This window comes from Ferrimonas sp. (assembly GCF_048263965.1).
Lineage (GTDB): Bacteria > Pseudomonadota > Gammaproteobacteria > Enterobacterales > Shewanellaceae > Ferrimonas.
The window spans coordinates 1-55491 of sequence record NZ_JBLXDO010000004.1 but is presented as its reverse complement, the minus strand read 5'-3'; the positions used below and the strand labels follow the sequence as shown (position 1 = coordinate 55491).

Below are 55491 nucleotides of genomic sequence, written 5' to 3'. Positions count from 1 at the left end.
GGCCGGTGAAGATAAAGTTGGTGGCGTAGAACAGGGTGTAACCAATACCCTCTTCGTAGCCCAGGGCACCGTACAACATCACCTCGGCGGCTTCGACAGGATCGATGCCAATAAACATGAATACCAAGGCGGATACGGCGAACGCCAGGGTGACGTTCAACAGTGGCAGCAGGCCTACATTGGCCCACGCCGGCATTTTGGAGTCGCTCACGCTGCATCTCCTTCGGCCGAATTGGCCTGTTTCAATTCATCTGGAATAACGTTGGCCATCATCATGCCCAGAATCCGCTCATTGGCCTTGTCAGCCTGGACTTCGCCCACCACCTGGCCGTCAAACATCACGATGATGCGGTCGGACAGGGAGAGGATCTCGTCCAGCTCAACGGAGACAAGCAGCACGCCCTTGCCTTCGTCGCGCAGCTCGATAAGGCGCTTGTGAATGAATTCAATGGCACCGATGTCCACACCACGGGTAGGCTGGCCCACCAGCAGTACATCAGGGTTCTGGTCCACCTCGCGGGCGATGATCAGCTTCTGCTGGTTACCACCGGAGAACAGCGAACTGCGCAGATTGGGGTTGCGCGGCCGCACATCCCACTCATCCATCAGGCGCTTACACTCAGACTCGATGACCCCTGTCTTGGTAAGAACCTTGCCGTTGTACTTCTCTTGCTCGTGGTAGCCCAGGAGGGCGGACTCTTTGGCGGTGAAGGGCTTGACCAGACCCATGGCCAAACGATCTTCAGGCACGTGTGCCACACCCATCTCCCGCACTGCGGCAGGATCGCTGGGGACGTCTGCAGAGATAGTGGTGTCGCCGATAACCACCTTGCCGCTGGTGGGGGTGAGTAAGCCGCTTAACACCTCCATCAGTTCGGACTGGCCGTTGCCGGATACACCAGCGATACCCACGACCTCACCGGCCTTGAGTTCGATATTGACGCTCTTGAGCAGCTCTACGCCGCGGCTGTCCACCACGCGCAGATCTTCGGTTTTGAGCAGGGTCTGCTTGGGCTTGGCGGCCTCTTTGTCCACCTTCAGGCGCACCTTGCGACCCACCATCAGTTCCGCCAGCTCCTCTTTGTTGGTCTCTTTGGTGACCACGTGAGAGACCATGGCGCCCTGACGCATTACCGATACATTGTCGGTGGCGGCGAGAATTTCCCGCAGCTTGTGGGTGATCAGCAGGATGGTTACCCCCTGATCGCGCAGGGCATCGAGGATGCGGAACAGGTGATCGGTTTCCTGGGGGGTGAGCACGCCGGTGGGCTCATCCAGGATCAAGATTCGGGCACCGCGGTAGAGCGCCTTGAGGATCTCAACTCGCTGCTGCAGACCAACAGGCAGCTCTTCGACCAGGGCGTCCAGAGGCACGTCCAGCTGGTACTCCTTGGCGAGACGAGTCAGCTCTTTACGGGCTTTGGTCAGGCTCCCTGCCAGCATTGCGCCTTCCTCAGCGCCCAGGACTACGTTCTCAAGTACGGTGAAATTGTCTACAAGCATGAAGTGCTGGTGCACCATGCCGATGCCGGCCTCGATGGCGGCCCGGGAGGTTTTAATGCTGCACTTCTTTCCGTCCACCAGGATTTCACCTTTGTCGGCCTCGTAGAAGCCGTAGATGATGTTCATCAGGGTGGACTTACCGGCGCCGTTCTCGCCGATGATGCCATGGATGGTCCCTGCGGGGACCTGAAGGTCGATATTGTTGTTGGCGTGTACTGCGCCGAAACGTTTGTCGATGCCTTTTAGTTCCAGGGCGAACGGTTTTTCAGTTCGATCTGACATAGCAGAGTTCTCTTTGCTATCTGGCATGAGATGCTGGGAGGGGAAAGCCCGGAGAGGCGGACCTCTCCGGGTTTGGAGCGGTAAGCTTAGTACTTACAGGTGTTGTCGCTCATGTAATCGTGAACCACGATGTCGCCAGACTTGATCTTGGCGGCGATGTCGTTCAGCTGCTTCTCCATCTCTGGAGAAACCAGGGAGCGGTTGTAGTCATCCAGAGCCCAGCCTACGCCGTTCTCTTTCAGACCCAGGGCGTTGATGCCAGCGTCCCACTTGCCGTTCTGAGCGTCGGCAAACATCTCGTAGGTCGCCAGACCAACACGCTTAACCATGGAGGTCAGCATCACACCTGGGTGCAGGTAGTTCTGGTTGGAGTCTACGCCGATGGCAAACTTGCCTTCGTCCTTAGCGGCCTGGTAAACACCAACACCGGTACCGCCAGCAGCGGCGAATACTACGTCAGCGCCTTTGGTGAACTGGGACTTGGCCAGCTCGGAACCACGGGCTGGATCGTTCCAGGCAGCAACGGTGGAACCGGTCATGTTCTGGAATACTTCGGCGTCTTTGTTTACGTACTTGGCACCCTGCTCGTAGCCACAAGCGAACTTACGGATCAGAGGGATGTCCATGCCGCCAACGAAGCCCAGCTTCTTGGACTCGGACTTCATGGCTGCCAGAGCACCTACCAGGAAGGAACCTTCGTGCTCTTTAAACACGATGGACTTAACGTTTGGCAGATCTACAACGGAGTCGATGATGACGAATTGGCTGTCGGGGTACTTCTTGGCCACCTTTTCCAGGGCGGTGCCGTACATGAAGCCTACAACGACGATGGGGTTGAAGCCGCGCTTAGCCAGACGCTCCAGACCCTGCTCACGCTGAGCATCGTTGGCAGGTTCAAACTCACGGATCTTCATACCTTTGTCGTTGTTGAACTGGGTTACACCATTTTCAAAAACTGCCTGGTTGAAGGACTTGTCGTACTTACCGGTTACGTCGTAGGCCACGGCAGGTTTGAAGTCTGCTGCGCCAGCGACGAAAGATGTCAGAGCCAGAGTCACTGCGGCCGCAGTAGAGGCGATTGCTTTCATCATCGTATCCTCGCGATTGTAGTAATTTTCTTTAAGCAACTTTTATCCAGAAAAGTTGATGTCACAGCCATATACCGACACTGCCCCTCCATCAAGCGGCGAATATGACTTCCCTTGGCTTGTGTGACCTGAATCACGTTATTTTTGATCGCGGATTAAATAATCGACGATTTTACGTTTATTTTGCTCTGAAAGTGACTGACGGAAAAAACATCGTTCGTGGTAATATTACGAAAAAAGCATAAGTTAGGGCGGAAAGATACGGGGTTTTGCCAGTTGGGTTAACGACAATTTTGGGTGTTTAAAACGAAGTTTTACTCCAAAGAGTCACCACCGAGTTGATGTGATTGGGTATTCAACCCGGTGGTCTGTCCTTTGCTATTGAGAGGTGGCGGGATGACTAAACAGGCGTTTGTGCCAGTCTCCGCCGACGCCGGATTCAATCCAGCGCTTGGCATGTTTTTTCCAGACCGACGTCAGCTTGGGGTGCCCGGCCAGAAGGGTGAGATCCTCCCGGTTGAAGGGCTGCCCATAAAGGATGGTGTTGCACTGAGCCAGGGTCAGCCCTCTGGGATCCTGCTCGACCCGCTCCAGAGTGTCTCCCGGAGCAATTTCGCCCTCTTCGATGACCCGGAAGAACCAGCCACAGCGATGGGTCAGCTGAACCTGAAGGGCCATATGGCTGTAATCAAAGCGGGTGTTGAGTTTGTGGCAGGGGCAGCGGGGCTCGCTCACCTCCAGCAGGGTGCCCCCCAGCCGGAAGCGGTCTCCGACGCAGACAGTGTGCTCGGTCCAGCCTTGGCCACAGAGGTTTTCACCAAAGGCGCCGGCTTGGAAAGGGGTCGGTGAGGCGGTCAGACCCAGGCTCTGCCAATAGTGAGCCCAGAATTGATAGTGCTCCGCCGGGTAGTAATGCAGGGCACGGTCGGCGCCACCATGGAATCTTGGGTCAGCCACCTCGTCTCCGGGCAATCCCAGGGTAGAGCAGAACAGGGCTGCGTCGGAGGGTTGTTTATGGATGGCGCTGTGGCCATCACCGAAGGGGCGGCTGGTGCCGGTAAGCAGGATCATCTTTCCTCCTGAACACTAGTGATACAAAAAAGGCGCCAAAGGGCGCCTTTTCTTTTATGGGGAGAAGCTTACTGCTCCTCGATGCCCATCTCCCGCTTTTCCTGGGAGGGGATGCCCAGCAGTTCCACTTCGAACACCAGGGCTGCATTGCCAGGGATGGACTGGCCGGCGCCACGCTCACCATAGGCCAGCTCGGAGGGGATGTACAGCTCGTACTTGGAGCCCACGTTCATCAGCTGCAGACCTTCGGTCCAGCCTTTGATTACGCCATTCAGCGGGAAGCTGATGGACTCGCCGCGCTTGTAGGAGGAATCAAACTCGGTGCCGTCGATCAGGGTGCCGCGGTAGTGCACTTCCACGGTGTCGGTGGCAGCAGGCTTGGCGCCTTCACCTTCGGTGATCACCTTGTACTGCAGGCCGGACTCGGTCACCTTCACGCCCTCTTTCTTGGCGTTCTCGGCCAGGAAGGCTTCACCTTCAGCCTTTACGGCGGCAGTTTCTGCGGCTTCCTTCGCCTGGGCGGCTTCGGCGATCTTGGTGTCAAATGCCTGCAGCAGCTGACCCATCTCCTCCTCGGTCAGCTGGTTGTTGCCAGCCAGACCTGCCTTGATACCCTGGAGAACCAGATCGCGGTCCACGGAAATCTCCAGCTCGTTCAGCTGGTCCAGGCTGCTGGCCAGGTTACCGGCAAAAGAGGCGCCGATGGCGTAGGCGATCTTCTGGTCTTCGGTGTTGAGCTTGACGTCTTCCGCCTTGGTATCGGCGGCATTATCCTGACAACCGGCCAGAGCTACGGCTGCGGCAACCAGGCCGATCTTAAATAGAGTGCGCATTGGATTCTCCCTAAAAACATCCCAACTACTATTAGGGCTAACCGCCCATTATGCAAGGGTTATTCGTATAAACAGGGGGTATGACCCGGGATTGGACCCAGGGTTCCCGAAATTTGTCTTCGGGCTCTCTGAAAATTGGCCAGAAGGTGACGGCCGGCAAGTAAATACTGGTACACTCCAGCGGTTACCCTTATTACTTCTGGAATTGAGAACTGATGGCCCTGAAAGCGACGGTGTTCCGTGCCCACGTCGAGTTGGCGGATATGGATCGCCACCAATATTTGAGCGAAAGTCTGACTCTGGCCCGCCACCCCTCGGAAACCGACGGTCGGCTGATGGTACGGTTGCTGGCCTGGTGCATGTATGCCGAGGAGAAGCTGGAGTTTACCAAGGGGCTGTGTGCCGATGACGAGCCGGAGCTGTGGCTGAAGAACGATGCCGGTGAGATTGAGCTGTGGATTGAGCTCGGCCAGCCCGATGAGAAGCGCCTGAAAAAGGCCTGTTCCCGTGCCAGGCAGGTGGTGCTGTTCAACTATGGTGAGCGTTCCGCTCAGGTGTGGTGGCAGCAGAACCAGGGCAACCTGGGCCGCCATGACAACCTGACCATCTGGAGCCTGTCCGATGAGGCCTTCAATGGCCTGGCTGATCTGGCGGACAGAAACATCCGCCTGCAGGCCAACATCATGGATGGTCAGTGCATGCTCTCGACCGAAACCGGCTCCATCTCAGTAGAGCCGGAGTGTCGTCAGAAGGCGGGATAACCCCTAGGCCACCACAAAGCCTTGGATTCGGGAGAGCCACTGCTGCCACTGGTGGCTCTTCTGTTCCAGCTCATGCTCCGACTCCAGCAGCGCCGGGTGGGCGCCCCAGATGGGGCCCGGCCAGGCGTCATCGCTGGCAAACCTGGCCACATGGTGCAGATGCAGCTGAGGCACCATGTTCCCCAAAGACGCCACATTCACCTTATCCGGGCTCAGCACCTCCTCCATGATCTGCGCCACTTGGCAGGACTCCCGCATCATTTGCAGCTGATCGTCGTCACTCAGGTGGTGGATCTCCTTGATACCGCTGCGCTCAGGGATCAGGATAAGCCAGGGATAGCGGCCATCCTTGGAGAGCCTTACCTGACACAGACTCAGGTGACCAATCAGCATGGAGTCCTGCTCCAGCCGTTCGTGTAGCTCAAACATAGCTTCTCCTAGAATTTGAATTGGCCGACCAGGCCAGCCGTCTCACCATCATAGTAGGGGGCGATGGCCAGATCCGGGTGCGGGGACACAATAAAGTGGTTGAACGCCAACCCGATGGCGGCACCAGCGAGCACATCCTCCACTTCATGGTTGTCGGTCTGGACCCGGGCATAGCCGGTGTAACCAGCGAGAAGGTAGGCGGGCAGGGCATATTGCCAGCCATAGCGACGATGCAGGAATCCTGCGCTGGAGAAGGTGAGGGCGGCATGGCCGCTGGGGAAGGCATCGTTATCCTTGCCGTTGGGGCGCTCTTTGTCGACCGCAGCCTTCAGGGCATAGGTGGTCAGGGCGGTGGCGCCCAGGCTGTAGCCAAACTGCCACAGCCCCTCTTCATCCTCTTCCACGAAATAGGCGATGGATGCCGCGGCGGCAGGCAGGGCGAATTCTAATACGTCACTGCTGTTTTCCGTAAAGGAGGCATTAGCCCCAAAACTGGCGGTAACTGCCAGAGATATTAAGATTTTTCTCATAAAAAAAGCTGCCCTCCAAGAAGGAGGGCAGCTTATCAGACCTGAGGGTTGAGCGGAATGATCCGCTCAATGCCTGTTAGTCGTTGAATTCGCGACGCTGGCGCTTGCCCTGGTAACCGCCTTCGTTGCGGCGACCACGGAACTCACCGTCTTCGCGGCGGCCACGGAATTCGCCGTCATTGCGACGAGGGCGGAATTCACCGTCGTTACGACGAGGGCGGAACTCGCCATCTTCGCGACGACCACGGAACTCACCGTCGTTGCGGCGACCACGGGAGTCACCGTCGTTGCGGCGACCACGGAACTCACCGTCACGGCGACCACGGAACTCACCATCGCGACGAGGACGACGGTTGTCGTCACGATCCCGAGGCGGGATCTGCTCAGAGGTGATCTGACCGTCGATCTGGCGGTTGCGGATGCGGATCTTACGCATGTCGTTCTGAACGTAAGGAGGCATGTTCTGCGGCAGCTGCACCAGAGTGTGGGCATCGAACAGGCGGATCTGACCGATGAGACGGCTCTCCAGCTGCAGTTCGTTGGCCAGGGCGCCAACGATGTCCTTCACCTGGGCACCGTGCTCGCGGCCTACGGCCAGACGGTAGGTGTCGAAGTTGATGTTCTCGCGACGTGGGCGACGATCATCACCATCGCGGTCACGACGTTCGGAACGCTCGCGGCGCTCGAAACGAGGCTCTGGATCCGGCTTGGGCTTCAGAGGCTTCTTGCGCTGACGCTCAAACAGCAGGGCGGCGGCCAGGCTGAGAATGTCCTTCTCGGTCTTCTCAGACATCTCGGTCAGCATACCCTTCAGCTCTTCCAGGTCACGCTCGTCGATGCAGGTGGTCAGTTCCTCCTGCAGACGGCCAACCCGGTGACGGCCAAGCTCTTCGGCGGTCGGCAGGTCCATAGGGATGATGGTGCCCTTGGTCTGACGCTCGTAGGTGCGCAGCAGACGCATTTCGCGGGGGCGGGCGAATAGAATCGCTTCACCTTCACGACCGGCACGACCGGTACGGCCGATACGGTGTACGTAGGACTCGGAGTCCATGGGCAGGTCGTAGTTCACCACGTGGGTGATACGAGGCACGTCCAGACCACGGGCGACTACGTCGGTGGCGATCAGGATGGAGATGCGACCCTTGTGCAGCTGGGCAACGGTGTGTTCACGCTGCTGCTGGCTCATGTCACCGTTGAGAGCGGCGGCCTTGAAGCCCAGACCGTTCAGGTGGGCGGCAAGGTCGACGGTGTCACCACGGGTACGCACAAACACGATCATGGCGTCGTAGGGCAGAGTCTCTGCCAGACGCTCCAGGGCGGTCTGCTTGGAAACGCCGGTAACTTTCCAGGCTTTCTGGGTAATGTTGGCCTTTGCGTTTACATCTGCAGCGATCTTGACGTGCTTGGGATCTTTCAGGAAACGCTGGGCGATGCGACGGATCTGCTGAGGCATGGTGGCGGAGAACAGTGCCATCTGGGTCTCAGAGTCCAGGTGCTCCAGGATCCACTCGATATCTTCGAGGAAGCCCATGTTGAGCATCTCATCCGCTTCGTCCAGTACGCAGCAGCTGACCTTCTCCAGATCGATGCTGCCACGGCGAATGTGGTCCATCAGGCGGCCGGGAGTGGCCACGACTACCTGGCAGCCGCGCTCCAGATCACGCAGCTGAGGGCCGTAGGGCTGGCCACCGTACAGGGTGGTGACGCGCAGGCCGCGCAGGTTTACAGCGAACTCTTCCAGGGATTTGGCAACCTGAATTGCCAGTTCACGGGTCGGGGCGAGCACCAGCATCTGAATGTGACGCTGGCTGGGATCTATGCGGGCCAGCCCGGGCAGACCAAAGGCAGCGGTTTTACCGGTACCGGTCTGGGCTTCACCCAGGATGTCGTTGCCCTCAATCATGTAAGGGATGGCTTGGGCCTGAATCGGCGTGGGGGCGGTAAAGCCCAGGTCAGTAACGGCCGCAAGCAGAGGAGCCGGCAGATTCAAGCCAGCGAAATCAATAGTGGTATCAGACATGTATATCCAGTCAGGTTGTCGCAGCTTGGCTGCGAAGCGGAGCAACGAGGCATTAGCCCAAACAACAACCCATTTAGAGCCGCCCTGGCCGGCAGACGTTGTATGGCGCTAATAGCCTCCCAATAAGGGAGATAGATCCCGAGGGCGCGCATATTACTCTTTGTAGAGCTAAAAGCAAGTGTTTTGATGAAAAAAACGCCAAAGAAAATTGAACCTAGCCATAATTCTAGCCAAAGAGGCTGAAATCCCTTCGGAATTCAGCCTTTGTTACGGCGAACAGGTCACTTCTGGTCGGGAAGGGCCTCCAATTCACGCTGCAGTGCTCGGCCCAAGGCGGGCCTCTGAGACAGTCTTAAGCGGTAATTCTCGAGTTTTTCCGGCAAGGGTGTTTTGAAACTGTGAGCCCAGTTTAGGGTGTGTGCCAGCAGAATGTCGGCCACGGTGGGGTTCTCTCCCAGCAGGTAGCCCTGCTCCGGTACCCATGACTCGATTACGGAGGTGGCCCGGGCAAACTCCCAGGCTGCAGTCTCAACAATCTGGGGAACCCGCAGCTCCTTGGGCAGAGCAAATTTGTGTTTGCCTATGGTCCAAAGCGGTTGCTCAAGTTCGCACAGGGTAAAGAACAGCAGTTGATGGTGCCGTGCGGCTTCGTCGGTGCCGGGCTGTGGGAGCCAGTGATTGCCATACTTCTCAGCCAGGTGCAAGCAGATGGCTCCGGACTCCAGCAGGGTGAGCTCGCCGTCGGTAAGCGCAGGCACCTTGCCTGCGGGGTTAACTGCAAGAAAGTCGGGGCTGCGATGCTCCCCTTTGTTGAAGTCGACCAGAGAGTATTGCCACTCCACACCCAACTCTTCCAGAAGCCAGGAGATTCTCAGTGAGCGACTGCGGGGAAAGCCATAAAGGGTGATCATAAACACTCCATATCCTTGGGATGATTGCTTTTTAAGCTAGTGGCTATGGGGCAGGTTGGCAATGTGGAGGTTGAGTTGATGCAGGCCGCCAGAGGCGGCCTGATTGGTTTTAGAAGGTGATGGTGGCTCCCAGGGTATACATCCAGGTGCCATCGAGCACATCCAGATATTCTACTTCACCCCGAAGAGCGAAGCTGCCCAGTTCGAATTCCAGACCAACGCCGCCGGCAGCGTCGAAGCCGTCATCGCTACTACTGGTGTCACCAATATCTATGTCAGAGTCCCAGTATATGCCGCCAAGCTTACCGAAGATCCGGACTGGGCCGAGAGGGATGCCGGCAACGGCGAAGAGATCCAGGCCGTAGGGGTCGATCTTGGTGCCTGAGTCTGAGGGGGAGCCCAGATCCACATAGCCGCCTTCGATCGCCAGCAGGCCACTGAATTGGTAGCCGCCGAAGATCTTCCAGGCGAAGTCGTTCTCATCGAAATCGAAGTCGCCAAGGTCCGGATCGGCGCCATCCTGTTCGATGGTGGCGGAACCCAGAGAAGCGCCCATATAGAAGCCTTCATCTTTGGCTTGAGCTGAGGTTGTGGCAAAGGCCAACAGCAGGCCCAGTGTCAGTGCACTTAGTGATTTGTTCATCATCAATTCCTTTTGTTGCTCTAGTTGAGTGCTCCCGTGCAGTGCGGGTGCTGTTTGAGCCTAGTAAAGAAGCTGATAAATACAAGTTCGGTGCAAAATGCGGGATTTTTCCGACATTTGAGCCGAAAAGGGGGAGGATTTCGGAGCGGTGGTAGTCTGTTGAAGCCGTGTGTTTCGGAATTGACACAGCCGCTAAACGAAAAAAGCGCCAACCTTGCGGTTAGCGCTTCTCTCTAAAATGGTGCCTCGACCCGGAATAGTACGGGGGCGCCTAGCCCAGGGACACGCCGTTGGCACAACGGCTAATACGAAAAAGCCCCGAACTTGCGTTCAGGGCTCTTCAATATGGTGCCTCGACCCGGAATCGAACCAGGGACACGGGGATTTTCAATCCCCTGCTCTACCAACTGAGCTATCGAGGCGACGGGGCGTATTAAACGGATTTCGTGCTGGCAAGTCAACAGCAATTCCGCTCAAAAGTGCTGACTGGCGAATCTTTGTCTTTTGTGGCGGTGAATTGCGCTTGGATTGATGAATTTTGGTGCTTTGTTCAGTAAGCCACTGGGCCCCGGCCTTCGCCGGGGAGACGATTGTGCAAGGGCCGAGGAAAGCACTTTGTAGCCTCGACCCCGGAAACGAAAGGCAGGATGGCTGAAGTAACATCGCTTGCGATGGCCCGAAGGGCGGAGTGCATGGACGCACGGAGTGAACGCAGTAACGCCGCTTGCGGCGGTCATCGGTCGCGGCCGGCTAGGTGGGGACGCCTAGTTCAAGCGAAGCGACGTTCGATTACCGGGTTAGGCACCTAGCACGGGTTTCAACAGCCCCCAGAAACGAGAAAAGGCTCCGATGTTTCCATCAGAGCCTTCTCTTAAAATGGTGCCTCGACCGGCAACGGAGGGAGGCACGACCGGAGTAACATCGCTTGCGATGGCCCGAAGGGCGAAGTCATCGAACCAAGCGAAGCGACGTTCGATTACCGGGTTAGGCACCTAGCACGGGCTTTAACAGCCCCCAGAAACGAGAAAAGGCTCCGATGTTTCCATCAGAGCCTTCTCTTAAAATGGTGCCTCGACCCGGAATCGAACCAGGGACACGGGGATTTTCAATCCCCTGCTCTACCAACTGAGCTATCGAGGCGACGGGGGTGTATTAAACGGATTTAGGGCAGGGGAGTCAACCGTTTTTTTTGCCTGCATGCCCGTCTGCTGCAAAATTGTGCATGACGGCGGAGTCTGGACTCCCGGACGGGACATCTTTATGGTTGAAGCCTGGATTCCCAATTGAATGATGCAATGGATATTGAGGTACTTCTGAGTCAACACCTCATCGAGTTTGAGCGTTATGAACACCCTCCTCTTGAGAACTGCACCGACGCAGACAGGCTAGAGTTGCACCGACCGGGGCAGCGTCTGAAGAACCTGTTTTTAAGAGATAACTATGGAAGGCGTCACTTCCTGTTGATCACTCGCGCAGATAAGGCAGTGGACCTCAAGCAACTCTCCAGAGATCTGAAGATCAGCCGTCTGGGTTTTGCCTCTGCTGAGCGTATGCAGAAGTTTCTGGGCGTATCGCCGGGGCATGTGTCTTTGCTGGCCCTGGTTAATGACCCAGAGCATCAAGTGGAGTTGTGGTTCGATGCAGATATCTGCAACGGGCAGGCATTTCAGTGCCATCCACTGATTAATACGGTGACCCTGGTGTTGTCCGAGGCCAACGTAGAGCGCTTCCTGAACCTGGTAGGTCATAAACCAGAGACCCTGGAGATTCCAGAAGTTGGCGGCTAAAAGGCCAATTTGTCGCTCACCTGCTTTGATTGTGCTGGCAAATGGCTTTTGTGAGAGGGCGGGGCGACAAATTTTGCCAGTGCGGCGAATTTACCTCATCGTCCTTTTCGCATAGCTGTGAATCCTGAGTCTGTGATTACTGATGCTTGGCCTTGTTCAGGAGAAGCCAGGAAAAGTCACTGGACCCCGGCGTTCGCCGGGGAGACGATTGTGCAAGGATTGGGGACAGATCTTCGTAGCCTCGATCCCGGAAACGAAAGGCAGGATGCCTGAAGTAACATCGCTTGCGATGGCCCGAAGGGCGGAGTGCATGGATGCACGGAGTGAACGCAGTAACGCCGCTTGCGGCGGTTATCGGGCGGGGACGCCTAGTCAAAGCGAAGCGACGTGAGATTACCGGGTTAGGCACCCTGCTCGGACTTTAGCAGCCCGCAGAAACGAAAAAAGCGCCAACCTTGCGGTTAGCGCTTCTCTCTAAAATGGTGCCTCGACCCGGAAACGAAAGGCAGGATGCCTGAAGTAACATCGCTTGCGATGGCCCGAAGGGCGGAGTGCATGGATGCACGGAGTGAACGCAGTAACGCCGCTTGCGGCGATCATCGGACATAGCGAAGCGACGTGAGATTACCGGGTTAGGCACCCTGCTCGGACTTTAACAGCCCGCAGAAACGAAAAAAGCGCCAACCTTGCGGTTAGCGCTTCTCTCTAAGATGGTGCCTCGACCCGGAATCGTACGGGGGCGCCTAGCCCAGGGACACGCGGCTGGCACAGCCGCTAAACGAAAAAAGCGCCAACCTTGCGGTTAGCGCTTCTCTCTAAGATGGTGCCTCGACCCGGAATCGAACCAGGGACACGGGGATTTTCAATCCCCTGCTCTACCAACTGAGCTATCGAGGCGGTGGACGGCTATTAAACGGTGGTCCGACAAAAAGGTCAAACGATTTTAGCTCAATGTGTACCGTTTGCCGAAAAAAGAGCCATCTGCCTGTGGTGGAGTGGCGTAAGTCAAACCCCTCAATCCAACGGGGCTCACACCCTGGCTAACTACCCGAACAATCACTCGGTTTCTGCGAAAATCATCACAGGAACAGTAAGGGGTAAACGGCATAATAGTCTTTGATTGTAAAACCATTTTGGGGTGCCACAGGCGCCCGAGAGCGACTCTCAAACTCAACCCAGGCAAGCACAGTGAAAACAATACAGATAACCCCTTATCTTGTACTGGATAATCAGCATCTTTGCTTGATCGATACGAGATCCTCCGAAGAGATTAAGTTGTCCTTTGCCGAGGCCGCAGTACTCAGCTATCTGATGCAGCACCAGGATGAGATCTGCACCAAGGAGGTGCTGCTGCAGGAGGGCTGGCCCGATCGGGTGGTGGCTCCCTCGTCGTTGATCCAGTGTGTCAGCACCCTGCGCAAGAAGCTGGAACCCTTCCCGGAAGTTAACCTGAAGACAGTGGCTCGACGTGGTTACCAAGTGGTGGTGGCCAGTGCCCGCACTGTTGCTGAAGAGTCCCCTGTTGAATCCTTGAGTGAGGTCGCCGAGCCTCAGGTTGAGCCTCGCAGAGGAAAGCCGTTGCTCGCCGTAGGTGTCATCGCCGCCACTCTGGTGATTGCGGCGCTGGTCTACCTGCTGTTGCCCAGGTTCTACGCCAGCAACTCCGTCAGTGACTGGACCTGGATAGAGCAGGGGGAGCTTCGAATCGGCAGTGAGACCGGCCCCACTGAACTATTGGCTTCCAGTGACCAGGCTAGGCCTGAACTGGCCCGTTGGCAGCGCCATTTCGACACCAGCTCCACCCGGGCTATCATCAAGGATTACAAGGCGTTTGCCTTGACCGATGGCAAGACCGACTCCATCTCAATTTGCCCCGGCTTTGATGGCAACTGTTCCGGAAAGGACATCATCAATATCAACTTCCCCGTTACGGAGAAGGTGAAGATGGATCTGCCGGTGTTCTTCGAGCTGGCAAAGATCATGGAGCAGCGCATCAGGTACAACCGGATTGAGCTGCCAACGGTTCCCTACCATCAAGGGGAGCTGACCGAGCATATGTACAGTGCCGATGTCTACTTCCCCAGAAATGATCAGCTGTTGGTACGGGTCGACCACAACATCTCTCTGGTCTACAAAGATGATTCCAAGGGGTTGTTCTTCGCCTCCTTTTGCGTGACGGACCAGGATTGTCTGACCTCGCCCATCAAGTACAACTTTGAGGGGGAGTTCACTCGCTTTACCGCAGATATTGGCGGCCACAAGGTGGACGTGTTCAAGGTTGAGACTCAATCCCGTAACCTGCTGAAGCCGGAGAAGGTGACTCAGGCTGCGCTGCCTTTTTACCGGGAGCTGCGTCGCCAGAGTCTGTCCGAAGAGCCGCTCTATTTCTACCGCTTCTATCAGGATGAGTACTCCGCCGCCTGGGTGATTCCCTTCTATGGTTACTCCGTGGCGTGGATGAAAAAGTCCACCATGGCGATGTAGTTGCTGGATGGCACAAAGAGAAAAAGGGCGGCCAATGGCCGCCCTTTTCGCATTCTCAGTTCTTAACTCTGTGGCTTGACCGCGCTGTACTTGGCGATCAGTTTGTCCAGGTAGGGGGCGACATCCGGGTCTTCCCAGTCCAGATAGCCGCGGACGAAACCGACGATATTACCACTGCCGTCCAGTACATAGGTGGCGGGGACTACGTTCACCGGCATCACGCCGTGCATGCTGTGGTCCGCATCAAACAGGGTCTCGATGCCTTCCAGCTGATAGTTGGCCAGGATCTTGTACACCTCATCCGGGCTCTGCTCGTCAATGGAAACCGGTACCACGGCTAGGGGCTGTCCCTGGTACTCCTGCTCCATCTGCTCTAGGGCGGGTAACTCCTTCAGACAGGGACCACACCAGCTGGCCCAGATGTTTATCAGGGTCAGGTTGCCCCTGTGCTGATTCATGGATACCGGGGCGCCGTCGCGAGCATGGAACACCAGCTCAGGAGGCTTGCGGGCGTTGGTGAACTCCACAAACTTATTCATGATCATCGGCTTGGGGATAGGATCGCCAGTCCCGTACACCTTCTCCAGGTTTGAGGCGCTAGCCTGGGGCAGCAGCATCAGGGAGGTGAACAGGGTGGCGGTCAGGGTCAGGGCTTTCATCTCTATTCTCCTAGTCCTGGTGGTCGGCGCAGCATGCGGGGCCAGACCAACACCATCAGCAGCAGGCCGACCAGCAGCAGCGGCATCAGCCACAGCGGGGCCGTGGCGCCGGCGAGACCTGGCTGGTAGCGGATCTGTTCCCCATAGCGTTCCACCAGATATTGGACAATCTGCTCCTCCTGCTGGCCCTCTTTGAGCTGCTGGGCAATGTGCCCCTTGAGCTCAAAAGCGATGGCGGCTTCCGAGTCGGCCAGAGTCTGGTTGACCGAGGCGGGGCAGCGCAGGCTGCTTGCCAGTTGCTCCACCCGCTGGCTCAGGTTGCTGCCGTCTGAAGCGGCGGCATTGAACGGCAGCCAGAGAAGGGACAGGCAGAGCAGAACAATAACTCTCATCCGTTGTACTCCTGGTAGTGGGTGGTGCGGCTACGGCGCCAGGCCAGCAGGCCTCCGAAGGCGGTCAGTACGCCGCCAAGCCAGAGTAGCCTTACCCAGGGCTTGTGGCTGATTCGCACCAGAAACTGATTGTCATTGATGGCCGGCCCCATGGAGATATAGAGGTCAGACAGAGGGGAGTGGTATACCCCGGCGATGGAGACCTCACTGCGATCGTCCAGATAGGTGCGCCTCTGCGGCCTGATGTATGTGAGTGCTTGCTTACCCTTGCTGTCAAGCCGGATAACGGCTTCGCTTGCCTGATAGTTGCGTTGCTGCACGTTAACCGTCTGCTCATAAACCGCAGTGTAGCCAGCCAGGGCACGGCCGTTACCCGGGCCCATGCGCACCATCACTGCCTCTTCGTAATGGGTGAGTACCGTTGCACCGAGCACAAAGACGGCCACCCCTAGGTGGGCGAGCCAGGGGGCCAGGCAAAGGTTAAACCTGGATTGTTGCCAATGGTGATAACCGCAGAGGAGCAGGGTGAGCGTTAGCCAGGAGGCGGACACCAGTCCCATCCACATCCAGTCGGGACGAGCGCTGCTGGCATACAGGGTCAGAGCCGTGGCTGCAGCGCAGCACAGCAGCAGCAGAGTCACTCGAAGCCCTGTGGCGGTCCCTGGAGGCATAATCACCCAACCCAGGAGCAGGGCTGCCAGCAGTACCATAGGGATAAACACCGTATTGAAGTAAGGTGCGCCCACGGAGATGCTGCCCAGATCCAGGGCGGCATAGATAAAGGGGTAGCAGGTGCCCAGCAATACAGAGAGGGCGGCGACCACCAGCAGCAGGGAGCCGACCATCACCAGCCAGTGACGGCTCTGGCCATTGAGGGTCTGCCCCCGCGTCATGACGGGGGCTTGCCAGGCCAGCAGGGCCAGGGCGGGCAGGGCAGTGGCCAGCAGCAGTATCAGTACCCCACTTCCGCGCTGCGGATCAGAGGCAAAAGCGTGCACCGATTGAATGATGCCGGAGCGCACCAGGAAGGTACCGACCAGGCTGACAATAAAACCGCCCAGGCAGAGGAGCAGGGAGGTCAGCACCATGGCGTTCTGGGTGCGGGCCAGATACAGGGAGTGAAGCAGGGCGGTGCTCAGTAACCAGGGGATAAAAGAGGCGTTCTCCACCGGGTCCCAGAACCACCATCCTCCCCAACCCAGCTCATTGTAAGCCCACCAGGAGCCAAACAGATTCCCCAGGGTCAGCATAAACCAGGCCAGCAGATTCCAGCGCCTGAGCCAGGCCAGTTCAGCGCCTTTGATATGGCCTCGACCCAGGGCGGTTACTGCGCCGGCAAAGAGCACCGCCAGGGCCACATAGCCGCCAAATACCATGGGGGGGTGCAGAATCAGGCCGATGTCCTGCAGCATGGGGTTGAGGTCCCTTCCTTCGATGGGCACTGCGGGCAGCAGCCGTTCAAAGGGGTTGGAGGTGAGCAGGATAAACAGCAGGAAACCAAAGCTGAGCAGCGCAAGCACTGATGCAGTGCGGCTGGCGAAACGGTGCGGGTGATGAGGGCGAGCGGCCACCACCGAGGTGACCAGGGTCAGTCCCAGGGCCCAGAACAGCATGGAACCCTCATGCCCGCCCCAGAGTGCGGCAACCTTATAGTACCAGGCCAGATGACTGTTGGAGTGGTTGGCCACATAGGCAACGGAGAAGTCATCGGTCAGGAAGCTGTATACCAGAATGGCTGTGGCCCCCAGAGCCAGCGAGGCACTCAAGTGAGAGAGAGGGCGAACAAAGTGATTGAGATAGAGCTCTGCGGATCTTCCCCAAAGCAGCAGGAACAGACCGGACAACAAACAGGTCGCAGTTGCCAGTATAAGTAGAAAGTGGCCTATCTCAGGGATCACAGTCAGCCTCCGGTAAACCTAAGGGGGCTAGGTTTTTCTCATGGATTTAAATATTACTCTATCACCTATAAATTAGCCTTTCTCTTGGCAAGAATTAATTTTGTGAGCGGGGAGTATTTGTTATTGAATTGGTTTTTAATAGAGGTTTAATCAACTGGTGGCTGTCTGTGATCTCGGTGACAATTACTGTTTATTCCTGGGTAAAATATTCTATTTTTATCTTTTTTTATCCATTTTGTCTCCTGAAAATGGCTCGAAAACTCTAAATCATTCCGCGGGGGCTTTTTGTTAAGTGGTTGTCTTTGTGGGTATTTGTTGGTAATTGCCAGGGGTGTTCATCTTGAGGCTATAAAGCGAATCCGATTTGTGCTTGAAATCCACTTTTTACGGCCATTCTTCTGTTGTTATCTATATCGTTTCTTGCAATTACCAACCTAATTGGCTTCAGGCTTGGACACAAAAAGCAATGCCAGGCAAGAAACACAAAACCCTTTTGTAGGAGATAATGATGAAAGGCTGGAAAATAAAGGCGTCTTTGGCCGCCCTGGTCTGTGCATGGACTGGTTCAGCGGTTGCGGCAGACGCCGCCCAAAGTGACCAGGGCTATAAGCAGTCCCCCCAGGCCCAGATGATCTTCGCCAACCCTGACGGGACTGAAGAGGCGAAGGGGGTGAAGACCCTGCATGATTACATCATCCAGGAGAAGGAGCTGTGGGACTTCCTGTTTGAGAACCACCCTGTGTTTAAGACCTACGCCCCCGAGGGCCGGATGGTGGGCAAGCCCCACATCTCCGACCGTGGCGAGGAGTACCTGCACACGGGTAACTCAGAGGACTACAGCGACAAGATTGGTCGCCCCATGGCGGTTCAGTATCGCCTGGGTGCCAAGTCCATTCTGGATTACCCCAACAAGTTTATTGGTCCTGAGAAGTGTGGCGAATGCCACGGCGTTCAGTACGAGAAGTGGAAGCGCTCCCGTCACGCCAAGACCGTACGTTTCCCCGAGGAGATCGTCGAAGCTGGTGGCGACCTGAAGAAGGGGATGTTCGGCACCGATGTGCCCATTTTGCCTCAGGGTATCACCGAAGACGCCATCTACGCGGTTATTGGTACTCCACGGACCAAGTACGGCTTCATTGATGCCTGGCTGGTTCGTGGTTCCTACCACGTAAAAGATGGTCTGCTGCGCGATGGCACAGGTACCCTGCACGCCGGTGGTAACCAGTTCTCTGTGAACTGGCTGACCTTCCTGACCCCAGAGAAGGCCCGTGAAATCAAGGAGGTGATCCCTGAGTTCCCGGCAGTGATGGAGGAGTTTGGCTATTCCGGATCTGACGTATGGGGTGTGAACTCCTACGGTGCCAAGAAGGACAAGATGTTCCTGTTCCAGCCCGCGTCGTCTTACTGCGAGGTGTGCCACACCTTCAAGTTCGACTTCCAGGACAAGCAGGAGTACTTCGACGCCCTGGGTGATCCTCAGAAGCTGCGTGAGCACACCATCTCCAAGGGTATCGCCTGTGAAGAGTGTCACGGCGCCGGTGCCCACCTCGATGGAGGTGTCGGTGGCGGTATGCCATCCAACTGTGAACGCTGTCACCAGCGCTTCAACTATGTGGCCGAGATGGCCGAAGGCCCCAACGCCAAGCCTGAAGATGCCTTCACCGTGAAGATGAAGGGTGCCTGCCCATCCTGCGGTACCGAAGGTGGCCAGATGTTCAACTCTGCCCACTATGACAAGGGCATGCGTTGCACCACCTGCCACGATCCACACGAGGTTACCGACGGCAGCTACCTGTCCCACGTGACCAAGACCAAGATCAAGAAGGTGTGTGCCGACTGTCACGAGACTCAGGCCGAGTTCCATGCCAGCTCCAAGCCACACGGCGAAGCTGAGTGCTCCTCCTGTCACATGCCCAACATGGGCAGCTGCGAGAAGTTCACCGCCATCCAGTTCCCCGATGAGGCCGGCTTCGACAACGTTCGCGCCTCCCACATCTGGAACATCAAGGTCTCTCCCACCAAGAAGACCCTGAATCCGCCGGAAGGCAAGCCTCGTACCTCCGCCACCAAAGGCTGGACCGTGGCTCAGGATGAAGATGGCTACTCCTATCTGGATCTGATGTGGACCTGTGCCCGCACCTCTGCCCTGGACCGCACTGTGGTCAGCGGCAAAGGCTGTCACAGCCAGTTCCAGTCTGAGCTCGACGAAGGCCTGCACTTCGAAGACCAGATGGAGATCTACGGCGAAGTGATGGAGTGGCAGGAGCCTGTTAAGGAGACTCACGCCAAGGTGGTTAAGCAGCTTCAGCGTATCGATGAGCTGATGAATGTGACCCGCCTGTCCGTTTCCGAGAAGGCCAAGGTACTGATGATGGTCGATAAGGCCCGTGAGTCCGCCGCCAAGATCGAGAAGGACGGCTCCTGGGGTGTCCACGGACCCTCCATGGCGCAGCGCATGATGAATGACGCCTGGATCTACGTTCAGGAAGCTCAGGCCATCATGGACGACGCCGGTTACGACAAAGAGTAACCAACCCTAAGTGCCCCCGGGCAACCGGGGGCCATTCAAATGAGAGAGGCACACACCATGCGTTACCCCATTGCAGCTGCCACGGTCCTGTCCCTGCTGATGGCTGTCCCGGCCCTGGCCGGCGGCGCCGACGAGATTCGGCCGGCAGATGAATATCGTATGGAACTGAATTACATCAGCATGCAGGAAGCAGAACTGCTGGTAGGCAAAAAGGATGTCTACTTCTTCGACGTGAACACCCTGGAGCTCTGGGCTCAGGGGTTCATTCCTGGGGCGGTGCACTTCTTCACCGAGAACTGGAAGGAGCTGCTGCCCAAGGACAAGAACGCCCAGATGATTTTTTACTGCGCCAACCGCCTGTGCAACGCCAGCGAGATCGCGGCCTATTCGGTGATGCAGATGGGCTACACCAACGTCCGCCAGATGCCCGACGGCATCTTCGGATGGCGGATGTCAGGGCGCCCAATCGAGAAGCCCTGAGCCTTTAGGTACTAACTGGATTAGAAGAGAGACACTCATGAAAACCGCTATCAAACCCCTGATCATCGCCCTGGCTTTCGCTTCTGCTCCCGTACTGGCGGAGCAGGCGCAAACCGACACCGAGTCCTACGCCATCGGCGCTTCCCTGGGCAACTACCTCAATGGCCAGCTGGCCATGCAGGAGGAGTTTGGCCTCAGCGCCGACCTGGAGCAGGTACTCAAAGGGTTTGAGGATGCCGTGAAAGGCCACTCCTCCCTGGACAAGGAGGCGCTGATCGATGCCCTCAATGCCAGAGCCCAGCTGCTCAATACCCGTAAGGATGAGCGCAAAGCCGCTCGTCTGAAAGAGGTGGCTCAGGCCTCCCGCAATTATCTGTCCGATAACGCCGACAAGCCTGGGGTGACCGTGACCGAGTCCGGCCTTCAGTACGAAGTGTTGGTGAAGGGCGAGGGCCAGCTGCCCTCTAGAGAAGACGCCGTCACTGTGCACTACAAAGGCCAACTGGTGGATGGCACCGTGTTTCAGGATACCCGTGCCGACAGTGATGCCCAGCCCCGCCAAGTGGCTCTGATCAACTCCATCGCCGGTTGGGAGGAGGGGCTGCAACTGATGCCCGTCGGCTCTACCTACAAATTCACCATTCCAGCAGAGCTGGGTTACGGCACCCAGGGTATGGGGGCCATCCCCCCAGGTTCCGCCCTGGTGTTTGAGATTGAGCTTATCGACACCAACAAGCCCGGCGATGCCCACAAAGAGATGGGCATGGGCATGGGAATGGGCGCCATGGGCATGGGCTCCATGTCCCAGATGTTTGGCAACCAGTAACAGGTTCGACCCGGATTTCAGTTAGGAGCTGCATTCAGCATGACGACCCTCTCCCTTAGCATCTTCCTGGCACTGTTGGCCGCGGCATTCACCCTGGCCTGCGGTCACAGAGGCTATCTCCGGGCTGCCGGGGAGGCTGCATTGGGAGAGGGCCCCTCTTTGCCCAGGGCGGGGTGGTGGGCTCCAGCTTTTATGCTGGTTTTCCTCATCCTCATTTCCCTGCTTACCTACTCCCGCCTGGGGCACTTTTCCGGCTGGCAGCAGCAACACACAGAAACCCGGGTCGATTACCTGCTTCAGAGCAGGATCAACCAAAGCATGATCCAGGCCGAGCGCCGCCCCGAGGATGCCGCCACCTGGTTGGCACTGGCAGAGAGCCAGGCCGCCGGTGGCCACTATGGTGAGGCGGTGGAGGCCCTGGATCAGGCCCTGGCTCTGCAGGGAGAAACCGCTCCCTTGCTGGGCCTTAAGGCCAAATACCTTTACTACCAACAGGGCCGGGCCCTGGGAATCGACGCCGTGGCGGCGGTTTCCCGGGCTCTGAGCCTTGATGACACTGATTTCACCAGCCGCGAACTGTTGGCGTCCCATGCCTATCGGCAGGGGCAGTATCAGCAGGCGGTAGAACATTGGCAGGTGCTGCTGGACAGCGGCACAGCCGGTACCCGGGAGGCAGCCATCCAACGGGCTGTGGAACGGGCTAAAGCAAGGATAAAAGCGGCAGCTACGCCGCAATAACACAGAGATAGTTGGAGGATGATGTGAACGATGTGATGTTACCGCGCCGCAGCCTGTTAAAGGGCCTGGGCGTGGGTTCGGTAGCCATGCTGGCGGGAGGATGCGGTTCCACCGATCCTGCCACCGGAGGTGGTGAGGGACCCAACTATGTGCTGCTGTTTGACCAGACCAAGTGTGTGGGCTGCGGCCGCTGCAAAGATGCCTGTAACCAGGCGAACAACCTGCCAGAGGGCGTTGCCCGCCTGACCCTGGAGCGCCAGAGCGACCGGGTGCCGGGTGCGGTGTGTCCCCGCTGTGGTAAGACCGAGTGCAACTGCGATCGCAAGTATGTGCGGGTCTCCTGCCAACAGTGTGACAACGCGCCCTGCGTCATGGTGTGCCCCACTGGGGCGGCGTACCGGGATGAGAAAACCGGCATCGTCACCATGGACGGCGATAAATGTGCCGGCTGCAAGTACTGCATCGCTGCCTGCCCCTACAAGGTGCGCTTTATCAACAGCGAAACCAAGGTGGCGGAGAACTGCGACTTCTGCCTGCAGAGCCGTCTGGCCAAGGGTGAACTGCCCGCCTGTGTCAGCCAATGCAAGTTTGATGCCCTGGTGTTTGGCGATGCCAGTGATCCCAAGTCCTACGTCGCTCGCCTGCTGGCGGTGAAGAACACCGCCAGGGTGAAGCCGCACCTGGGCACCGAGCCCAGTGTTCACTACATCCCTATTGCCAAGCCTGAGGTGTAACAAGATGAACGGAATCGATTTTTCCACCGGTCTTGGCGACGCCATCGCCTGGCCCTGGCCCATTGCGGTCTACCTGTTCTTTGCGGGGATCTCCGGCGGTGCCCTGGCCATCGCCCTGCTGATGCGCATCTACAAGAAGCAGACTCAGGATACCCCTCTGCTGAAGGCGGCGGGTGTGGTCTCCTTTGTCACCATCTGCCTGGGCATGTTGTGCCTGGTGTTGGACCTTTCCAACCCGCTGTTCTTCTGGAAAATCCTGCTCTACTACAACCTGAACTCGGTGATGTCCCTGGGCGTTATCGTACTGCTGTTCTACATTCCGCTGACTGCGGTGATTGCCGCCATCGCCCTGCGCGGTGAACTGGCCCGCTTCCCCCAGCTCAAGCCGCTGATGCCCTGGCTGGAGAGACTGGCGGCGATGCGCACTCCTCTGGAGTGGCTGACTCTGGTGCTGGCGGTGTCCGTCTGTGCCTATACCGGCTTCCTGATCTCGGCGCTGATCCGTTTCCCCATCATCAATACCTCGCTGTTGCCGGCGCTGTTTATCGTCTCCGGCCTCTCTGCCGGAGCGGCCATGGCCAAGATGGTGGCGGTGAAGTGGTTTGGAGAGTCACTGCACTCCGAAGATATGACTCTGCTCCATGGCGCCGAGTGGCCGATCATGGCGGTGGAGGCGATGTTCCTGTTCATGCTGTTCAGCGGACTCATCTTCGGCACAGGTCCCAGCCAGGCGGCCACCCAGGCGTTTTCCCAGGGAGGCTGGTCCAGCCTGTTCTGGGGTGGGGTCATCGGCCTCGGGTTCATTCTTCCCCTGATGCTGAACTTTGCATTGGGTCAAAAGTTTGCCCATTCGGGCAGAGCCTTCTACCTCACGGGCGGCAGCGTGATTTGCGGCATGATGTGCCTGCGACTCTTCCTGCTGTACGCGGGGCAGATCTACACCATCTGATATGAGTACCGGGGAGGCTGGCCCTCCCCACAACCAAGAGAAAGACTATGCGTAACCTCCTGTTGCTCCTTCTGCCCCTGATTCTGACCGGCTGCGGCCAATCTGTTGCGGATACCACCCCGGTTGCCGGCCCCAAGACCCACAGCATTCAGATCACCGACGAGCGACGCTGCCATCAGTGCGGCATGTTCATTACCCGCTATCCGGGGCCCAAAGGGGTTGCCCGGGTAAAGGGGCAACCTGGAGATACCGCGTTCTGCTCTACCAGTGACCTGTTCCAGTTTATCCTGCAGCCGCAGAACCGGCGCCAGGTGGAGCAGGCCTGGGTCCACGACCTGGCCCAGACCGATTGGGACAAGCCTTCCGACAGTGCTTTTATTCCTGCTGACAAAGCCTGGTATGTGGTTGGCTCCTCCCGGCACGGGGCCATGGGGCCCACCCTGGCCAGCTTCAGTTCCCGCAATATGGCGGAGGCCTTTGCCAACTCCTACGGCGGTAAGGTGTTTGCCTACGACCAGCTGACTCTGGAGATGCTGGCTAAGGGTGGTCATCACAAGCACAAGCATCACTGACGGAGTTATGACGATGAGAGGGCTGCTGTTACTGCTGATCGGCCTGCCCCTGCTGTGTCAGGGGGCGAGCATCAGCGTGCAGGGGCCGGAGCAGTTAACCCATTGGCTGGAGGCGGCCAGGCCCGGTGATGAGTTGAAACTTGAGCCCGGGCGCTACCCTGGCAACTGGCGCGTCGGTCAGCCCCTTATCCTGCGGGGACAGTCCGGAGTGATCGTCGATGGGGGCGGTCAGGGCACCGCTATCCTGCTGGCGGCCAACGGCATAGAGCTGCATGGTTTGACGGTGGAGAACTGGGGCGCTGATCTGCCTGAGATGGACTCCGCCATCCGAGGTGAAAAGGGGGTCTCCAGGATCCTGATAGCCAACAATACCCTGCGTGGTGACGGCTTCGGTATTCGCTTCGATGAGGGGGAGGAGTTTCAGATCCTCGGCAACCTTATTCTGGGAGACACCAGCCGTCCCGTGGTTGCCCGGGGAGACAACATCTACTTCAAGGGCAGCCACCAGGCCGTCATCAGTGGCAATCGCCTCAGCGGCGGCCGTGACGGCGTCTATGTGGAGAGTGTGTCGGAGATGGTGATCGATGCCAACACCATGAGCAACCAGCAGTATCCGGTGCACTACATGTATGCCAGGGAGACGGTCACTAGCAACAACACCAGTCACAATGTCGTGGGCGGCTACGCAATTATGGGCTCCGAAGGGGGGGCAGTACTGGGCAACAGAGTAGAGGATGCGGTAGAGTTCGGCATCCTGCTTAATATCAGCAGTGGAGTGCGGGTTCAGGACAATTTGGTGCGCCGCATCCATAACCCTGACGCTGCCGCCGTGTTCGATGGCGAAGGCAAGGGGATCTACGTTTACGGTGCCCAGGACAATATTATCTCAGGCAACCGCTTCGCCCAGTGTCAGATTGGCATCGCCATGGCTCTGGGTGGGGAGGGCAACCGGGTCTTCGCTAACGACTTTGTCGCCAATCAGGTGCAGGTGCGTTACGTCGGGGACGTGGTGCTGGAGTGGAGTCACCAGGGTCGGGGCAACTTCTGGAGTAGCTACGGCGGCTGGGATGCCAATAAAGATGGCATCGGGGATCTTCCCTATCGGCCAAACGATGCCCTGGATCGGCTGTTCTGGGTTTACCCGGAAGCAAAATTTTTGATGGACTCCCCAGTGGTGGGGGTTCTGCGTTGGCTGGAGCGGCAGATGCTGCCGTCCCAGGCGGAAGGCATTACCGACAGCCGACCGCTAATCTCTCCCGTCATTGAAAGAAGTAACCTATGACACAAACGGCAGTCTCAGTGGTACAGGTGAGCAAGAGCTTTGGCGAGCTCCAGGCTCTGGATGAGGTCAGCCTGTCTCTTCGTCCCGGTGAACTGTTGGGGTTGCTGGGCCATAACGGTGCTGGCAAGACCACACTGATCAAACTGATCCTGGGTCTGAGTACCCCGGATCGTGGCCAGATCCGGGTCAATGGCAAGGATCCCGGACGGACCGAACACAGGGCGTCGCTCTCCATCGGTTACCTGCCCGAGCACGTCAGCCTGTATGACAACCTCAGTGGCGGAGAGCTGCTGGGCTACTTCGCCGGCCTGCGCCGGGTTGGCAAGGAACGGGTGGAGGAGGTGCTGGCCAGGCTACAACTGGACTATGCCCGGGATCGCAAGGTACGCACCTACTCCAAGGGGATGCGCCAGCGTCTGGGGCTGGCCCAGGCGATCCTGGCCGAGCCCAGGGTGCTGATCCTGGATGAGCCAACCGTCGGCCTGGATCCCCAGGCCAGTGCCCTGTTCTACGAACTGGTGGCCGCCCTGAGAAACAACGGCACCGCGGTGATCATCTGCACCCATGAGCTGACGCTTATCGACCAACACTTGGATTCGGCCCTGATCCTGGCCAAGGGGCGTCAGCTGGCCCGGGGCAGCATCGAGGATCTGCGCCGTGAGCACAAGCTGCCCACCAAGGTGGAGGTGGCCGGAGCAGAGCTGCTGGCCAGTCGTGATATGTTGCTGGCGGCTATGTATGACCCTCAAAGCAAAGCCTTTATGGTCGGTCAGGAGCAGAAGCAACAGCTGCTGGAGCACCTGACTGGCCACCACAAGATTTTCGACTTCAACGTCCTGCCCCCGTCGCTGCCTGAGGTGTATCAGAGCTGTCAGCTGCGGGCGCAACTGGAGGAGTTCCCATGCTGAATCCAGTGGCCCTGGTGGCCCACAAAGAGTTTATCGACGGTTTTCGCCACCGCTGGGTAGTCTTTGCCTCTCTCAGCTTTGCACTGCTATCTCTGGCGGTGGCTTTTCTTGGCTCGGCGGTCAGTGGCCAGCTGAGCACCCCGGAGCTGGCGCCAACCATCTCCGCCCTGGCAACCCTGGCAGCCCTGGTGATCCCCCTGCTGGCTGTGCTTCTGGGGCACGACAGCTTCGTGGGTGAGCTGGAGGGGGGCACCCTGCTGCTGCTGCTCTCCTACCCCATCAGCCGCTGGCAGCTGCTGCTGGGCAAGTTCCTGGGGCAGGGGGCGGTACTGGCGACCACCTGCTTCATCGGCTTCGGCGTTACCGCCGTGGCCCTGGGTTTTGTGGTGGGCACAGATAAGCTGCTGGAGCTGACCGCCGCCTTTGCCCTGTTTATCTTCAGCTCGGCGCTGCTGGCCTGCACCTTCCTGCTGGTGAGCTACCTGGTGAGCCTGGCGGTGAGCACCAAGGGCAGGGCGATGGCCATCTGCCTGCTGCTGTGGTTTGTGCTGGTGCTGCTCTATGACCTGGTACTGCTGGGGCTGATTGTGGCCGAAGGCAGTGAGTCCTGGGTAAGGGCGTTGATGATGGCCAATCCGGTGGACCTGTTCCGCCTCTCCAACCTGGTGTTCGTGGAGCATCAGTCGGTCAGTGGTGTGCTTTCCCTGGTCACCTCGCAGAACTCCAATCTGTGGCTGATGCTGCTGCTGATGTTTGCCTGGAGCGCCGCCGGCCTGTTTGCCGGTTGGCAGATCTTCAAGCGTAAAAGAGTCTGACAACTACAAAAAAGCCCGCCATTAGGCGGGCTTTTTCGTGGAACCGGCTTACTTCTCCTCGGGCGGACGGTAGCCTTCAATCTCCACGTCCTGGCCTTCAAACAGGAAGCCGGTCATCTTCTCCTCAAGCATCTGGCGGTGCTCGGGGTTCATCATATTGAGCTTGTGCTCATTGATCAGCATGGTCTGCTTCTTCTGCCACAGGCCGAAGGCTTCCTTGGAGATGTTGTCGAAGATCTTCTTCCCCAACTCGCCGGGGTACAGCTGAAAGTCCAGGCCTTCAGCCTCTTTGTTTAGGTATTGGCAAAATACGGTGCGTGCCATGATCGGGTCCTTACCAGATTGGATTGCTCAGTTATACCAAATGCGGCCCAATCCTGGCTAGCACAACTCTAATCCCTGCGGCCGGTTACCAGGCTTCTGAGCAGCCCCTCGGTGGGGGCGGCCAGGCCTACCTGGATTGGCTTCTCAAGGGCAAACCAGTTGTGCTCCAGCTCACCCACCTGGGCAGGCTGGCGGCTCAGCTTCAGTTTCACCGGCTGGATGTCCAGGTGATAGTGGCTGAAGGTGTGGCGAAATGGCTCGAAGTGGTGCCAGCTGGCATCGATCCCCTGAGTTGCCAGCCACTGCCTGGCTTGCTGCTCGGTGTCGAACTGGGGAAAGCACCACAGGCCACCCCAGATGCCGCTGGGGGGGCGCTTGTGCAGCAGGACCTGACCGTCGTGCACCAGCATCAGCTGAACACAGGCCCGTACCGGTTTCTCTCTCTTGGGTTTCTTGCCGGGATAGTCGGTCTGATTGCCCTGGGCGTGGGCCTGACAGTCGTCCCCGACAGGACACTCTCCACATTTGGGCCTGGTGCGGGTACAGATCATGGCGCCTATGTCCATCATCGCCTGGTTGTAGGCCTGGATCTCATCCCCAGGTGTCACCGCTTCGGTGGTTTGCCACAGCCGGTTCTCCACCGCTTTCTGCCCCGGCCAGCCGTCAATGGCCCGGTGACGTGCCAGCACCCGCTTGACGTTGCCATCGAGGATGGGATGATGCTGGCCCAGGGAGAGGGAGAGCACGGCGCCGGCGGTGGAGCGGCCGATGCCGGGCAGGGCCATGACCTGCTCCAAAGTTTGGGGGAATTCGCCATTGTGCTCGGTCATGATCGCTTTGGCGGCTTTTTGCAGGTTGCGGGCACGGGCGTAGTAGCCCAGTCCGGTCCAATGGTGGAGCACATCATCTGCGGGGGCCTCGGCCAGATCCTTGATCGTGGGGAAGCACTCCATGAATTTCAGGTAGTAGGGAATCACAGTTGCGACCTGAGTTTGTTGCAACATGATCTCTGAGATCCATACTCTGTAGGGACTTTTATCCTGCTGCCACGGCAGGGTTTTTCGTCCCGCGAGCCGGTACCATTGAATCACCCTGTCAGAAAATGGCTTCCTGCTCGCTTCCATCAACTATTCACCTAAATTACAATTGCCGCTTTTTGGCGTCACAGTGTAACGCCTTAGGGCTACAAGCGAGAAGGTTGAGATGACTGAAGAGCAAAAGCCGGATCTGCCTGAGGGCAAGCGTATCCGCAAGATCCGCTCCTATGTAAAGCGTGAAGGGCGCATGACCAAGGGCCAGGCCCGGGCCATGGAGGTCTACTGGCCCACCATGGGCCTTGAGCACGACATGGGCAGGCTTGATCTGACCCAGGTGTTCGGCCGTGAGGCACCTGTGGTGCTGGAGATCGGTTTCGGCATGGGCAAATCCCTGGTCGAGATGGCCGCCGCCGAGCCGGAGAAGGACTTCATCGGTATCGAGGTACACGGTCCTGGTGTGGGTGCCTGCCTGATGTATGCCGAAGAGCTGGGTGTAAAGAATCTGCGCGTGTTTGAACACGATGCGGTGGAGATCCTGGCCGATTGCATCCCTGATGCCTCTCTGGACAGGGTACAGCTGTACTTCCCCGACCCCTGGCACAAGAAGCGTCATCACAAGCGCCGTATTGTGCAGCCGGAATTCATTGAATCGGTGCGCAATAAGCTTAAGATGGGCGGCGTATTCCATATGGCGACCGACTGGGAGCACTATGCCGAGCATATGCTGGAGGAGATGAGTGAAGCCCCGGGCTTTACCAACACCGCCGAGAAGGACTTTGTGCCCCGTCCCGATTTCCGTCCCCTGACGAAGTTTGAAGCCCGTGGCCAACGCCTGGGTCATGGTGTCTGGGACCTTATCTTTGCTCGAAATAAATAGGAGAGCAGTATGACCACCATTCCAACCGCCAAGAACCGTAGCCGTCGCCTGCGCAAGAAGCTGCGCGTAGACGAGTTCCAGGAGCTGGGTTTCGACCTGAGCTGGCGCTTTAACGACGATGTGACCGAAGAGCAGATCGACGCCCTGGTGGATCAGCTGATTGAGGAGGTGATCGAGCCTCTGAAGCTGGGCTACAGCGGTGGCGGCCACAAGGCGTGGGACGGCATCGTCTGCACCCAGAAGCTGGGCAAGTGCACCGACGAGCACCGTCAGGCGGTAGAGAAATTCTTTGCCGACAAGCCGGTGACCGAGGTTAAGGCTTCCGAGCTGTACGACATCTGGTGGGGCTGATGCCCGACCTGGCTCTGCTGCAAAGCATCCACCAAGAAGCCCTGCCCCTGATTGGGCAGGGTCAGGTGGCGGACTACATCCCGGCCTTGGCCGGGGTGCCCGCCAACCGCCTCGGCATCGCCATCTGCACCGCAGATGGTGAGATGCTGGGGGCCGGTGACTATCTTGAGCCCTTCTCCATTCAGAGTATCTCCAAGGTGTTCTCCCTGATTCAGGCCATGAGCCTGTATGAGGAGGAGGAACTGTGGAAACGAGTGGGTAAGGAGCCCTCGGGTAATCCATTCAACTCCCTGGTTCAGTTGGAGTTTGAGCATGGTATTCCCAGAAACCCCTTCATCAACGCAGGTGCCCTGGTGGTGAGCGACATGCTCCAGGGAAGGCTGAGTGCCCCTAAGCACCGGATGCTGGAGCTGGTTCGCGAGCTCTCAGGCAATCAGCACATCGTCTGCGACAAGGTGGTGGCCCGCTCCGAGTATGAACACTCGGCCCGCAATGCGGCTATCTGCTACCTGATGAAATCCTTCGGCAACTTTCACAACGAAGTGGATGTTGTGATGAAGAGCTACTTTAACCATTGCGCCATCCGCATGAGCTGTGCCGATCTGGCCCGGGCCTTCTACTTCCTGGCCAACAAGGGAGTCTGCCTGGGCGGCAGACGGATGATCAGCGAGCGCCAGAGTCGTCAGGTGAATGCGCTGCTGGCGACCTGCGGCCTCTACGACGGGGCGGGAGAGTTCGCCTATCGTGTCGGTATGCCCGGTAAGAGTGGCGTTGGCGGCGGTATTGTGGCTGTAGTTCCTGGCGAACTCAGTGTTTGCGTATGGTCCCCTGAGCTTGACCCTTCGGGGAACTCCCTGGCGGGAACCCGCATGCTGGAGCTGTTGGCCAAGCGCCTGGGACGCTCCATCTTCTGATGGCGATTCTCACCACATTCTGGTGAGAATTCCTACCAAATTCTCTTTCCTCTGAACTCAATCTCTTTTAAATCAGTGGCTTAAATTTTTGGCCCAATATTGGCATTACCCAGGTATATCCAATTCAAAGGAGCTGAGTAATGTCATTGTCCAAAGTTGCCGCCGCCGTGATGCTGTCCTCCACCCTGGCTTCCGGTGCCGCCCTGGCCCAAAACCAGCAGTGCGATTTCTCCTTCAACCACGACCTGGTGATCAGTGACACCAAGCTGGAGGTGATGGAGGAGGGGCGCACCCTGTACCTGTTTGAAGATGGCCGACTGTGGGTTGAGGGAGACAGTGTTTCCCTGAATGGCAGCCAGCAGGACGCCATGAGTGATTTCCAGTTGGCGGTATACAACCAGATGCCCGCCACCATGGAGGTGGTGGAGCAGGCACTGGAGATGGCAAGTATCGCCCTGGATGCGGTTGCCACCGAGTTTGCCGAATTGGGTGTGGATATGAGTAATCTGCACGATGTGGCGAACACTCTGGCGCAAACCGTACGGGAGAAGATCGCCATGGACGATGGTTCCTATCGCCTGGTGAGCGGAGACTTCGATCAGTTCGGTGACCAGTTTGATCAGGAGTTCGAGCGTCAGCTGGAGGCGGCGGTCACCCAGTCCATGGGAGCGATCATGATGCAGATGGGCTCCGCCATGATGAACAGTGAGGGGGAGGGCTTCGAAGCCAAGATGGAAGCCTTCGGTGAGCGCATGGAGCGCATGGGTGAAGAGCTGGAACAGCGTTTCGCCGGCCAGGAACAGATTCTGGAAACCCAGGCCGAGGAGCTGTGCCGCAGCTGGCAGCAACTGGATGAGATGGAAAATCAGCTGCTGCAGCAGATCCCTGAGCTTAAGCCTTTTGACCAGTTGGATGTGAAAGCCGACAAGCTGGCCTATCGCTGGTACTGAGTTGACTCACAGGGGCAGGGAGACTGTCCCGCCCTTAAACATGGTTCGCTACAGCGGACAATCTACTCCCTGAAAAGTTGATCCAAACTCCACTCTTTGCGGCATACCTGCATTTGCCGCTTTTTTTTTGTTTTCTAAAAGGGTTCAATGTATGGGTTAACCGGAGAGTGATATGCGTGAGCTGTTAGAACCCATAGTTATCTATACCCATGTAGTGCGTGCCCAGGGCTTTTCTGCCGCCGCCCGCCGCCTGGGCATTTCAAAATCCAAGGTAAGTAGCCAGGTAAGTCAGCTGGAACAACAGCTTGGCGTCCAACTGGTGCAGCGCACCACGCGCTCTCTGAGCCTGACTGAGGCGGGGGAGACCCTCTACCGTCATGGTGAGTCCATTATTCGTGAGGTGGATTCTGCCGTTGCCAATGTTCAGAGTCTGCACGATGAGATTCGTGGCGTGCTTCGGGTGGGCATTACCCAGGCCTTTGGCTCCTTGCACCTGATGCCTCTGATCCCCGACTTTATGGCCCGCTACCCCAATCTGGAGCTGGAGATAAGCTTCCTGGATCACAAGGTAGACGTGGTCAACGAAGGGCTGGACCTGTTGCTTACCATGTCTGAACAGTTGCCCCTGGGCATGGTGGCCAGGCCCTTGATGGACTGTCGCTTCGTTCTGGTGGCTTCTCCCGACTATCTGGCCAAGCACGGTGTTCCCTCTACCCCTGATGATCTGGTACAGCACAACTGTCTGGTCTATAAGAGCGAGTGGTATGAGCATGCGGTGTGGGAGTTTAAGCGGGGGGCCGACGAGAAGAAGATCCCGGTCAAGGGGAACTACCGGGTGGATGATGCTCCGGCACTGAAAGAGGTGGCCAAGAAGGGGTTGGGCATTGTCTATCTCTCCACCTACCTGCTGGACAACGAACTGCAGGAGGGGGAACTTATTCCTATCCTGACCGAGTGGAGCCTGACTCACCCCCTGGCCCTGCAGGCGGTCTACCCCAGACGCCAGAACCTGGCCCCCAAGGTGCGTGCCTTCACCGACTTTGTGAAGGAGAGCCTGGGCGAAGTGCCGCGCTGGGATCGCAAATTGGCCCTGTTATTGTAGTCCCTGGCGAAAACATTGTTCTCAATACGGAACATGGCTGTGGTTTGCTGGGGGGTTGGTGCTTAAGTTGTTGATTTTTAAAGTGAGCCCTGCTCGATCCTGAACCTGATTTTGCAGAAATGTTGCGTTTTGGTGGAATTGTTAACTGCTGGCCCCTTGTCAATTGTTCTTATATGAATACAATGGCCACATCAGTTGAGGTTAAAGCTTTCTGGAATTGACCCCTCCATTAAGCCAGCCGTTTGACCTCACTGAGTGATGGCGAGTCACCTCGCGGTTCTCCATCACAGGATTATTGAAATCCATCATCTGGAATTTTGGCCCCGGCAATATCCGGGGCATTTTTCAGACGAAAGATTACCTCCTCCGTACCCTACAAATAAAGGCCAAAGAGCCTTGGAGAGCGGTAGACGGGCGATGGGCAGCGTCAAAAACAAAATAATTGAGCCCAGCATAATAACAAGAGATGGGAGAGCCGAAAGGCTCTCCCTTTTTCTTTGGCTGAACACCAACATCCGCTTCGGCCGAACACCAACATCCGCTTCTTTGGCTGAACGCCAACATCTGTTGAGATCGACGAACTATTGTTTGCTGAGATGAACAAGTGTCGAAGGGTTTTGGCGTTCTGTCAGGGAGGTCGGCTTCAGAGTCAGTCTGGCAGGAACATGGCAAGCAGCTCATTCAGGTAGCGATGCCCCTGTTCGGTCAGCCCCATGGTTTCATCATCCAGGTGGATAAGCCCCCGCTCTCTGGCCTGCTCCAGCAGTGGCCGAACCTGTGCCAGGGTCAGCGGAGTACGCTGCGTGAGCTCTGCCACCGGCATGCTCTCCATCAGCCTCAGCCGGTTCATGTAGTACTCCAGGGCGAAGTCCTCCTCCTCGACTCTGGAGCAGACATCCATAAACTCTCTGTTCCGGTCGAGGAAACCGGCAGGGTGTTTCACTTTCACCGTTCTCAGAACCTGGCCAGTGAGGGGCTGGGTGATCTTGCCGTGGGCGCCGCAGCCGATCCCCAGGTAATCGCCGAAGCGCCAGTAGTTGAGGTTATGCTCACAGCGGAAGCCGGGCTTGGCCCAGGCGGAGATCTCATACTGCTCATAGCCTGCCGCCAGCAGCAGTTCCCGTCCCTGCTCGAAGATCTGCCACTGTACCTCCTCCTCAGGCAGCTGAGGGGGGCGGGAGGCGAACTGGGTGTTGGGCTCTATGGTGAGCTGATACCAGGAGAGGTGAACCGTATCCTGGGCGATCGCCTGGCGCAGATCATACAGGGCGTCTTCCACACTCTGATCCGGAAGCCCATGCATCAGGTCCAGATTGATGCGCTCGAAGCCCGCTTCTTTGGCGCTGGCCACCGCCTTCAATGCCTGGGTGTCGTCATGAATGCGTCCCAGTACTTCGAGCTTTGACCGCTGGAAGCTTTGTATCCCTATGGAGAGCCGATTGACGCCGGCACGGCGGTATCCCTGGTAGCGACCCGCTTCCAGAGTGCCCGGGTTGGCTTCCATAGTGATCTCTATGCCAGGAACAAAGGGGATTCGCTGCTCTACACCTTGCAGCAAACGCTCTATTCCCCCTGCAGAGATGAGAGATGGGGTGCCGCCGCCAATAAAGATGCTGTGTAAGGCGCGCCCCTGGGCCAGGTGTTTGTCCCGGTCCAGATCGGCCAGCAGGGCATCGATGTAGTCATCCTCGGGGATGGCGCCCTTGCGTCCATGGGAGTTGAAGTCGCAATAGGGGCACTTCTGTTCACACCAGGGGATGTGAACATAGAGGGAGAGTGGCGGCAGCTGCATCATCAGATGATGCCTTTGTCTTTCAACTGGGCCAGCAGCAGATCCATGGCTTTGCCACGGTGGCTCAGCGCATTCTTTTCGCCAGCGTCCAGTTCGGCGGCAGTGCGGGTGTCTCCTTTCACCAGGAACACCGGGTCATAGCCGTGGCCCTTCTCGCCTCGGGCTTGGGTGAGGATCTCTCCCTCCCAGCTGGCCTGACAGATGATGGGCGTCGGGTCTTCGGCATGGCGCATAAACACCAGCACACACTGGAAGCGGGCATTGCGGTTCTCTTTGCCATCCATCTCTGCCAGCAGCTTGCGCCAGTTGTTCTCGGCGTTGGAGGGCAGGCCGGCGAAGCGGGCGGAGTAGATACCTGGCTTGCCGTTGAGGGCATCCACCTCGATGCCCGAATCGTCGGCAATGGCGGGCAGGCCGGTGGCCTTGGCGGCGTTGCGTGCCTTAATCAGCGCATTTTCGACGAAGGTGAGGCCATCTTCGATGGCTTCGGGAACCTCAAATTCACTTTGGGGGGAAACGCTAATGGGGAAGTCGGCCAGCAGGGTGGCGAACTCTTTGACCTTGCCGGCGTTGCCGGTGGCCAGGACAATCTGTTTCATGGCATCTACTCAAACCAGGGCTAGGGGCTGGAATTCTACCCGAGCCCCGGCCTGAGTGCGATATCAGTCTACGTAGAACTTCTGCTTGAACTGCAGATTGGTGTCCAGGTCCGTGCCGTTGGAGATATCCAGGGTGAAGGTAAAGGTTTCCTCATTCCTGTGATCCACTTCGGCGATGTAATAGATGGCGGTGCCTTCGCGAATCTCTTTAAACTTGAGGGACTTCTGGCTTCCAAGCAGGTTCTGGGCATTGCCACTGATGCTGGCAGCCACCGCCTCTCCCTCACCGCCTTTGGAGGTGTCCAGAACCACCACGTTTACCAGGCCCACATAGCGGCTGCGGTTGATGCCATAGGTCTTGGCGATGGAGGGTGGGATAAAGGTGCTGCCGAAGGAGACGTAGTGGATGGCGTAGTCCCCTACCTGAACCTTCTGCTCTGCCTTCACGGGAAGAACAAGGAACAGGCTGAGCGCCAGCAGGGCGCATAGACGTTTGAACATAAACGAACTCCTTCTCTGTGTTGCGCGTTGGTATGGCCCCGCCTCACAGGGCCATTCTCACTATTATAATAGTTGCTCAATGAGTTCGGGGATCTGCACCGGGTCGTCAATGCGTACCTGCTTATGTCGACCCAACTCCCCTTTCACTATGGACACCTGCCCCTTGGCCACCCGGAACTGCTTGGCCAGATATTTGGTCAGGTGAGTATTGGCCTTGCCATCCACCGGCGGGGCGGTGATGGCAATTTTCAGCTCTTCGCCGTGGGGACCCACTATCTGGTCGCGGCTGGCCTTGGGCTGGATGTAGAGATTCAGCAGCAGGGATTCCCCCTGCTGCTCTACCGGCCTCAAATGGCGCCCCAGAATGGGATCAGGTCATAGAGGAACAGGTTGATGAAGTTGAGGCCAATCAGTACCACCATCAGGGAGAAATCCAGTCCGCCCATGGCGGGGATAACCCGGCGAATGGGTGCCAGCATCGGCTCGGTGAGCTGCATGAACACGTACTCGATGGGGTTCTGCCCCTGGCTGATCCAGCTCATGATGGCGCGGATGATCAGGATCCAGAACAGCAACATACCCGCTTCCTTCACCAGGGTGATGCCGCCGAGATAAAAGGTAATGGGGTCAAAGGTGCCGCTTTGCACCATCATCAGTAGCGCCCACTTGGCCAGGGCGACCAGGTAAGCCAATACCACACCGGCCAGATCCAGGCTGCCGATGGCGGGAATGAATCGACGCAGGGGGGCCAGCAGCGGGTGGGTGGCTTTCACGATAAACTGGCTGAAAGGGTTGTAGAAGTCGGCGCGGGCCCATTGCAGCCAGACACGCAGGATGACCACCATCAGATAGAGGTTGAATACTGTGCTGATCAGATAGAGAAAGGCAGATGACATAGTTAATCGTTACCCTAATAGAAAAATTAAAACTGTTGAGCCATCTCTACGGCCCTTTTTACTGCGGCCTTCATGGCCCCGTCTACTGTGTCTCGCAATCCCTGCTGTTCGAAATGTTCTATCGCCTTGGCGGTGGTGCCTCCCTTTGAGGTGACCCGGTTACGCAGCTCCGCCAGGGAAAGATCGGGATTCTGTTTTACCATGGCCGCAGCGCCGATGGCGGTCTGCTGAATCATCTCCCGGGCCTGTTCCCGGCTGACCCCCAGGCTGTTGACTGCGCTCTCCTCCATCGCCTCCATCATCAGGAAGAAGTAGGCTGGGGCACTGCCAGCGCAGGCGATCACTTGATCGATGCCGGACTCCTGCTCTACCCAGGTGATCTCCCCTACCGCCTGCATCAGGTGACCGGCCAGCTGCCGATCCGTGTCGCTACAGCCCTTGGCCGCGTAGAGGCCGGTCATACCCAGCCCAAGCAGGGATGGGGTGTTGGGCATGGCGCGCACCACCCGCACATCCTGACCCAGGTACTGGGCAATTCTGTCGCAGGTGACCCCGGCAGCGATGGAGACCACCAGCTTATTGCTGAAATCGATGTGGCTCAGGGTTTCGCAGACCTGTTTCAGGATCTGGGGTTTCACCGCCAAGATTACAACCTCGCTGGCCGCCGCCTCCAGATTGTCGTTGCTGGTTCGGATGGAGAACTTACTCTTCAGTTCATCCAGCTTCGGGTTGCTTGGATTGCTGGCGATGATGGCACTGGCGGGATAGCCTCCCTTGACCAGGCCACTGATGATACTGTGGCTCATATTGCCGGCCCCGATAAAGCCCAGGGTTGGCTGTTGCATCTCTGTCACTGTTACTTCCTTGCCCCAAAAATGGCCGTTCCCAGCCTGACCATGGTGCTCTGTTCGGCGATGGCGGCATCCAGGTCACCGCTCATCCCCATGGATAGGGTATCTATATCGCTAAATTCAGATTTTAGCTCATTAAACAGCTTTTTAACTTTGGCAAATTGCGCCCTCTGCTGCTCGGGATCCTGAGTGGCCATGGGAATGGCCATCAGTCCGCGCAGGCGGATGTTCTCCAGCTGGCTGACCTCTCTGGCCAGGGCGGTCACCTCGTCGGCGCTGGCACCGGATTTGGATTCTTCGTCGCTGATGTTCACCTGCAGGCAGATGTTCAGCGGCGGCAGCTCATGTGGTCGCTGCTCCGCCAATCGTCGGGCGACCTTGATGCGGTCCACACTGTGGACCCATTGGAAGTGCTCGGCGATGGGGCGTGTCTTGTTGGACTGGATGGGGCCGATAAAGTGCCAGATGATCTCCAGATCGGCCAGCTGCTGTTGTTTCTCCAGGGATTCCTGAAGGTAGTTCTCCCCGAAATGACGCTGGCCTGCCTCATAGGCCTCTCTGAGCATGGAGGCGGGCTTGGTTTTGCTTACGGCAAGCAGGGTGATCTCGTCTGAATTTCGTCCTACGACGGCCGCAGACTGTGCAATCTGCTCTTGGGCCAGACTCAGCTGGTCTGCTATGGTTGTCATAATTTTTGGGTTATGTGATGTCAGATAAATGGATATTACTGAGCTTCTTGCTTTTAGTGTAAAACACAACGCCTCCGATCTGCACCTATCTTCCGGTGTGGCCCCTCTTATTCGAGTCGATGGTGAGGTTCGCCGCCTGAGTGTTCCCGAACTGGATCACGCCACCATACAGGCGCTTGTCTACGACATCATGAATGACAAGCAGCGTAAGGAGTATGAGGAGAAGCTGGAGATCGATTTCTCTTTCGAGGTGCCGGATCTGGCCCGCTTCAGGGTCAACGCCTTCCACCAGTCACGGGGAGCTGCGGCGGTATTTCGTACCATTCCCAGCGAAGTGCTGACCCTGGAGCAGCTGGAAGCTCCGGACATCTTCCGCCAGATCGCCTCCTTCCCCAGGGGACTGGTGCTGGTGACCGGCCCTACCGGCTCGGGTAAGAGCACCACCCTGGCTGCCATGGTGGATTACATCAATGCAGAGCGCCGGGACCATATCCTGACCATCGAGGATCCCATAGAGTTTGTTCACAAGCCGAAGAACTGCCTGATTAACCAGAGGGAAGTGCACCGGGATACTCACAGCTTCAACAATGCCCTGCGCAGTGCCCTACGTGAGGACCCCGACGTGATCCTGGTGGGGGAACTCAGGGACCTGGAAACCATTCGTCTGGCCCTGACTGCGGCGGAAACCGGTCATCTGGTGTTCGGCACCCTGCACACCACCTCGGCGGCCAAGACCATCGATCGGGTGGTGGATGTGTTCCCGGCGGCGGAGAAGGATATGGTGCGCACCATGTTGTCTGAATCCCTGCAGGCGGTGATCTCCCAGACCTTGGTGAAAAAGGTGGGCGGAGGCCGGGTCGCGGCCCATGAGATCATGATGGGGACACCGGCTATCCGTAATCTGATCCGTGAGGACAAGGTGGCGCAGATGTACTCCGCCATACAGACCGGTATGAGCCATGGCATGCAGACCCTGGAGCAGAGCCTGACCAAGTTGGCAAACCAGGGGCTGATCAGCCGCCAGGATATGCTGTCCAAGCTGAATAAGCCTTCGATCTAGGAGCCCCTATGGAGATCAATCAGCTATTGGCTCAGATGGTCAGCCGCCAGGCCAGTGACCTGTTTATTACCGCCGATTTTCCTCCGAGCGCCAAGATTGACGGGGTGATGACTCCCCTTGGTGAGGCGCCTTTGACCCCCGAGCAGTCGCTGTCCCTGGTGGAGTCGGTGATGACACCGGACACCAGGGAGCAGTTTCACCTGCACCGGGAGGCCAATTTCGCCTACAGCTTCGATGAGTCTTTGGGGCGTTTCCGGGTCTCTGCATTCTGGCAGCGGGAGCGGGCGGGTATGGTGCTTCGTCGCATCCAGACCGAGATCCCCACCCCGGAGCAGCTGCATCTGCCCCAGGTGATGACGGACGTGGCCATGGCCAAGCGCGGTCTGGTGATCATGGTGGGGGCGACGGGAACGGGTAAGTCCACCTCTCTGGCGGCCATGGTGGGACACCGCAATGCCCATCAGGCCGGGCATATCCTTACCATCGAAGATCCGGTGGAGTTTGTCCATAAGCACCGCAAGAGCATAGTGACCCAGAGGGAGGTGGGGCTGGACACCGAGTCTTTCGAAGCGGCCCTGAAGAGCTCCCTGCGCCAGGCGCCGGACGTGATCCTGATAGGTGAGATCCGCAGTCAGGAGACTATGGAGTTTGCCCTGGCTTTTGCCGAAACCGGCCACCTGTGTATGGCGACCCTGCACGCCAACAACGCCAACCAGGCTCTGGACCGCATCATGCATCTGGTGCCCAAGGAGAAGCATCGACAGCTGCTGTTTGACCTGTCATTGAATCTCAAGGCGGTGATGGCCCAACAGCTGGTGCCCTGTAAGCAGGGCAAAGGTCGGCGGGTGGCCATCGAGGTGCTGCTGAACACCCCCAGGGTGGCGGATCTCATCGCCAAAGGCGAACTGCATGAGCTGAAGGGAACCATGGCTGCCAGCCGGGAACAGGGGATGCAGACCTTCGATCAGGCGCTGTTTGACCTCTACATGGCTGAGCAGATCAGCTATGAGGATGCCCTTCACTACGCCGATTCCCCCAATGATCTTAGGCTGATGATTAAACTCAAGGCCAATGAGGGAAGCCCGGCGGGAAGCCTGGAGGGGGTTACCATTGAACTGGACTAGAACACACAGGGGTTACTGAAAGCATGGCCAATAAACTGGGGCGTCCGGTCGGAGAGTCCAATGCCAGAGAGCTGTTGGTAGAAGCAGCCAGGGATCTGTTTTCCGAGCTTCCCTATGAAAAGGTGTCCACCCGCAAGGTGGCTGAGCGGGCCGGGGTAAACGCTTCGCTGATTCGTTACTACTTCTCCAATAAGTGGGGGTTGTTTGAGGCGATGATGCAGGAGACGGTTCAGCCTGTGTTTGAAAAGGCGATCAAGGCCAGGCAGGGGGAGGACTTCTCATCCCTGTCCGAGATGTTTCGTACCTATTACCGGGTGATGTCCAAAAGTCCCTCTTTTCCCAAGCTGCTCTATCGTCTGCTCTCAATGGATGGCAGAGATGGCCAGATCGGCCATGCCTACGCCATGATCGAGAAGGGGCTGGGGTTGGGGGAGAAACCGTTGATGCAGTCCATGGCGGACAATGGCGATCTCAAGCCTGGCATTGACCCAACCATGGCCCGACTGAGCCTGATGAGTTTGATGGTATTTCCCTTCGTTGCGCCGCCGAAAATGCTCGAGCTTCATGGCATTACCCTGGATGAAGAGTTTATTGAGCGACTGGCTGAGCACAATCTGGCCCTGCTGGAAGCAGGACTGCTGCGAGAGAGTGACCCGTCCTCCTGTAAGTGATCCGCCCGGATCGCCCTGAAGTTCTATCGGTGAATTTTGGTCAACTCATTGACTAACTGCTTTTTTGCTTGTGTGGCGCATTAATCCGGCTCCTTGGTTCTGCACCTGAACCTAGCGGGAACTCCCTATTCTGACTAAGTTTTAAGTTGGAGTCGGGAGGACTCCCTGGGTTTAGAGGTGCAAGGATGCGCAGTTTTTCCGCATGGTCTATCAGAGCACAATTGGTGGTGCTCTTTCTTATCATTCTCTCTCTTGGTGTGCTGGGTGCCTGGCGCATCCATCTTCATGGTACCGATCTGGATGGCGCCAGCCATCACCTGGCCAATGAACAGTTGCCCGGCCTGACCCAGATACATCGGCTTCAGCTCGAGATCGTCACCATAGAGAAGCTCCTCATTGAGCTCAGGCATCAGGGGGTGGACCCCTCTTTGGTCCTGTCCCTGACCCAGGCCCGCCAGCGGGTGCTCGACCTTGTCTCCTTAGGCGCACTGGAGGGTCACTCCCCTGCCTTGGTGCAGTTGCTGCTGCAGGGGGCCGATCAGCTGGATGAGCTGCTGGCTCTCTCTGGTGAAGGTGTGAGCCAGGGGCAGCGCCTGGACTCAGCCTTTGAGGCCACCCTGGTGAGTGCCTCCAGGATTCAGAGCGAACTCTCCTCTTTGTCCAATCAACTGATGTTCAGTGCCCGGCGCTATCCAAATCTGGTGCATTCCCTGAATGAGCAGGCGATGGAGATGGCCCTGTGGGCAAACCTGGTATTGTGGTTTCTGGTTGGCGCCATCATCTATCTGCTGCGTCTCTATGTGACCGAACACCGCCACAGCCTCAGGCTGACCAGCTTTGCCAAGCGAAATCCGGATCCGGTTATGGCCAGTGATTTGAACCTGGCAGTTGAATACGCCAATCCGGCGGCATTGAGCTTGTGCCGTCTTCTGGGGCTGTCCGGTCCTGCCTCGCTGATTGAGCAGCTCAAGCCCTATGCGGAATCGCTGGTAGAGCAGGGTGACGAACTGCTGGAGAGGGAGTTGGAGATAGGCAATTGCATTCTGTTGGTTCGTTTGGTGCTGCTGAAATCCCTCTCTCAGGTGCAGTTCCACCTTAAGGACATCTCCAAGGCTCGCCGGGTAGAGAAAAACATGGAGCATCAGGTTAATCATGATTTTCTGACCGGCCTGCCGAACCGCCGCCAGTTCGAGCGGGACCTGCGGTTCTGGCTCAAAGAGTCTCAGCATGATGTGGTCGTTGGCATGTTGCATCTGGATCGTTTTCAAAGGATCACCGCCGCCATCGGTTTCGAAGGGGGGGATTCTGTGCTCAAGGGGGTCACTGAGCTGCTCAGGAACCAGCTGAGTAAAGAGGCGGATCCGGATGCCCAACTCTCCCTCTACCGGTTTGAGTCCACCCGCTTTGCCATGCTCTGGGTGACACCTTTTGAGCGCACCAGGGTAGAGACGCTGGCCGAGAGGATTCGACAGGGGTTTGCGCCGCCAGTGGCGTGCATCAGAACCAAGCGGCGATTTCACTTCACCCTGAGCCAGGGATTCGCGGCAACGGGGTTGTCAGAGCGGGATGTAGACAGCCTGGTGCGCGATGCAGACTGTGCCGCAGGGCGGGCTGCGGCCCTGGGAGGGGATCGCCTCTGCATCCATACCCCTGAGCAGGGCGATATGGAGCGTCGCAGGGTGCAACTGGAGCAGGACTTGCGCTACGCGCTGGAGCGAAATCAACTGCAGGTTTACTATCAGAAACAGTGTAATCAGCAGGGGCAGGTTGTCGGGGCTGAGGCGTTGCTGCGCTGGCAGCATCCGGAATTGGGTGTGGTGCCACCTGATGAGTTTATCGGCCTGGCTGAGCAAAGTGGCCTGATACTGGAGATTGGAGAGTGGGTTCTTGAACAGGCCTGTCTTCAGGTGTGCAGCTGGAACTGTCAGGGGGGAGAGATGGGGGTGGCGGTGAACATCTCTGCCCGCCAGTTGATGGACAGCAAGTTCGTCGAACGGGTGGAGTCGGTGATCAAGCGTACCGGGGTGGATCCCAGGATGGTTGAGTTTGAGCTGACTGAGTCGATGATGATGGAGAACCTGGCTCGGGGCAAAGAGGTGATGCTCAGGCTGAAGGATCTGGGGATCTGCTTTGCCATTGATGACTTTGGTACCGGTTACTCCTCGCTGGCCTACCTGTCCCAACTCCCCTTCGACGTACTCAAGATAGACCATAGCTTTGTGCGCCAGCTTCCCAGGGATCCCTACTACTGCAAGATCACCAAGGCGGTGTTGTCATTGGCCAAGACCCTGGATCTCACTGTGGTTGCCGAGGGGGTGGAGTATTCAGAGCAGCAACGCTGGCTGGCCCGTCACGGCTGCGATCTGATGCAGGGGTATCTCCACGGCAGACCCATGCCCATAGTGGAGTTTGGCAAGCTCCTGAAGGTGGAAGCCCTGGCTCACTGATTTGGTCTTACCCCTGAACCGGCGGGAGGGCTCCTGTAGTTTTTTGAGCTGTGCAGGAGGTTAAATTTCGTTCTGATGCGCCATTTCCCTTCTCTGCACAGTCTTGGTGCATAAAATCGTAACTTTTCAAGATTAGTGAAAGCCTAATTGGTCAATTGGTTATTTCTCCAAGAAAACTTTCAATATGTCGGCCCGTCCTTGTGCTCCTCATCTTCTTTTATGGTTTATTTAGTCTCTGATCATAAAAGCTTTTTCACTATCCTTTTGGCTAATTGCTGACTATGTGGGCCATTGTTAGACTCGGCTCGATCTTCATTGGATCAAGTTTTGCTTAAGCCGTTGTTGGCCCGGCATTTTACCGGGAGGCGGGAGTGACCCGCATGGAGTTTTCCTAAGAGCCCAATTTGGAGTGGAGCAATGACCAAGATAGTGATCGTCGGCGGCGGAGCTGGCGGTATGGAGATAGTGACTAAGCTGGGCAGAAAATTAGGAAAAAAGGGAAAAGCGGAGATTACCTTGGTGGATCGCTGTGACCACCATATCTGGAAACCTCTGCTTCATGAGCTGGCTACGGGCAGCCTGGATGAGGGGCTCAATGCCCTGGACTACCGGGTGCATGCCGCCCGAAATGGTTATCGGTTTGAACAGGGGATGCTGCATGGCATCGACCGGGGAGCCAAGCAGCTGATCCTGTCACCCATGAAGGATGATCAAGGCGGGGAGATCCTGCCTGAGCGGCGCATAGACTACGATTTTCTGGTGCTGGGGGTAGGTGCGGTGACCAATGATTTTGGCATTGCCGGAGTACAGCAGCACTGTGACTTCCTGGATCTGACCGAGGAGGCGATGCTGCTTCGGCGCAAGATTCGTAATCGATTCCTTCAGTACGCCAAAGAGCACAATGTGGAGACGGAGCATTTCCAGATCTCCATTGTCGGTGCCGGAGCTACAGGTGTGGAGATGGCGGCGGAGATGCACCATGCGGCCAATACCCTGCGGGGTTATGGTTATGACATCAATGAAGATCTGCTGCAGGTTAACCTGATTGAAGCCTCCAACCGGGTACTGCCGAGGATCGATAAGCTGCACATCTGCGACGCGGTTGGCCGGGAACTGGGCAAGCTGGGGGTCAATGTGATGACCAATACCCGCATCAGTGAAGTTCAGGCGGATGGCATGCTGACCAGCGACGGCCAGTTTATCCCATCCGATATGGTGATCTGGTCAGCCGGGGTGAAAGGACACCCCATGCTCTCCACACTGGGGCTGGAAACCAGCGACACGGATCAGATCCTGGTCCACCCCAGCTGTCAGAGCGTCACCGATCCGGCCATCTTCGCCTTCGGAGACTGCGCCGCCTGTCCTCAGGAGGATGGTTCCTGGGTGCCGCCGCGGGGGCAGACCGCCCGGCAGATGGCCCTGCTGGTGGGGGAGAACATCCAGAAGCTGATGGAGGACTCAAGCGCCACACTGGGAGAGTATGTGTACCGGGATCTTGGTGCCTTCATCAATATGTCCAGATTCCATACCGTGGGCAACCTGCTCTCCTGCGTCGGCGGTGGCTTGACGGTGAAGGGTAAGCTGGCACGTTGGGTGTATACCACCCTCTACCGTCGCCACCTGATTGCTTTGCATGGGGTGTGGCGGGGTCTGCTGCTGATGACTCTCAACGGGTTGCAGCGATTGATGCGGCCTGAGTTAAAGCTGCACTGATGTCTGTGGTCACTTGACTCATGACGGACATTAAAAAGGGGAGCCAATGGCTCCCCTTTTTCCGTCACGGCTGCTGATGTCAGCGCTGCGCCGGCACCGGCCTTGGCTTACCGGAATCGGTGATCGCCACATAGGTGAAGGTGCCCTCGGTTACGCAATGACGCCCATCTTCCCCCTTGAGCACCGGCTTGGCCCACACTTCAAGGGTGATGGTCATGGAGCTGGTGCCGACTCGGGTACATTGGCCATAAACGCACACGGCGTCTCCCACCGATACCGGCGTGTGGAAGCTCATGCCATCTACCGAGACCGTGCAGATGCGTCCGCGGGCGATCTCCTTGGCCAGCAGGCCACCGGCCATGTCCATCTGGGACATGATCCAACCGCCGAAGATGTCGCCGTTGGGGTTGGTGTCGGCGGGCATGGCCAGGGTACGCAGCAGCAGTTGGCCCTGGGGAGTGCGTGTGTTGCTCATTATCTGTTACTCGCAAAGAAAGCTTTGGTTTCGGTGACCAGCTTATCCATGTCGGCTCGATCCACATCCAGGTGGGTCACCAGTCTCAGGGTGTTGGCCGCAGAGATGATGATACCCCTCTGAGCCAGGTGATGCTGCAGAGCCCTCGGGTCCTGGCCCTTGAGGCGGGCAAACACCATATTGGTCTGAACCTGGGCCATATCCACTTCAAGCTCCTCCAACTGGCTCAGTTCACTGGCCAGGTGCAGGGCATTGGCGTGATCCTCTGCCAGGCGTTCCACATTGTGCTCCAGGGCGTAGTGTCCGGCGGCAGCCAGGATACCCGCCTGGCGCATGCCCCCTCCAAGCATCTTGCGCCAGCGGCGAGCCTTGTTGATCAGGGCCTCATCACCGACCAGCAGCGATCCCACTGGCGCCCCCAGCCCCTTGGAGAGACAGATGGTCAGCGAATCGAAATGCTGGGCGATGGCGGACAGGGGCAGCTGCTGTTTTACCGCTGCGTTGAACACCCGGGCGCCATCCAGGTGAATCTTCAGTCCGTGATCGAAGGCAAAGCGCTGGGCCTGAGCCAGGTACTCCAGGGGGAGTACCTTACCGCCAATGGTGTTCTCCAGGCTGAGCAGCCGGGTCTGAGCGAAGTGGATGTCGTCAGGCTTTATCTGGGCCGCCAGCTTATCCAGGGGCAGGGTGCCATCCGGGTTGTTCTCCACCGGCTGAGGCTGAATGGAGCCCAGGACCGCAGCACCACCGCCTTCGAATCGGTAGTTGTGTGCCTGCTGACCACAGAGGTATTCGTCTCCCCGCTGACAGTGACTCATCAGGGCCAGCAGGTTGGCCTGGGTGCCTGAACTGGTGAACAGGGCTGCTTCGAAACCGGCCAGATCGGCGGCGTACTCCTCCAGTCGGTTGACGCTGGGATCATCACCATAGACGTCGTCCCCAACCTGGGCGTCGGCCATAAGGCGGCGCATCTCTTCACTGGGGCGGGTTACCGTATCGGAGCGGAAATCGATCATCGCAGTTCCTGACTTGCTGTGGAGAGTGGAGGCCACACTCTATCAGCTTGGCTTATTAATGACACTTATTTGCATTGATACCCACCTCTGTGCTGTGGCATGGGTCACAGCAATGGTCCAGCTGCATGAAGTTAATGATTTGTAGAGATCGGTTAATGGGAGCGGTGTCGCCATTTCACATGAGCGAAATTAATTCGAGGAGTATTTTTCGTCGTTTGTGCGGGGCCGGGGTTGGGGGTAAATTGAACACCTCGTTGATTCAGGAGTCAGAGTCCAGGTCAATGATCGCCGCAGGGTATAGGCACAAGGTTTGTGCCATCTCAGTGTGTGAGTGTTTTTCGTTTCATCCAGTTATTTTGCCAAATGGGGCCGAGAAGTTTTTTTGTGTCGGAGCTTCTCACTACGTCAGTCCCTTTTGCTATTTTACTGTCGGCAGGCCTTGATGGCCTGCCTTTTTTTTGCCTGTCTTCCGGGCTTACCCTCTCTCCAGGCTGTACAGCCAGCGGATCTCTTCGGCCCAAAGATCTTCATCAATGGTCTCCAGGACCATGGGGATCTCCTGCGTCGAGGGGTGATTCATCAGAAACTCAAACACTTCGGTTCCCATCTCTCCCTGTTGCAGGCTATGGTGCCGGTCCACCCGGCTGCCAAGGCTGGATTTGGAGCCATTGAGGTGCATCGCCTTGAGGTATTCAAGCCCAACGACAGAGTCGAATTCGGCGAAGGTGGCTTCAGCGGCGGCGTAGCTGGAGAGGTCATAGCCGGCGGCAAAAGTGTGGCAGGTATCGAGACAGACTCCCACCCGGCTTTTGTCCTCAACCAGTTCGATGATGCGGGTCAGCTGTTCGAAGCGGTGACCCATGTTGGAGCCTTGTCCTGCGGTATTTTCTATTACGGCGGTCACTCCCTGGGTCTTTTCCAGGGCCAGGTTGATGGAGTCCGCAATCAGTTTCAGGCAGTGTTCTTCGTCGATCTGCTTCAGGTGGCTGCCTGGGTGGAAGTTCAGCAGTGGCAGACCCAGTTGCTCGCAGCGTCGCATCTCATCGATAAAGGCATCCCGGGAGCGTGCCAGGGCGTCGGGGTCCGGGTGGCCCAGGTTTATCAGATAGCTGTCATGGGGCAGGATATGCTGCGGGGCGATGCCCACCTCGGTGCAGTTCTCCTTGAAGGCCTTGATGCTCTTCTCCGTAAGGGGCTTGGCCTGCCAGCGGCGTTGGTTCTTGGTGAACAGGGCAAAGGATTTTGCACCAATCTTCCGGGCGTTCAGGGGGGCGTTTTCAACACCGCCTGAGGCGCTGACATGGGCTCCGATTCGTCTCATCTGTGCATTTCCTGATTTTTACAATCTGCAGGATAGTAGGGAGTTGTCAGCCAGGGATCAATTGCTCTGAATCATTGGGTTGTTTATGCTGTGCCTTTTTTCGAGCAGAGCCGGGAGAAACCGTGGATATTAGCTGGCAGGGCATTGTGGATAGGCAGCGAGAGCAGCCCTATTTTCAGGAGATGGCCCGTCGCATTGCCGATATCAGGCAAAGTGGTGTCGAGGTCTACCCCCCCAGTGGAGAGGTGTTCAACGCGCTCTTCCAGACCCCTTTCGAACAGGTCAAGGTGGTGATCCTCGGCCAGGATCCCTATCACGGACCGGGCCAGGCCCATGGTTTGAGCTTCTCCGTACCTCAGGGGGTGGCAACCCCACCCTCACTGAAGAACATCTACAAGGAGCTGGCCCAGGATATCCCCGGATTTGACGTTCCGGATCACGGATACCTCCAGGGATGGGCTGAGCAGGGCGTCTTGCTGCTCAATACGGTGCTCACCGTTGAGCGGGGGAAGGCCCACTCCCACGCCCGTTTTGGGTGGGAGCAGTTTACCGATGTGCTTATGGAGGAGCTGAATCAGCGTCACCCTGGTGCGGTGTTCATGCTGTGGGGCGCCCATGCACAGAAGAAGGGAGCCAGGCTGGATGAGAGTCGCCACCTGGTGCTGACCGCCCCCCACCCATCTCCCTTGTCGGCCCATCGAGGCTTCTTCGGCTGTCGCCACTTCTCCATGGCCAATCAGTGGCTGGAGCAGCGGGGATTGTCCCCGATTGACTGGAGCCCTTGATCTCTGTCAAAGCTTAGAGGCTTGAACAGAAAATGTTTTTTGGTGGCAACTTAAATTTAACTATGATTAAACGATGTACGTTTTTTAGGGGAATGCCATGCTGGCCAGGATTCATACCGACCACAAACACATTCTGACTCTGCTCCGGGTTCTTTCCGGTAAGGCGAAGAGTCTGCGAGAGGGGCAGGAGGTCAACCTGACCCTGATCCGGGATGTGGTGCACTACCTGATGCAGTACGCCGACCACAGCCATCACCCCATGGAGGATATTCTCTATCGCCACTATCTGGACAAGACAGGGCGAGAGGGGGAGGTCAGTCAGCTGGAGAAGGAGCACCAGTCTCTGCACGTTTCCACCGAGGAGCTGCTGGATACCCTGGGGATGATCCTCAATGATGCGGTGGTGCCCAGGGAGAAGTTGATCCACGATGTAGAAGCCTTCGTTGAGATGCAGACCCGTCACCTCAAATACGAGGAAACCAAAGTGTTGCCCGAGTTGGCCAAGACCTTCGATGACGATGACTGGAAGCAGGTGGATCGCCTGGTGGCCAGCAAACTGGTCGAGGACCCCCTGTTTGGCAGTGCCTCAGAGCAGGAGTTTGAAGATCTGCGCAACTACCTGGCGGACGTTGAGGATTGAGCATCGGATGGTGTGAAACAAAAAGCCCCGCGAGCGCGGGGCTTTTTTAATTCTGTCAGGCTTCGATGAGGTCCCAGTCGGGTTCGTAGTTGAAATCGATATCTTGCAGCTCTTTTTCCAAGCGATGACGCTCTTTCAGTGCTTCAATTTCCCGCCACTTGCGCTTCTTGCTGCTGCTCCGTGAACGGGTCGGCTTTTCGACCACGCTTCCTAATGGTGAGCCGTAATCCAACCTTTCCATAGGTCCCCTCCTCAGCTTTGCCTCAGTAATATCGGTATATCACAGCCGGATTTCAGTATGCAACTCAAATGTTGCATAAAGGTTACTGAGGCAGAAGGGGATTACTCGACTACAACTCTCCTTTACGGAAGATAGTAATCAGCCTGGCTGTGGAGGCATCCTGATCCAGCTTTGGAGTATCGCTTTCCAGGTCATCTAATATGGAATTGCCTAACACCTTACCGAGCTCAACCCCCCACTGGTCGAAGGAGTTGATCTGCCAGATCGCGCCCTGGACGAAGGTGCGGTGTTCATACAGAGCCACCAATGCGCCCAGGGTGGCCGGAGTCAGCTTGTTCATCAACAGGGTGTTGCTGGGCTTGTTACCCGGCATCACCTTGTGGGGAGCCAGGGCCTCGATGGCGTCGCTGTCCATTCCCTTCTGTTCCAGCTCACGACGGGCCTCCTCCAGGGTCTTTCCGGCCATCAGCGCCTGGGTCTGGCCAAAGCAGTTGGCAGCCAGCATGGCGTGATGACGGCCCAGCGGGTTGTGGCTGTTCAGTGGCAGGATGAAATCTGCGGGGATTACGCCGCTGCCCTGATGCAGCAACTGGTGATAGGCGTGTTGCCCATTGGTGCCTTCGCCGCCCCAGATCACCGGTCCCGTGTGGTAGTCCACTTCACTGTTGTCGCCGTTGACCCCTTTGCCGTTGCTTTCCATATCCAGCTGCTGGACATAGGCGGGCAAACCGCGCAGGTAGTGGTCGTAGGTCAGAATCACATGGCTGGCGGAGTCAAAGAAGTTGGTGTACCACACGGCCAGCAAACCCATCAGCATGGGCAGGTTCTTCTCCAGAGGCGCGCTGTGGAAGTGCTGATCCATCTGGGCGGCACCTTCGAGCAACTGACGGAACTGGTCGAAGCCAATCTGCAGGGCGATGGGCAGACCGATGGCGGACCACATGGAGTAGCGGCCGCCCACCCAGTCCCACATGGGGAAGATGTTCTCTTCGTCGATGCCAAACTGCACCGCGGCAGGCACATTGGAGGTCACGGCAACGAAGTGCTGACCAATGGCTTTATCCGGGGCACCCTTAGCCAGGAACCAGTCCCGGGCGGTCAGGGTATTGGTCAGGGTTTCCTGAGTGGTGAATGACTTGGAGGACATCACAAACAGGGTGGTCTCCGGATCCACCCTCTTCAGCTTCTCACTGATGGCGGTGCCGTCGACATTGGCTACGTAGTGGCAGTTAAGATCCTTGTGCCAGTAAGGCTTGAGTGCCTCGGCCATGATCTTGGGCCCCAGGAAGGAGCCACCGATGCCAATGCTGACGATGTCGGTAAACTTCTTGCCGGTGTAGCCCAGCCATTCTCCCTGGTGAACCGCCTTAACGAAGGCTTCCATCTTGCTCAGGGTGCTGGCGATCTCTTCACGAATATCCTCACCGTCCACCAGCAGAGGGGTGTCACTGCCGCTGCGCAGGGCGGTGTGCAGCACGGCGCGATTTTCGGTGTGGTTGATCGCTTCGCCACCGAACATGGCGTCGATCTTGGCACTCAGGCCGGACTCTTCGGCCAGCTGTGCCAGCAGGTTGAGAGTCAGGTCATTGATGCGGTTCTTGGAGAAATCCAGTTGCAGGCCAGCGGCCCCCGCCAGATATCGCTGTGAGCGGGCAGGGTCGTCGGCAAACAGGGTTCTGAGGTGGGTGGCCTTAATCTCTTCGGCGTGATCCGCCAGGGCTTTCCAGGCGGGCAGGGAGGTCAGGGTGCTCATGACAGATCCTTATAAAACAGTCAGGCTCCCCAGATGGGGAGCCCGGAAAATCGCGTTAGCCGGTCAGCTTTTCGCTGAGCATCGTTTCCAGTTTGTCCTGGTCGATGGCGAAGTTTCGGATACCTTCGGACAGCTTGTCTGTGGCCATGGCATCCTGGTTCATCTCCCAGCGGAACTGGGCTTCGGTGATGGGGGCTGGGCGGGATTCCACTTCGCCGCTGAAGCTCAGCTTTCTCTCCACCTGGACATCACTCTGCTCCAGTTGCTCCAGCAGGCCTGGGCCGATGGTCAGGCGGTCGCAGCCTGCCAGTTCCAGAATCTCGCCGGTGTTGCGGAAGCTGGCGCCCATCACCACGGTCTGGTAGCCGTGGCGCTTATAGTAGTCGTAGATGTTGCTGACGGAGAGTACACCCGGGTCTTCGGCGGCGCTGTACTCCTTGCCGGTGCTGGCCTTGTACCAGTCGAGAATCCGGCCCACGAAGGGGGAGATCAGGTAGGCGCCGGCTTCGGCACAGGCGCGGGCCTGGGCAAAGCTGAACAGCAGGGTCAGGTTGCAGTTGATCCCCTCCTGCTCCAGGTGACGGGCGGCCTGAATGCCCTCCCAGGTGGAGGCCAGCTTGATCAGGATACGCTCGTTGCTGATTCCCGCTTCATTATAGAGACGCATCAGCTTGTGGGCTTTATCGATGGAGCCTTTGGTGTCGAAGGAGAGACGGGCATCCACCTCGGTGGAGATGCGTCCGGGAACGATCTTGAGGATCTCCAGGCCGATGTTGACCGCCAGCTTGTCGGCGGCATCTTCCAGTTGTTGTGCAGGATCGCTGCTCTGCGCCTTGGCCCAGGCGACCGCTTCCTCGATCAGCGGGGCATACTCAGGGATCTGGGCAGCCTTCAGGATCAGAGAGGGGTTGGTGGTGGCGTCTTCCGGGTGGTAGCGCTTGATCGCTTCGATATCACCGGTATCGGCTACTATGGTCGTCAGTGCTTTCAGTTGGTTTAGAGCATTAGACATAGATGTTCTTCCGTTACAACTTTCTGGGCAATTAGCCCACCATTAAATGCGATTTTGTATTATTTGCCAACAATAAAGTAATAAAATTACAGTGAATCGCCAGCGCCAGGGACCCAATCGCGCATTTTGGGAGTGAATTCCCTTTAGCCTCTTCCCTCCTCTCCAGCCGTGAGCAGAGGCAAGAGTTAGGTTCTGCGTAGATAAAAGGTGCTTGTTTCTCAATAGTTTCAAGCCACTTTTTCGGACAGAATCAGAGAGTCTAGATCAAAGCGACACCGGGGTTCACCCATATAAGTCAATTTTCACCGGGTTTTTCATGGAACAGGGCTTTTTTCCATCCACGGGTGAGTGAAAAGTGTCCAGAATGAGTGTTGGCGAAGATCGTTACCCTCTGCCTATAGAAAAAGGTAGTCGTCAGGCAGGCGTTTGCCACGACGATTATGGGTAAAATATTGGCTTCAGGTTAAAAAAATGCTGCCGCTGGTGGGTTTTTCGGTAGCGCCCAGGTTGCGCCCAAGATAGCGGGGTGTTGTGTTGTGAGCGGCCTCACGCGCTGTTCTGAAAAACCTATGCTAACGTGCCCCCCCATCGCCCGAAAGAGGTGCCTAAAAGTTGCCCTCTTTTGTTCAATTACAACCCTAAATAGGGGCGAAAGGCCAGGCACGGCCGCACTTTGTGGTTAGGGACAGTCCCATTAATAGTGAACCGGTAAGAATGACGCCGGGCTTTTTCACTCAGCAAAGAAGAATTCCAATATGAATATGACAGCAGTCACCGGGGCCACTGCCCTGGAAGCCGTGAACGACGTTCTGGCTTCGGCAACCGGCGCCGTAAACGGTCTACTGTGGAATCACATCCTGATCTACCTGCTGGTATTTGCAGGTTTCCTGTTTACCGTACGTCTGGGCTTCATCCAGTTCCGCCGTCTGGGTCATGGCTTCCGCTCTGTGATGCATGGTCGTGAGACCGAACATGGCATCTCCTCCTTCCAGGTGTTCTGTACCTCCATGGCTGCCCGTGTGGGTACAGGTAACATGGCGGGTATCGCCGTGGCCATCGTCGGTGGTGGTCCAGGTGCCATCTTCTGGATGTGGGTCATTGCCCTGCTTGGCATGTCCACCGCATTCGTCGAGGCCACCCTGGCTCAGCTGTTCAAGGTTGAAGATGATGAAGGCTTCTACCGTGGCGGCCCCGCCTTCTACATGGAAAAGGGACTGGGTCAGCGCTGGATGGGGATCCTGTTCTCCATCTTCCTGATCATCTCCTTCGGATTCGTGTTCAACGCCGTTCAGGCCAACACCATTGCCGGTGCCATCGGTGATGCCTTCGGCATCGACAAGCTGATGCTGGGTCTGGTGATGGTCGCCGCGACCGCCTTCATTATTGTCGGTGGTATGAAGAAGGTGGCCCACGCCTCCGAAGTGATTGTGCCCATTATGGCCGTGGTCTACCTGGCGGTTGCCCTGGTGGTGGTGTTCCTGAACCTGGGCAAGGTGCCTGCGGCTCTGGCGCTGATCATCGAGAGTGCCTTTGGCCTGGAGCAGTTTGCCGGCGGCGCATTGGGTGCCCTGATCATCGGTGCCAAGCGTGGTCTGTTCTCTAACGAAGCGGGTATGGGTTCTGCGGCCAGTGTGGCGGCCAGTGCCAACCCCAACCCCAAGCACCCGGCTTCCCAGGGCTTTATCCAGATGACCGGCGTATTCGTTGATACCCTGGTGATCTGCACCGCCTCCGCGGCCATCATCCTGCTCTCCGGTGTTCTGGACAACCCGGGTGATGCCCAGGGTATTGGCCTGCTGCAACTGGCTCTGACCAATGAACTGGGTGGCTGGGCAAGCTACTTCGTGGCTTTTGCCATCATCCTGTTCAGCTTCAGCTCCATCATCGCTAACTACAGCTACGCCGAGAACAACATCATGTTCCTGAACGGCAACACCCACAAAGGCCTGATGCTGTTCCGCATCGCCGTGCTGGGTATGGTGCTGTTTGGTTCTTTGGCCAAGGTGGCCGTGGTCTGGGATCTGGCCGATGCCTCCATGGGTATGATGGCGCTGGTGAACATTGTGGCGATCTTGGGCCTCTCCGGTCTGGCGGTGAAGCTGGCCAAGGATTATGTGCAGCAGCTGGATGCGGGCAAGACCCCGAGCTTTGATCCTGCACGCTTCCCTGAGCTCAAGGGCAAACTGGCCCCGGGCGTCTGGGAGAAGTAAGCCGATTACCCCTATCGAAAACCACGCCAGCCGGCGTGGTTTTTTTGTTGGGCGCCGGTGCTATCATGGCTCCATCACTTTTGAATAAGGATGGAGCCTGCCATGCTGGCCGTTATTTCCCCCGCCAAGAATCTGGATTACGACAACCCCGCCCCCACTGCCGTCAGCACTCAGCCCCAATTGCTGGATGAGGCCGCCGAGCTGATTGAGGTGTGCCGTAAGCTGACTCCGGCGGATCTGGCCTCCCTGATGAAGCTCAGTGACAAGCTGGCGGGACTGAACGTGGCCAGGTTCCAGGAGTGGAGTGCCCCCTTTACCCCAGAGAATGCCAAGCAGGCACTGTTTGCCTTTAATGGTGATGTCTACACCGGCCTGGAGGCGACCAGCCTGAGTGAGCCGGAGCTGGAGTACACCCAGAAGCACCTGAGGATTCTCTCCGGTCTCTACGGTCTGTTGCGTCCTCTGGACCTGATGCAGGCCTATCGTCTGGAGATGGGCACCAAGCTGGCCAACCCCAGGGGCAAGGACCTGTATGCGTTCTGGGGTAAGTTGATCACCGACCGGCTTAACCAGGCTCTGGCGGAGCAGCAGACCCAAGTTCTGGTGAACCTGGCTTCCAACGAGTACTTCAAATCGGTAAAGGTCCGTGAGCTGAATGCCAAGGTGGTGACCCCGGTCTTCAAGGATCTGAAGAGTGGCCAGTACAAGATCATCAGCTTCTACGCCAAGAAGGCGAGAGGGATGATGGCCCGATTCATGGCCAAGGAGCAGGTGACTGAACTGGCCCAGTTGGAGCAGTTTAACTATGGCGGCTACTACTACAGCGCCGAGCACTCCGACGATAAGACCCTGGTGTTCCTGAGGGACGAGCCGGCATAGGTAACTAAAGGCCAGATAAAGAAAAAGGAGGACTCAGGGTCCTCCTTTTTTGTGTTCGTTGTCCCGTCCTGAAATAGGTTTACACATTGGAGACCTATTATGGGCAAGCCAACAATAGCAAGGCGTAAGCGCACTC

General features: G+C 57.5%; 55 protein-coding genes and 3 tRNA genes (1 of these 58 only partly in view). 27 read left to right on the top strand and 31 right to left on the bottom strand.

What is annotated here, in order from left to right:
- From ACN0RV_RS05730 to fkpA, 5 genes are all read right to left on the bottom strand, one after another.
- Positions 1-211: the beginning of an ABC transporter permease gene (locus ACN0RV_RS05730; protein ID WP_286341472.1), read on the bottom strand. 908 nt of this gene lie to the left of the window's left edge; only the first 211 of its 1119 coding nucleotides appear in the window; its start codon is at positions 209-211; its stop codon lies beyond the left edge, outside the window.
- Entirely contained in the window at positions 208-1785 is a 1578-nt protein-coding gene (locus tag ACN0RV_RS05725) for an ABC transporter ATP-binding protein (RefSeq protein ID WP_286341473.1), read from the bottom strand. The genes ACN0RV_RS05730 and ACN0RV_RS05725 overlap by 4 nt, the downstream gene beginning before the upstream one ends.
- Before the next feature lie 86 nt (positions 1786-1871).
- On the bottom strand, positions 1872-2876 hold the full coding sequence (locus tag ACN0RV_RS05720; protein WP_286341474.1) for a BMP family lipoprotein: 1005 nt from the start codon (positions 2874-2876) through the stop codon (positions 1872-1874).
- A gap of 375 nt (positions 2877-3251) precedes the next feature.
- A complete protein-coding gene (locus ACN0RV_RS05715; protein WP_417346378.1) occupies positions 3252-3944 on the bottom strand; it encodes an MOSC domain-containing protein in 693 nt (230 codons plus the stop codon).
- Between the two features lie 68 nt (positions 3945-4012).
- Positions 4013-4777 (bottom strand): FKBP-type peptidyl-prolyl cis-trans isomerase, encoded by a 765-nt coding sequence (gene fkpA / locus ACN0RV_RS05710; protein WP_417346376.1) that lies wholly within the window; start codon positions 4775-4777, stop codon positions 4013-4015.
- Positions 4778-4992: 215 nt separating this feature from the next.
- Here fkpA and ACN0RV_RS05705 point away from each other — a divergent pair, with 215 nt between their 5' ends.
- The gene (locus ACN0RV_RS05705; RefSeq protein WP_286341477.1) at positions 4993-5538 is read left to right on the top strand and encodes a YaeQ family protein; all 546 of its coding nucleotides are present in this window, start codon (positions 4993-4995) and stop codon (positions 5536-5538) included.
- Between the two features lie 3 nt (positions 5539-5541).
- Here the strand turns inward: ACN0RV_RS05705 and ACN0RV_RS05700 are convergent, their stop codons facing one another.
- From ACN0RV_RS05700 to ACN0RV_RS05670, 7 genes are all read right to left on the bottom strand, one after another.
- Complete coding sequence (locus ACN0RV_RS05700) at positions 5542-5967, bottom strand: HIT domain-containing protein (RefSeq protein WP_417346373.1); 426 nt, start codon at positions 5965-5967, stop codon at positions 5542-5544.
- 8 nt (positions 5968-5975) lie between these two features.
- Entirely contained in the window at positions 5976-6497 is a 522-nt protein-coding gene (locus tag ACN0RV_RS05695; protein ID WP_417346371.1) for a phosphatase PAP2 family protein, read from the bottom strand.
- Positions 6498-6573: 76 nt separating this feature from the next.
- Positions 6574-8517 (bottom strand): DEAD/DEAH box helicase, encoded by a 1944-nt coding sequence (locus ACN0RV_RS05690; RefSeq protein ID WP_417346369.1) that lies wholly within the window; start codon positions 8515-8517, stop codon positions 6574-6576.
- 281 nt (positions 8518-8798) lie between these two features.
- Positions 8799-9428 carry a glutathione S-transferase family protein gene (locus ACN0RV_RS05685; protein WP_417346367.1) on the bottom strand — a complete coding sequence of 210 codons (630 nt, stop codon included), beginning with the start codon at positions 9426-9428 and terminating at the stop codon, positions 8799-8801.
- A 109-nt stretch (positions 9429-9537) separates the two neighbouring features.
- Positions 9538-10071, bottom strand: coding sequence for an outer membrane beta-barrel protein (locus tag ACN0RV_RS05680; protein ID WP_417346365.1), 534 nt, complete (start codon positions 10069-10071; stop codon positions 9538-9540).
- 346 nt (positions 10072-10417) lie between these two features.
- Positions 10418-10493: transfer RNA gene (locus ACN0RV_RS05675), tRNA-Phe, on the bottom strand.
- Positions 10494-11135: 642 nt separating this feature from the next.
- A tRNA-Phe gene (locus ACN0RV_RS05670) sits at positions 11136-11211 on the bottom strand.
- Positions 11212-11366: 155 nt separating this feature from the next.
- On the opposite strand from ACN0RV_RS05670, the gene ACN0RV_RS05665 reads away from it, so the two are divergent.
- The gene (locus tag ACN0RV_RS05665) at positions 11367-11858 is read left to right on the top strand and encodes a prolyl-tRNA synthetase associated domain-containing protein (RefSeq protein WP_417346363.1); all 492 of its coding nucleotides are present in this window, start codon (positions 11367-11369) and stop codon (positions 11856-11858) included.
- 821 nt (positions 11859-12679) lie between these two features.
- Here ACN0RV_RS05665 and ACN0RV_RS05660 read toward each other — a convergent pair.
- Positions 12680-12755, bottom strand: a tRNA-Phe gene (locus tag ACN0RV_RS05660).
- A gap of 378 nt (positions 12756-13133) precedes the next feature.
- Between ACN0RV_RS05660 and ACN0RV_RS05655 the strand changes: the two genes are divergently transcribed.
- The gene (locus ACN0RV_RS05655; protein WP_417346361.1) at positions 13134-14342 is read left to right on the top strand and encodes a winged helix-turn-helix domain-containing protein; all 1209 of its coding nucleotides are present in this window, start codon (positions 13134-13136) and stop codon (positions 14340-14342) included.
- A gap of 62 nt (positions 14343-14404) precedes the next feature.
- Here ACN0RV_RS05655 and ACN0RV_RS05650 read toward each other — a convergent pair whose 3' ends face one another.
- The 3 genes from ACN0RV_RS05650 to ACN0RV_RS05640 are packed head-to-tail and all read right to left on the bottom strand — an operon-like array spanning position 14405 to position 17237.
- The gene (locus tag ACN0RV_RS05650) at positions 14405-15001 is read right to left on the bottom strand and encodes a TlpA family protein disulfide reductase (RefSeq protein WP_417346359.1); all 597 of its coding nucleotides are present in this window, start codon (positions 14999-15001) and stop codon (positions 14405-14407) included.
- 2 nt (positions 15002-15003) lie between these two features.
- A complete protein-coding gene (locus ACN0RV_RS05645) occupies positions 15004-15393 on the bottom strand; it encodes a cytochrome c-type biogenesis protein CcmH (RefSeq protein ID WP_417346357.1) in 390 nt (129 codons plus the stop codon).
- On the bottom strand, positions 15390-17237 hold the full coding sequence (locus tag ACN0RV_RS05640) for a heme lyase CcmF/NrfE family subunit (protein WP_417346355.1): 1848 nt from the start codon (positions 17235-17237) through the stop codon (positions 15390-15392). The genes ACN0RV_RS05645 and ACN0RV_RS05640 overlap by 4 nt, the downstream gene beginning before the upstream one ends.
- A 562-nt stretch (positions 17238-17799) precedes the next feature.
- Here ACN0RV_RS05640 and ACN0RV_RS05635 point away from each other — a divergent pair.
- The 10 genes from ACN0RV_RS05635 to ACN0RV_RS05590 all read left to right on the top strand — a co-directional run bounded on the left by ACN0RV_RS05635 (position 17800) and on the right by ACN0RV_RS05590 (position 27125).
- On the top strand, positions 17800-19821 hold the full coding sequence (locus ACN0RV_RS05635) for a cytochrome c3 family protein (RefSeq protein ID WP_417346353.1): 2022 nt from the start codon (positions 17800-17802) through the stop codon (positions 19819-19821).
- A gap of 39 nt (positions 19822-19860) precedes the next feature.
- Positions 19861-20301, top strand: coding sequence for a rhodanese-like domain-containing protein (locus ACN0RV_RS05630; protein WP_417346351.1), 441 nt, complete (start codon positions 19861-19863; stop codon positions 20299-20301).
- A 37-nt stretch (positions 20302-20338) separates the two neighbouring features.
- Complete coding sequence (locus tag ACN0RV_RS05625) at positions 20339-21127, top strand: FKBP-type peptidyl-prolyl cis-trans isomerase (protein WP_417346349.1); 789 nt, start codon at positions 20339-20341, stop codon at positions 21125-21127.
- Positions 21128-21166: 39 nt separating this feature from the next.
- Complete coding sequence (locus ACN0RV_RS05620; protein ID WP_417346348.1) at positions 21167-21865, top strand: tetratricopeptide repeat protein; 699 nt, start codon at positions 21167-21169, stop codon at positions 21863-21865.
- Positions 21866-21951: 86 nt separating this feature from the next.
- On the top strand, positions 21952-22599 hold the full coding sequence (locus tag ACN0RV_RS05615) for a 4Fe-4S dicluster domain-containing protein (protein WP_417346631.1): 648 nt from the start codon (positions 21952-21954) through the stop codon (positions 22597-22599).
- A gap of 4 nt (positions 22600-22603) precedes the next feature.
- Positions 22604-23548, top strand: a complete 945-nt coding sequence (gene nrfD / locus ACN0RV_RS05610; protein ID WP_417346346.1) for an NrfD/PsrC family molybdoenzyme membrane anchor subunit — start codon at positions 22604-22606, stop codon at positions 23546-23548.
- Between the two features lie 47 nt (positions 23549-23595).
- Complete coding sequence (locus ACN0RV_RS05605) at positions 23596-24120, top strand: nitrous oxide reductase accessory protein NosL (RefSeq protein WP_417346344.1); 525 nt, start codon at positions 23596-23598, stop codon at positions 24118-24120.
- 13 nt (positions 24121-24133) lie between these two features.
- Positions 24134-25402: a nitrous oxide reductase family maturation protein NosD gene (gene nosD, locus ACN0RV_RS05600; RefSeq protein WP_417346342.1), complete on the top strand. Its 1269-nt coding sequence runs from the start codon at positions 24134-24136 to the stop codon at positions 25400-25402.
- The gene (locus ACN0RV_RS05595) at positions 25399-26310 is read left to right on the top strand and encodes an ABC transporter ATP-binding protein (RefSeq protein ID WP_417346340.1); all 912 of its coding nucleotides are present in this window, start codon (positions 25399-25401) and stop codon (positions 26308-26310) included. The genes nosD and ACN0RV_RS05595 overlap by 4 nt, the downstream gene beginning before the upstream one ends.
- The gene (locus tag ACN0RV_RS05590; RefSeq protein ID WP_417346338.1) at positions 26304-27125 is read left to right on the top strand and encodes an ABC transporter permease; all 822 of its coding nucleotides are present in this window, start codon (positions 26304-26306) and stop codon (positions 27123-27125) included. Before ACN0RV_RS05595 ends, ACN0RV_RS05590 begins: the two co-directional genes overlap by 7 nt.
- Positions 27126-27173: 48 nt before the next feature.
- Here ACN0RV_RS05590 and ACN0RV_RS05585 read toward each other — a convergent pair whose 3' ends face one another.
- On the bottom strand, positions 27174-27449 hold the full coding sequence (locus ACN0RV_RS05585; protein ID WP_028110430.1) for an oxidative damage protection protein: 276 nt from the start codon (positions 27447-27449) through the stop codon (positions 27174-27176).
- Positions 27450-27517: 68 nt separating this feature from the next.
- Positions 27518-28573: an A/G-specific adenine glycosylase gene (mutY, locus tag ACN0RV_RS05580; RefSeq protein WP_417346336.1), complete on the bottom strand. Its 1056-nt coding sequence runs from the start codon at positions 28571-28573 to the stop codon at positions 27518-27520.
- Between the two features lie 79 nt (positions 28574-28652).
- On the opposite strand from mutY, the gene trmB reads away from it, so the two are divergent.
- The 5 genes from trmB (at position 28653) to ACN0RV_RS05555 (ending at position 32680) form a co-directional block, all read left to right on the top strand.
- Positions 28653-29363, top strand: a complete 711-nt coding sequence (gene trmB / locus ACN0RV_RS05575) for a tRNA (guanosine(46)-N7)-methyltransferase TrmB (RefSeq protein WP_417346334.1) — start codon at positions 28653-28655, stop codon at positions 29361-29363.
- A gap of 9 nt (positions 29364-29372) precedes the next feature.
- Entirely contained in the window at positions 29373-29714 is a 342-nt protein-coding gene (locus tag ACN0RV_RS05570) for a 50S ribosome-binding protein YggL (RefSeq protein WP_286341499.1), read from the top strand.
- Positions 29714-30628, top strand: coding sequence for a glutaminase B (gene glsB / locus ACN0RV_RS05565; protein WP_417346332.1), 915 nt, complete (start codon positions 29714-29716; stop codon positions 30626-30628). The genes ACN0RV_RS05570 and glsB overlap by 1 nt, the downstream gene beginning before the upstream one ends.
- Positions 30629-30768: 140 nt before the next feature.
- Complete coding sequence (locus ACN0RV_RS05560; RefSeq protein ID WP_417346330.1) at positions 30769-31578, top strand: DUF2884 family protein; 810 nt, start codon at positions 30769-30771, stop codon at positions 31576-31578.
- Positions 31579-31750: 172 nt separating this feature from the next.
- Positions 31751-32680: a LysR substrate-binding domain-containing protein gene (locus ACN0RV_RS05555; protein ID WP_417346328.1), complete on the top strand. Its 930-nt coding sequence runs from the start codon at positions 31751-31753 to the stop codon at positions 32678-32680.
- A 649-nt stretch (positions 32681-33329) separates the two neighbouring features.
- Here ACN0RV_RS05555 and hemW read toward each other — a convergent pair.
- The 7 genes from hemW to ACN0RV_RS05520 form a co-directional block, all read right to left on the bottom strand.
- Positions 33330-34472, bottom strand: coding sequence for a radical SAM family heme chaperone HemW (hemW, locus tag ACN0RV_RS05550; RefSeq protein ID WP_417346629.1), 1143 nt, complete (start codon positions 34470-34472; stop codon positions 33330-33332).
- A 2-nt stretch (positions 34473-34474) separates the two neighbouring features.
- The gene (rdgB, locus tag ACN0RV_RS05545) at positions 34475-35071 is read right to left on the bottom strand and encodes an RdgB/HAM1 family non-canonical purine NTP pyrophosphatase (protein WP_286341503.1); all 597 of its coding nucleotides are present in this window, start codon (positions 35069-35071) and stop codon (positions 34475-34477) included.
- 63 nt (positions 35072-35134) lie between these two features.
- Complete coding sequence (locus tag ACN0RV_RS05540) at positions 35135-35572, bottom strand: DUF4426 domain-containing protein (protein WP_417346322.1); 438 nt, start codon at positions 35570-35572, stop codon at positions 35135-35137.
- Between the two features lie 63 nt (positions 35573-35635).
- Positions 35636-35923, bottom strand: coding sequence for a DUF167 family protein YggU (gene yggU, locus ACN0RV_RS05535; protein WP_417346316.1), 288 nt, complete (start codon positions 35921-35923; stop codon positions 35636-35638).
- On the bottom strand, positions 35920-36468 hold the full coding sequence (locus ACN0RV_RS05530) for a YggT family protein (protein WP_417346314.1): 549 nt from the start codon (positions 36466-36468) through the stop codon (positions 35920-35922). Before ACN0RV_RS05530 ends, yggU begins: the two co-directional genes overlap by 4 nt.
- A 26-nt stretch (positions 36469-36494) precedes the next feature.
- Positions 36495-37313 (bottom strand): pyrroline-5-carboxylate reductase, encoded by an 819-nt coding sequence (gene proC, locus ACN0RV_RS05525; protein ID WP_417346627.1) that lies wholly within the window; start codon positions 37311-37313, stop codon positions 36495-36497.
- A gap of 11 nt (positions 37314-37324) precedes the next feature.
- Complete coding sequence (locus ACN0RV_RS05520) at positions 37325-38008, bottom strand: YggS family pyridoxal phosphate-dependent enzyme (RefSeq protein ID WP_417346312.1); 684 nt, start codon at positions 38006-38008, stop codon at positions 37325-37327.
- A gap of 28 nt (positions 38009-38036) precedes the next feature.
- Between ACN0RV_RS05520 and ACN0RV_RS05515 the strand changes: the two genes are divergently transcribed.
- From ACN0RV_RS05515 to ACN0RV_RS05495, 5 genes are all read left to right on the top strand, one after another.
- Entirely contained in the window at positions 38037-39068 is a 1032-nt protein-coding gene (locus ACN0RV_RS05515; protein WP_417346311.1) for a type IV pilus twitching motility protein PilT, read from the top strand.
- 8 nt (positions 39069-39076) lie between these two features.
- Entirely contained in the window at positions 39077-40192 is a 1116-nt protein-coding gene (locus ACN0RV_RS05510; RefSeq protein ID WP_417346309.1) for a PilT/PilU family type 4a pilus ATPase, read from the top strand.
- Between the two features lie 23 nt (positions 40193-40215).
- Positions 40216-40863 (top strand): TetR/AcrR family transcriptional regulator, encoded by a 648-nt coding sequence (locus tag ACN0RV_RS05505; protein WP_417346307.1) that lies wholly within the window; start codon positions 40216-40218, stop codon positions 40861-40863.
- Between the two features lie 224 nt (positions 40864-41087).
- Positions 41088-43310, top strand: a complete 2223-nt coding sequence (locus tag ACN0RV_RS05500) for a putative bifunctional diguanylate cyclase/phosphodiesterase (RefSeq protein WP_417346305.1) — start codon at positions 41088-41090, stop codon at positions 43308-43310.
- Positions 43311-43727: 417 nt separating this feature from the next.
- Positions 43728-45023 (top strand): NAD(P)/FAD-dependent oxidoreductase, encoded by a 1296-nt coding sequence (locus ACN0RV_RS05495; protein WP_417346303.1) that lies wholly within the window; start codon positions 43728-43730, stop codon positions 45021-45023.
- 79 nt (positions 45024-45102) lie between these two features.
- Here ACN0RV_RS05495 and yciA read toward each other — a convergent pair whose 3' ends face one another.
- From yciA to nfo, 3 genes are all read right to left on the bottom strand, one after another.
- On the bottom strand, positions 45103-45498 hold the full coding sequence (gene yciA / locus ACN0RV_RS05490) for an acyl-CoA thioester hydrolase YciA (RefSeq protein ID WP_286341513.1): 396 nt from the start codon (positions 45496-45498) through the stop codon (positions 45103-45105).
- Positions 45498-46514 (bottom strand): low-specificity L-threonine aldolase, encoded by a 1017-nt coding sequence (gene ltaE, locus ACN0RV_RS05485; protein WP_417346300.1) that lies wholly within the window; start codon positions 46512-46514, stop codon positions 45498-45500. The genes yciA and ltaE overlap by 1 nt, the downstream gene beginning before the upstream one ends.
- A 475-nt stretch (positions 46515-46989) precedes the next feature.
- Entirely contained in the window at positions 46990-47835 is an 846-nt protein-coding gene (gene nfo, locus ACN0RV_RS05480) for a deoxyribonuclease IV (protein ID WP_417346299.1), read from the bottom strand.
- A 128-nt stretch (positions 47836-47963) separates the two neighbouring features.
- Between nfo and ung the strand changes: the two genes are divergently transcribed.
- Positions 47964-48620 carry a uracil-DNA glycosylase gene (gene ung, locus ACN0RV_RS05475; protein WP_417346625.1) on the top strand — a complete coding sequence of 219 codons (657 nt, stop codon included), beginning with the start codon at positions 47964-47966 and terminating at the stop codon, positions 48618-48620.
- A 97-nt stretch (positions 48621-48717) separates the two neighbouring features.
- Positions 48718-49260 carry a hemerythrin domain-containing protein gene (locus tag ACN0RV_RS05470; protein ID WP_417346298.1) on the top strand — a complete coding sequence of 181 codons (543 nt, stop codon included), beginning with the start codon at positions 48718-48720 and terminating at the stop codon, positions 49258-49260.
- Positions 49261-49315: 55 nt separating this feature from the next.
- On the opposite strand, the gene ACN0RV_RS05465 is transcribed toward ACN0RV_RS05470, so the two are convergent.
- The 3 genes from ACN0RV_RS05465 to tal form a co-directional block, all read right to left on the bottom strand.
- Complete coding sequence (locus ACN0RV_RS05465; RefSeq protein WP_028110407.1) at positions 49316-49501, bottom strand: DUF3545 family protein; 186 nt, start codon at positions 49499-49501, stop codon at positions 49316-49318.
- Between the two features lie 109 nt (positions 49502-49610).
- Complete coding sequence (gene pgi / locus ACN0RV_RS05460) at positions 49611-51254, bottom strand: glucose-6-phosphate isomerase (protein ID WP_417346296.1); 1644 nt, start codon at positions 51252-51254, stop codon at positions 49611-49613.
- Between the two features lie 55 nt (positions 51255-51309).
- The gene (gene tal / locus ACN0RV_RS05455; RefSeq protein ID WP_286341518.1) at positions 51310-52266 is read right to left on the bottom strand and encodes a transaldolase; all 957 of its coding nucleotides are present in this window, start codon (positions 52264-52266) and stop codon (positions 51310-51312) included.
- Positions 52267-53027: 761 nt separating this feature from the next.
- On the opposite strand from tal, the gene ACN0RV_RS05450 reads away from it, so the two are divergent.
- Both ACN0RV_RS05450 and yaaA read left to right on the top strand, forming a co-directional pair.
- Entirely contained in the window at positions 53028-54476 is a 1449-nt protein-coding gene (locus ACN0RV_RS05450; protein WP_417346623.1) for an alanine/glycine:cation symporter family protein, read from the top strand.
- A 102-nt stretch (positions 54477-54578) separates the two neighbouring features.
- The gene (gene yaaA, locus ACN0RV_RS05445; RefSeq protein ID WP_417346293.1) at positions 54579-55355 is read left to right on the top strand and encodes a peroxide stress protein YaaA; all 777 of its coding nucleotides are present in this window, start codon (positions 54579-54581) and stop codon (positions 55353-55355) included.
- Positions 55356-55491 lie beyond the last annotated feature (136 nt).

Excerpts from the sequence above, each read along its gene's own strand:
- ACN0RV_RS05725 (WP_286341473.1), bottom strand. The coding sequence starts at position 1,785 with ATGTCAGATCGAACTGAAAAACCGTTCGCCCTGGAACTAAAAGGCATC.
- ACN0RV_RS05720 (WP_286341474.1), bottom strand. The coding sequence starts at position 2,876 with ATGATGAAAGCAATCGCCTCTACTGCGGCCGCAGTGACTCTGGCTCTG.
- ACN0RV_RS05715 (WP_417346378.1), bottom strand. The coding sequence starts at position 3,944 with ATGATCCTGCTTACCGGCACCAGCCGCCCCTTCGGTGATGGCCACAGC.
- fkpA (WP_417346376.1), bottom strand. The coding sequence starts at position 4,777 with ATGCGCACTCTATTTAAGATCGGCCTGGTTGCCGCAGCCGTAGCTCTG.
- ACN0RV_RS05705 (WP_286341477.1), top strand. The coding sequence starts at position 4,993 with ATGGCCCTGAAAGCGACGGTGTTCCGTGCCCACGTCGAGTTGGCGGAT.
- ACN0RV_RS05700 (WP_417346373.1), bottom strand. The coding sequence starts at position 5,967 with ATGTTTGAGCTACACGAACGGCTGGAGCAGGACTCCATGCTGATTGGT.
- ACN0RV_RS05695 (WP_417346371.1), bottom strand. The coding sequence starts at position 6,497 with ATGAGAAAAATCTTAATATCTCTGGCAGTTACCGCCAGTTTTGGGGCT.
- ACN0RV_RS05690 (WP_417346369.1), bottom strand. The coding sequence starts at position 8,517 with ATGTCTGATACCACTATTGATTTCGCTGGCTTGAATCTGCCGGCTCCT.
- ACN0RV_RS05685 (WP_417346367.1), bottom strand. The coding sequence starts at position 9,428 with ATGATCACCCTTTATGGCTTTCCCCGCAGTCGCTCACTGAGAATCTCC.
- ACN0RV_RS05680 (WP_417346365.1), bottom strand. The coding sequence starts at position 10,071 with ATGAACAAATCACTAAGTGCACTGACACTGGGCCTGCTGTTGGCCTTT.
- ACN0RV_RS05665 (WP_417346363.1), top strand. The coding sequence starts at position 11,367 with ATGGATATTGAGGTACTTCTGAGTCAACACCTCATCGAGTTTGAGCGT.
- ACN0RV_RS05650 (WP_417346359.1), bottom strand. The coding sequence starts at position 15,001 with ATGAAAGCCCTGACCCTGACCGCCACCCTGTTCACCTCCCTGATGCTG.
- ACN0RV_RS05645 (WP_417346357.1), bottom strand. The coding sequence starts at position 15,393 with ATGAGAGTTATTGTTCTGCTCTGCCTGTCCCTTCTCTGGCTGCCGTTC.
- ACN0RV_RS05635 (WP_417346353.1), top strand. The coding sequence starts at position 17,800 with ATGAAAGGCTGGAAAATAAAGGCGTCTTTGGCCGCCCTGGTCTGTGCA.
- ACN0RV_RS05630 (WP_417346351.1), top strand. The coding sequence starts at position 19,861 with ATGAGAGAGGCACACACCATGCGTTACCCCATTGCAGCTGCCACGGTC.
- ACN0RV_RS05625 (WP_417346349.1), top strand. The coding sequence starts at position 20,339 with ATGAAAACCGCTATCAAACCCCTGATCATCGCCCTGGCTTTCGCTTCT.
- ACN0RV_RS05620 (WP_417346348.1), top strand. The coding sequence starts at position 21,167 with ATGACGACCCTCTCCCTTAGCATCTTCCTGGCACTGTTGGCCGCGGCA.
- ACN0RV_RS05615 (WP_417346631.1), top strand. The coding sequence starts at position 21,952 with ATGCTGGCGGGAGGATGCGGTTCCACCGATCCTGCCACCGGAGGTGGT.
- nrfD (WP_417346346.1), top strand. The coding sequence starts at position 22,604 with ATGAACGGAATCGATTTTTCCACCGGTCTTGGCGACGCCATCGCCTGG.
- ACN0RV_RS05605 (WP_417346344.1), top strand. The coding sequence starts at position 23,596 with ATGCGTAACCTCCTGTTGCTCCTTCTGCCCCTGATTCTGACCGGCTGC.
- nosD (WP_417346342.1), top strand. The coding sequence starts at position 24,134 with ATGAGAGGGCTGCTGTTACTGCTGATCGGCCTGCCCCTGCTGTGTCAG.
- ACN0RV_RS05595 (WP_417346340.1), top strand. The coding sequence starts at position 25,399 with ATGACACAAACGGCAGTCTCAGTGGTACAGGTGAGCAAGAGCTTTGGC.
- ACN0RV_RS05590 (WP_417346338.1), top strand. The coding sequence starts at position 26,304 with ATGCTGAATCCAGTGGCCCTGGTGGCCCACAAAGAGTTTATCGACGGT.
- ACN0RV_RS05585 (WP_028110430.1), bottom strand. The coding sequence starts at position 27,449 with ATGGCACGCACCGTATTTTGCCAATACCTAAACAAAGAGGCTGAAGGC.
- mutY (WP_417346336.1), bottom strand. The coding sequence starts at position 28,573 with ATGGAAGCGAGCAGGAAGCCATTTTCTGACAGGGTGATTCAATGGTAC.
- trmB (WP_417346334.1), top strand. The coding sequence starts at position 28,653 with ATGACTGAAGAGCAAAAGCCGGATCTGCCTGAGGGCAAGCGTATCCGC.
- ACN0RV_RS05570 (WP_286341499.1), top strand. The coding sequence starts at position 29,373 with ATGACCACCATTCCAACCGCCAAGAACCGTAGCCGTCGCCTGCGCAAG.
- glsB (WP_417346332.1), top strand. The coding sequence starts at position 29,714 with ATGCCCGACCTGGCTCTGCTGCAAAGCATCCACCAAGAAGCCCTGCCC.
- ACN0RV_RS05560 (WP_417346330.1), top strand. The coding sequence starts at position 30,769 with ATGTCATTGTCCAAAGTTGCCGCCGCCGTGATGCTGTCCTCCACCCTG.
- ACN0RV_RS05555 (WP_417346328.1), top strand. The coding sequence starts at position 31,751 with ATGCGTGAGCTGTTAGAACCCATAGTTATCTATACCCATGTAGTGCGT.
- hemW (WP_417346629.1), bottom strand. The coding sequence starts at position 34,472 with ATGCAGCTGCCGCCACTCTCCCTCTATGTTCACATCCCCTGGTGTGAA.
- rdgB (WP_286341503.1), bottom strand. The coding sequence starts at position 35,071 with ATGAAACAGATTGTCCTGGCCACCGGCAACGCCGGCAAGGTCAAAGAG.
- ACN0RV_RS05540 (WP_417346322.1), bottom strand. The coding sequence starts at position 35,572 with ATGTTCAAACGTCTATGCGCCCTGCTGGCGCTCAGCCTGTTCCTTGTT.
- ACN0RV_RS05530 (WP_417346314.1), bottom strand. The coding sequence starts at position 36,468 with ATGTCATCTGCCTTTCTCTATCTGATCAGCACAGTATTCAACCTCTAT.
- proC (WP_417346627.1), bottom strand. The coding sequence starts at position 37,313 with ATGCAACAGCCAACCCTGGGCTTTATCGGGGCCGGCAATATGAGCCAC.
- ACN0RV_RS05520 (WP_417346312.1), bottom strand. The coding sequence starts at position 38,008 with ATGACAACCATAGCAGACCAGCTGAGTCTGGCCCAAGAGCAGATTGCA.
- ACN0RV_RS05515 (WP_417346311.1), top strand. The coding sequence starts at position 38,037 with ATGGATATTACTGAGCTTCTTGCTTTTAGTGTAAAACACAACGCCTCC.
- ACN0RV_RS05510 (WP_417346309.1), top strand. The coding sequence starts at position 39,077 with ATGGAGATCAATCAGCTATTGGCTCAGATGGTCAGCCGCCAGGCCAGT.
- ACN0RV_RS05505 (WP_417346307.1), top strand. The coding sequence starts at position 40,216 with ATGGCCAATAAACTGGGGCGTCCGGTCGGAGAGTCCAATGCCAGAGAG.
- ACN0RV_RS05495 (WP_417346303.1), top strand. The coding sequence starts at position 43,728 with ATGACCAAGATAGTGATCGTCGGCGGCGGAGCTGGCGGTATGGAGATA.
- yciA (WP_286341513.1), bottom strand. The coding sequence starts at position 45,498 with ATGAGCAACACACGCACTCCCCAGGGCCAACTGCTGCTGCGTACCCTG.
- ltaE (WP_417346300.1), bottom strand. The coding sequence starts at position 46,514 with ATGATCGATTTCCGCTCCGATACGGTAACCCGCCCCAGTGAAGAGATG.
- nfo (WP_417346299.1), bottom strand. The coding sequence starts at position 47,835 with ATGAGACGAATCGGAGCCCATGTCAGCGCCTCAGGCGGTGTTGAAAAC.
- ACN0RV_RS05470 (WP_417346298.1), top strand. The coding sequence starts at position 48,718 with ATGCTGGCCAGGATTCATACCGACCACAAACACATTCTGACTCTGCTC.
- ACN0RV_RS05465 (WP_028110407.1), bottom strand. The coding sequence starts at position 49,501 with ATGGAAAGGTTGGATTACGGCTCACCATTAGGAAGCGTGGTCGAAAAG.
- pgi (WP_417346296.1), bottom strand. The coding sequence starts at position 51,254 with ATGAGCACCCTGACCTCCCTGCCCGCCTGGAAAGCCCTGGCGGATCAC.
- tal (WP_286341518.1), bottom strand. The coding sequence starts at position 52,266 with ATGTCTAATGCTCTAAACCAACTGAAAGCACTGACGACCATAGTAGCC.
- ACN0RV_RS05450 (WP_417346623.1), top strand. The coding sequence starts at position 53,028 with ATGACAGCAGTCACCGGGGCCACTGCCCTGGAAGCCGTGAACGACGTT.
- yaaA (WP_417346293.1), top strand. The coding sequence starts at position 54,579 with ATGCTGGCCGTTATTTCCCCCGCCAAGAATCTGGATTACGACAACCCC.